The 48,993-nt window shown below is 72.2% G+C and carries 41 protein-coding genes and 2 pseudogenes (1 of these 43 running past the window's edge); 26 read left to right on the forward strand and 17 right to left on the reverse strand.

Features of this window, described 5'->3' with window-relative positions; genetic code table 11:
- The 7 genes from RM425_RS10145 to RM425_RS10175 form a co-directional block, all read left to right on the forward strand.
- Positions 1–665 carry the 3' portion of a tyrosine-protein phosphatase gene (locus RM425_RS10145; RefSeq protein ID WP_311345072.1) on the forward strand. Its footprint begins 109 nt before the window's first position, so the window shows 665 of its 774 coding nt (coding positions 110–774); its start codon lies beyond the left edge, outside the window; the stop codon is at positions 663–665.
- A gap of 3 nt (positions 666–668) precedes the next feature.
- The gene (locus tag RM425_RS10150; protein ID WP_311345073.1) at positions 669–1,307 is read left to right on the forward strand and encodes a TetR/AcrR family transcriptional regulator; all 639 of its coding nucleotides are present in this window, start codon (positions 669–671) and stop codon (positions 1,305–1,307) included.
- 643 nt (positions 1,308–1,950) lie between these two features.
- Positions 1,951–2,301, forward strand: coding sequence for a hypothetical protein (locus RM425_RS10155; protein ID WP_311345074.1), 351 nt, complete (start codon positions 1,951–1,953; stop codon positions 2,299–2,301).
- Between the two features lie 9 nt (positions 2,302–2,310).
- Entirely contained in the window at positions 2,311–2,502 is a 192-nt protein-coding gene (locus tag RM425_RS10160) for a hypothetical protein (protein ID WP_311345075.1), read from the forward strand.
- Between the two features lie 748 nt (positions 2,503–3,250).
- Positions 3,251–3,718, forward strand: a complete 468-nt coding sequence (locus RM425_RS10165) for a LysM peptidoglycan-binding domain-containing protein (RefSeq protein WP_311345076.1) — start codon at positions 3,251–3,253, stop codon at positions 3,716–3,718.
- A gap of 65 nt (positions 3,719–3,783) precedes the next feature.
- Positions 3,784–3,912 (forward strand): hypothetical protein, encoded by a 129-nt coding sequence (locus RM425_RS10170; RefSeq protein WP_311345077.1) that lies wholly within the window; start codon positions 3,784–3,786, stop codon positions 3,910–3,912.
- 30 nt (positions 3,913–3,942) lie between these two features.
- Positions 3,943–4,125, forward strand: coding sequence for a hypothetical protein (locus RM425_RS10175; protein WP_142027405.1), 183 nt, complete (start codon positions 3,943–3,945; stop codon positions 4,123–4,125).
- Between the two features lie 208 nt (positions 4,126–4,333).
- Here the strand turns inward: RM425_RS10175 and RM425_RS10180 are convergent, their stop codons facing one another.
- The gene (locus tag RM425_RS10180; RefSeq protein ID WP_311345078.1) at positions 4,334–5,047 is read right to left on the reverse strand and encodes an adenylate/guanylate cyclase domain-containing protein; all 714 of its coding nucleotides are present in this window, start codon (positions 5,045–5,047) and stop codon (positions 4,334–4,336) included.
- Positions 5,048–5,216: 169 nt separating this feature from the next.
- Positions 5,217–6,088 (reverse strand): annotated as a pseudogene (locus tag RM425_RS10185) (IS3 family transposase); the annotation flags it as partial.
- A gap of 262 nt (positions 6,089–6,350) precedes the next feature.
- Here RM425_RS10185 and RM425_RS10190 point away from each other — a divergent pair.
- Complete coding sequence (locus RM425_RS10190) at positions 6,351–7,400, forward strand: IS110 family RNA-guided transposase (RefSeq protein WP_311345079.1); 1,050 nt, start codon at positions 6,351–6,353, stop codon at positions 7,398–7,400.
- A gap of 17 nt (positions 7,401–7,417) precedes the next feature.
- Here the strand turns inward: RM425_RS10190 and RM425_RS10195 are convergent, their stop codons facing one another.
- Together RM425_RS10195 and RM425_RS10200 are read right to left on the reverse strand one after the other, a co-directional pair.
- On the reverse strand, positions 7,418–7,717 hold the full coding sequence (locus RM425_RS10195; RefSeq protein WP_311345080.1) for a transposase: 300 nt from the start codon (positions 7,715–7,717) through the stop codon (positions 7,418–7,420).
- A gap of 30 nt (positions 7,718–7,747) precedes the next feature.
- Positions 7,748–8,338 (reverse strand): adenylate/guanylate cyclase domain-containing protein, encoded by a 591-nt coding sequence (locus RM425_RS10200; protein ID WP_311345081.1) that lies wholly within the window; start codon positions 8,336–8,338, stop codon positions 7,748–7,750.
- Positions 8,339–8,931: 593 nt separating this feature from the next.
- Between RM425_RS10200 and mobF the strand changes: the two are divergent.
- From mobF to RM425_RS10225, 5 genes and pseudogenes are all read left to right on the forward strand, one after another.
- Positions 8,932–12,555, forward strand: a pseudogene (gene mobF, locus RM425_RS10205) (MobF family relaxase).
- 207 nt (positions 12,556–12,762) lie between these two features.
- Positions 12,763–12,996, forward strand: coding sequence for a helix-turn-helix transcriptional regulator (locus RM425_RS10210; RefSeq protein ID WP_311345115.1), 234 nt, complete (start codon positions 12,763–12,765; stop codon positions 12,994–12,996).
- Positions 12,997–13,007: 11 nt separating this feature from the next.
- Positions 13,008–13,283, forward strand: coding sequence for a hypothetical protein (locus RM425_RS10215; protein WP_311345082.1), 276 nt, complete (start codon positions 13,008–13,010; stop codon positions 13,281–13,283).
- Complete coding sequence (locus RM425_RS10220; RefSeq protein WP_311345083.1) at positions 13,280–13,603, forward strand: hypothetical protein; 324 nt, start codon at positions 13,280–13,282, stop codon at positions 13,601–13,603. Before RM425_RS10215 ends, RM425_RS10220 begins: the two co-directional genes overlap by 4 nt.
- A gap of 46 nt (positions 13,604–13,649) precedes the next feature.
- Entirely contained in the window at positions 13,650–14,795 is a 1,146-nt protein-coding gene (locus RM425_RS10225) for a site-specific integrase (protein WP_311345084.1), read from the forward strand.
- Between the two features lie 26 nt (positions 14,796–14,821).
- Here RM425_RS10225 and glnA read toward each other — a convergent pair whose 3' ends face one another.
- On the reverse strand, positions 14,822–16,255 hold the full coding sequence (glnA, locus tag RM425_RS10230; protein WP_311345085.1) for a type I glutamate--ammonia ligase: 1,434 nt from the start codon (positions 16,253–16,255) through the stop codon (positions 14,822–14,824).
- 173 nt (positions 16,256–16,428) lie between these two features.
- Here glnA and RM425_RS10235 point away from each other — a divergent pair, with 173 nt between their 5' ends.
- The gene (locus tag RM425_RS10235; RefSeq protein WP_311345086.1) at positions 16,429–16,836 is read left to right on the forward strand and encodes an RDD family protein; all 408 of its coding nucleotides are present in this window, start codon (positions 16,429–16,431) and stop codon (positions 16,834–16,836) included.
- Positions 16,837–16,896: 60 nt separating this feature from the next.
- Here the strand turns inward: RM425_RS10235 and RM425_RS10240 are convergent, their stop codons facing one another.
- Entirely contained in the window at positions 16,897–18,348 is a 1,452-nt protein-coding gene (locus tag RM425_RS10240) for a glycosyltransferase family 4 protein (protein ID WP_311345087.1), read from the reverse strand.
- On the reverse strand, positions 18,345–19,220 hold the full coding sequence (locus RM425_RS10245) for a glycosyltransferase (RefSeq protein ID WP_311345088.1): 876 nt from the start codon (positions 19,218–19,220) through the stop codon (positions 18,345–18,347). The genes RM425_RS10240 and RM425_RS10245 overlap by 4 nt, the downstream gene beginning before the upstream one ends.
- A 367-nt stretch (positions 19,221–19,587) precedes the next feature.
- Between RM425_RS10245 and RM425_RS10250 the strand changes: the two genes are divergently transcribed.
- The 4 genes from RM425_RS10250 to RM425_RS10265 all read left to right on the forward strand — a co-directional run bounded on the left by RM425_RS10250 (position 19,588) and on the right by RM425_RS10265 (position 26,095).
- Entirely contained in the window at positions 19,588–20,316 is a 729-nt protein-coding gene (locus tag RM425_RS10250; protein WP_311345089.1) for a class I SAM-dependent methyltransferase, read from the forward strand.
- 225 nt (positions 20,317–20,541) lie between these two features.
- Positions 20,542–20,973: a hypothetical protein gene (locus RM425_RS10255; RefSeq protein ID WP_311345090.1), complete on the forward strand. Its 432-nt coding sequence runs from the start codon at positions 20,542–20,544 to the stop codon at positions 20,971–20,973.
- A 258-nt stretch (positions 20,974–21,231) separates the two neighbouring features.
- The gene (locus tag RM425_RS10260; protein WP_311345091.1) at positions 21,232–25,416 is read left to right on the forward strand and encodes an alpha-(1->3)-arabinofuranosyltransferase domain-containing protein; all 4,185 of its coding nucleotides are present in this window, start codon (positions 21,232–21,234) and stop codon (positions 25,414–25,416) included.
- A 139-nt stretch (positions 25,417–25,555) separates the two neighbouring features.
- Complete coding sequence (locus tag RM425_RS10265; protein WP_311345092.1) at positions 25,556–26,095, forward strand: GNAT family N-acetyltransferase; 540 nt, start codon at positions 25,556–25,558, stop codon at positions 26,093–26,095.
- Here the strand turns inward: RM425_RS10265 and RM425_RS10270 are convergent.
- The 3 genes from RM425_RS10270 to RM425_RS10280 form a co-directional block, all read right to left on the reverse strand.
- Positions 26,092–26,865, reverse strand: a complete 774-nt coding sequence (locus RM425_RS10270) for a DUF4191 domain-containing protein (RefSeq protein ID WP_311345093.1) — start codon at positions 26,863–26,865, stop codon at positions 26,092–26,094. The two genes, RM425_RS10265 and RM425_RS10270, sit on opposite strands and share 4 nt — an antisense overlap.
- A gap of 25 nt (positions 26,866–26,890) precedes the next feature.
- Positions 26,891–27,865, reverse strand: a complete 975-nt coding sequence (gene lipA, locus RM425_RS10275; protein WP_311345094.1) for a lipoyl synthase — start codon at positions 27,863–27,865, stop codon at positions 26,891–26,893.
- An 82-nt stretch (positions 27,866–27,947) separates the two neighbouring features.
- Entirely contained in the window at positions 27,948–29,075 is a 1,128-nt protein-coding gene (locus RM425_RS10280; protein ID WP_311345095.1) for a hypothetical protein, read from the reverse strand.
- Positions 29,076–29,127: 52 nt separating this feature from the next.
- Here RM425_RS10280 and RM425_RS10285 point away from each other — a divergent pair, with 52 nt between their 5' ends.
- The 3 genes from RM425_RS10285 (at position 29,128) to RM425_RS10295 (ending at position 31,216) form a co-directional block, all read left to right on the forward strand.
- Positions 29,128–29,337 (forward strand): hypothetical protein, encoded by a 210-nt coding sequence (locus tag RM425_RS10285; RefSeq protein ID WP_311345096.1) that lies wholly within the window; start codon positions 29,128–29,130, stop codon positions 29,335–29,337.
- Positions 29,338–29,621: 284 nt separating this feature from the next.
- A complete protein-coding gene (locus RM425_RS10290) occupies positions 29,622–29,951 on the forward strand; it encodes a histone-like nucleoid-structuring protein Lsr2 (protein ID WP_311345097.1) in 330 nt (109 codons plus the stop codon).
- A 335-nt stretch (positions 29,952–30,286) separates the two neighbouring features.
- Positions 30,287–31,216, forward strand: a complete 930-nt coding sequence (locus RM425_RS10295) for an LLM class F420-dependent oxidoreductase (RefSeq protein ID WP_311345098.1) — start codon at positions 30,287–30,289, stop codon at positions 31,214–31,216.
- A gap of 31 nt (positions 31,217–31,247) precedes the next feature.
- Here the strand turns inward: RM425_RS10295 and RM425_RS10300 are convergent, their stop codons facing one another.
- On the reverse strand, positions 31,248–33,548 hold the full coding sequence (locus tag RM425_RS10300) for a putative bifunctional diguanylate cyclase/phosphodiesterase (protein ID WP_311345099.1): 2,301 nt from the start codon (positions 33,546–33,548) through the stop codon (positions 31,248–31,250).
- A gap of 265 nt (positions 33,549–33,813) precedes the next feature.
- Between RM425_RS10300 and leuS the strand changes: the two genes are divergently transcribed.
- Positions 33,814–36,747, forward strand: coding sequence for a leucine--tRNA ligase (leuS, locus tag RM425_RS10305; RefSeq protein WP_311345100.1), 2,934 nt, complete (start codon positions 33,814–33,816; stop codon positions 36,745–36,747).
- Between the two features lie 155 nt (positions 36,748–36,902).
- Here leuS and lipB read toward each other — a convergent pair whose 3' ends face one another.
- Entirely contained in the window at positions 36,903–37,562 is a 660-nt protein-coding gene (lipB, locus tag RM425_RS10310) for a lipoyl(octanoyl) transferase LipB (protein WP_311345101.1), read from the reverse strand.
- On the reverse strand, positions 37,559–38,845 hold the full coding sequence (locus tag RM425_RS10315; RefSeq protein ID WP_311345116.1) for an NAD(P)/FAD-dependent oxidoreductase: 1,287 nt from the start codon (positions 38,843–38,845) through the stop codon (positions 37,559–37,561). Before RM425_RS10315 ends, lipB begins: the two co-directional genes overlap by 4 nt.
- Before the next feature lie 89 nt (positions 38,846–38,934).
- On the opposite strand from RM425_RS10315, the gene RM425_RS10320 reads away from it, so the two are divergent.
- Positions 38,935–40,545, forward strand: a complete 1,611-nt coding sequence (locus RM425_RS10320) for a serine/threonine-protein kinase (RefSeq protein WP_311345102.1) — start codon at positions 38,935–38,937, stop codon at positions 40,543–40,545.
- A 10-nt stretch (positions 40,546–40,555) separates the two neighbouring features.
- On the opposite strand, the gene RM425_RS10325 is transcribed toward RM425_RS10320, so the two are convergent.
- From RM425_RS10325 to lpdA, 3 genes are all read right to left on the reverse strand, one after another.
- Positions 40,556–41,464, reverse strand: a complete 909-nt coding sequence (locus RM425_RS10325) for a TIGR01777 family oxidoreductase (RefSeq protein ID WP_311345103.1) — start codon at positions 41,462–41,464, stop codon at positions 40,556–40,558.
- A gap of 124 nt (positions 41,465–41,588) precedes the next feature.
- A complete protein-coding gene (sucB, locus tag RM425_RS10330) occupies positions 41,589–43,484 on the reverse strand; it encodes a 2-oxoglutarate dehydrogenase, E2 component, dihydrolipoamide succinyltransferase (RefSeq protein WP_311345104.1) in 1,896 nt (631 codons plus the stop codon).
- A 44-nt stretch (positions 43,485–43,528) separates the two neighbouring features.
- The gene (lpdA, locus tag RM425_RS10335) at positions 43,529–44,908 is read right to left on the reverse strand and encodes a dihydrolipoyl dehydrogenase (protein ID WP_311345105.1); all 1,380 of its coding nucleotides are present in this window, start codon (positions 44,906–44,908) and stop codon (positions 43,529–43,531) included.
- Positions 44,909–45,025: 117 nt separating this feature from the next.
- On the opposite strand from lpdA, the gene RM425_RS10340 reads away from it, so the two are divergent.
- Positions 45,026–45,439, forward strand: a complete 414-nt coding sequence (locus RM425_RS10340) for an oxidoreductase (protein ID WP_311345117.1) — start codon at positions 45,026–45,028, stop codon at positions 45,437–45,439.
- 41 nt (positions 45,440–45,480) lie between these two features.
- Here RM425_RS10340 and RM425_RS10345 read toward each other — a convergent pair whose 3' ends face one another.
- Positions 45,481–46,992 (reverse strand): leucyl aminopeptidase, encoded by a 1,512-nt coding sequence (locus RM425_RS10345; protein ID WP_311345106.1) that lies wholly within the window; start codon positions 46,990–46,992, stop codon positions 45,481–45,483.
- 119 nt (positions 46,993–47,111) lie between these two features.
- Between RM425_RS10345 and gcvT the strand changes: the two genes are divergently transcribed.
- On the forward strand, positions 47,112–48,230 hold the full coding sequence (gene gcvT, locus RM425_RS10350; protein WP_311345107.1) for a glycine cleavage system aminomethyltransferase GcvT: 1,119 nt from the start codon (positions 47,112–47,114) through the stop codon (positions 48,228–48,230).
- A 94-nt stretch (positions 48,231–48,324) separates the two neighbouring features.
- On the forward strand, positions 48,325–48,903 hold the full coding sequence (locus RM425_RS10355; protein ID WP_311345108.1) for a helix-turn-helix domain-containing protein: 579 nt from the start codon (positions 48,325–48,327) through the stop codon (positions 48,901–48,903).
- The last annotated feature ends 90 nt before the right edge of the window (positions 48,904–48,993 follow it).

A 48,993-nucleotide genomic window follows, 5' to 3' on the forward strand; every position in this document is an offset into this window, starting at 1 on the left:
TCCGCGCCGACGACCTGTCCCTCGCCGACGAGGACTCGGCCACCCGGCTCGTGCAGTCCGGCGTGGCGACCGTCATCGACCTGCGGTCGGCCGCGGAGGTCGGCGCCACCGGCCGCGGACCGCTCGGCCGCATGCCGGTGGCCTACCACCACCTGCCCTTCCTGGGCTCGATCGGCTCGGCCGGCTTGCCGGCGGCGTCGGACGTCTTCGACCAGTCACGGTTCGAGGCGATGTACATCCGCATGTACGAGGAGGCGGCCCCGCGCATCGTCACCGCCCTCGCCGTCATCGCCACGGCGCCGGGCACCACCGCCTTCCACTGCGCGGCGGGCCAGGACCGGACGGGCGTGCTCGCCGCGTCCCTCCTGCTGGCGCTCGGCGCGGAGCACGAGGCGATCGTCGAGGACTACGCCAGGACGGCCGTGAACTCCCAGGCGGTGATGGACCGGATCGCCCCGGTCATGACGTCCTTCCTGGCCGAACTCGGCATCGACCTCGACCAGGCCGCCCGTGCTGCGATGCGCACGGAGTTCTCGCCCGCGCCGATGCAGGGGCTGCTCCGGCACCTCAGCAGCACGTACGCCGACCCGCTGGCACCGCTGCGCGCCGCTGGCCTCACCGACGGGCTCGTCGCGATGCTCCGCGAGCGGGCGCTCGCCGCCTAGGACGTGGACGACGACACCGCGGGAGCCACCGCGGGCCGGGCCGGGCCGGCGGGTGATCCCCGCCGCCCCGGCCGTCCGCGCACCGAGGGGCTCGACGAGCGGATCCTGCAGGCCGCCCTGCACCTGGTGGACCGCGACGAGCCCGTCACCGTCCGGGCGGTGGTGGCGCTCAGCGGGGTGAGCCGGACGGCCCTCTACCGACGCTGGCCGAGCATGACCGATCTCGTCGCCGCCGCGCTCGACCACGGGCGCACGGCTGCGCAGATCCCCGTCGACGGGGACATCAGGCAGAACATCGTCGACGCGCTCTTCGGGGACCCGCGCACCACCCACGGCACCACCTACTCGGAGCGGCGGTTCCGCCGCCGGCTCGTGCTCGGCCTGGAGAACCGCGTGGTGCAGAAGGCGTCGTGGCGATCGCACGTCGAGCGTCGCCGGGCGGGGACGGTGGCGGTCCTGCAGGCCGCCGTCGACCGGGGGGTCCTGCGGGCCGACACCGACATCGAGGCGGCGATCGACCTGATCAACGGCGTCTTCTACTACCAGTACGTCGTGCGCGGCTGCATGTTCGACGACCCCGCGGCGCTGGCACGCTGCCGCGAGGCGTTCGAAATCGCCTGGCGGGGCATGGCGGCGTCCTGACGGCGCGGCCAGGTCCCGGGCGTCGGCGGTGCCGGCTGGCCGGGGCGCAGACGCACCGCGGCCCCCGACCTGACGATCAGGTCGGGGGCCGCGGTGGTGACAGGACTCAACTGTCCACGGCTCAGATGTCGTAGTACATCGCGAACTCCCCCCGCGTGATTGGGCACCTGTGGCTCTTCGTTGATATAGCGCCTAACCTGCACCTTCCTGGTTGGTGACGTTCGGAGACAGATGGGTCTTGTTGAACCTTTTGGGGACTGGATGGGGACTGGCGGCAGGCCCCCCGGTGACGGCGCGGCGCGCGGTTGGCTGCCTTGACCCATGGCTGCGGACCGGAATCCGGCTCGCACGTCGGCACGTCCGCGGTATCGGCGACGCGCGTCCCACCCGATCAGCGTGCCGGCTGCCTCGGTCGCGGGAAGGGCGCTTCGCGTCCCTTCGGGATCGGCCTGCGGCCGACCCTTCCCTCGACCAGCGCCAGCCGGATCGGGCGGGTTGTGGGAAGCGCAGGGGAGTGTGGACGGCGGAGGTCTGTCAGTGAGTGGTCCCGCGTGGGCCGGAAGCTCACTCCAAGGGGGCGTCGTCCCGACGAGGATGGCCTACGGCATCATCGGCCGAGGCGCGACTAAGTTACCCTGCTGGCGTGAGTGGTGATCCGGCGCGGGATTACTACTACGGAATCGTCGCTGAACTTCGACAGACCTACGTTACGACCAAGTTCGCAGTCGCCGGCCTCCAGCATTTCGCCGACCAGACCGCGCAGCATGGTGGGTCGACGGAGAACCCCGACCCCAGAATCTTCATCGGTGCTAGAGCGCCCGATGCGGAGGGGTCGCCGACTCATCACTTGTGGGTTCGGCGTTCCGAACTGGAGACGGCCGCCGACCCGCACGGGCCAACACCGGTGACATTGGCGCAGCAGTGGATTGTCTCGACATTCCATCGCTGGGACGACGTGCACCGTCCGCATCTGGCCGGGTTGTGCGGTGTCTAGCTGAATAACGTGACGAGCGATGTTTTCGGTGATCTGCGGCGTTTCCGTCACGACATTATCCACCACAAGGGCGTCGCTTCGGCCGACTGGTCGCCGAAGGCGGTGGTGCTCCAGTGGTTCCAGGTGGGCGATGTGATCGGCTGCAACGACGGTCAGTTCGCCGAGCTCATGACCAAGCTGAAGGTCGCCGTTTCTGGCTGACCCTCGCACCTTCAGTGCGCCGCCCCGCTCGGCGTCGACATGAGTGAACAGGTGGTGTTGCCGGGGGCATCTTCGCGGCCCCGTGCAGGTCTGTTCTGCGTGCCGGCAAGGGATCCCCAACAGGACGCCAGCGGTTGGCTGACCCCGGAACATCGTCGTAGCGCATTGGATACCGGGACGCTTCGATGCGGACCGGCGCGACTGAGTTCGAAACACCTGGAGTGCGGCAGATGAGTCTGTCGAGGTCGACCGAGCCGCCGTTCCCCGAGGCCAGTCGCGGGCTGGTCGCCACGATGCTTGAGGACCGATGGGCCGCCGGGACCCCCGTACGTCCGAGCGAGCCTGCTGACGTGTCCCAGGAGTCAGCCGGTTGGCCGCCCGGGCCGTCGCTGGCTGGTAGATGACCCCCTGGCCCGCACTGCGGGCTGGCGGGGCACGGGCTGGCGGGGCGATAGCCGGCGCGCAGAGGCGCCTCCCACTCAGAACTGAGTTCGATCGGGCTGACAGCCCTGGCTCCGCCGTCACCGTCACCGCAGAGCGATCGCACACGGGAAACCGCTGCAGCGACGTCCGTACAGCACAGCAGCTGCCTCGCCGGGCGTCCTGCAGGGAGGGATCCATCTCTAGGCCGTCCGCACACCGCTGGAAGACGTAGTTGCAAGTGTGTGGTTTGGAGCTACTGAGCGCGGGCACCCTGAGTGCAGGGTTCGCTACAGCGCGTGCCCGCTCGAGTCACAGGAGGGTTTAGATGGACACGTACGGGATCCAGCTTCGGCAGCCTCTGGCGGGCGATTTGGTCGGCAGGACATTGCCGATCGCCGCAATCGGGACGGCGTTCGAAGCTTCCTACGGCTGGCGGCTGCTCGCGGGAGAGCACGAGATCGCCAAGGACTTCTTCTCGGCCGGCTCGATGGGCCTCATGGAGTCCTTCGTCCACGAAGCATCTGTCAACACGGAGTACGTCGGTCCCGCCACGTTCCAGTTGTTCGGTGACGACCCTTCAGGGGAGCGCGATCCAGGCCTCGACACGCAATCCGTGTCTGTAATCGTCATTGGAGGGATGCACGGATATCAGCTGCATCAGGTGGTGAAGGGCGACACCTTGACGGCCATCGCTCGTGAGACAGGGTCCGACGTCCAGAAGATTACGGCAGCCAACAGCCTTCAAGATCCGAATAAGATCCAGGTGGGGCAGATTCTTAGGATTCCTCTGTAGGCCTACGGGCACACAACGTCCCGGCGCTCGATGGCCCGGCGAGTCGGTCGAGGACCGAGCCGGTCATGAATGAGGCGCTGGACCTGACGCACGGAGATCCCAAGTCCCAGCTCGTCACGGATGAAGCCGGCCAGCAGGCCGCGCTCGGCAAGCTCGATGAGTCCAGCGATGCCATAATGATGTTGCATCCATAGACATCATAACGGAAAGCGAAGGGTTGGGACATGGCTTTCATTCAGTGCGGGGTCCAGAACGGTGAGCTGTGGATCAATACCGATCACGTGTTGGTGATCACCAAGTCCCAGCGTGGGGAATACCAGCTTCTGACTGCGAAGGGTCAGGCCTATACAGTCGACCGGGGAAGCCATGACCGGCTCGAGCGGCTGCTCAACGAGGATGGCCAGTAGTCGCAAAAGCGTCTACCCGCACAAGCTACCTTTACGATGCAATCACTGGCCGACTCAACAGAGGCCAGACAACGTAAAACGTGTCAGACCATAAAAAACAGTCTGATCCGATACATAGAGCGAAACTCGCCTTGGTGTCTGCCCTCCCCGTCCAGTCGACGATCGCCGCGTGGATGCGCCAGGCCCCGCTCGTCCGGGTCGAGCACCGTCAGCACTCCCAGCCGTAGTTCGACCCGTACACCGTGACCTTGCGACCCCCGAAGTCTCGCTCACCGAGCCAGGTCCACCTCGGCTGGTTGTATTCGTCGTCTTCGTAAGAGGTCTCCGTGTCCATGCCGTAGTAGGCGTCATCGGTGGCGTAGAGGCTGTAGCCCTCCCGGAGACCGCTGAGTTTGGCCGCTATGTTCGGTGCCCGGCCGATGGAGATGAGGTCGTCGTTGCCGCGGATGCCCGCGCGTACCAACAGAGCCTCTCCCGTGTCGATGCCGACGCCGTGCTTGAGTTCCCAGCCGATTGCCTTGACCTCCGCCAGCCGCGTGGGGAGTAAGTAGTCGAGGAAACCCCGCCAGTACTCGATCCCGAGTGCTGCCTTCGCCGCCCGGCTCTCCTTGTCCCAGCCGACGAAGATGCCCATGACGCGGTCCCCGTCGAAGCTGCGGATGTCACCCTCGTTGTAGCGGATCACCCGCACGGCCATGTCCAGGTAGACCCGCATGACCCTGGCTGCCACCTCGGCGTCGATGGACTGAGCCAGTTCGGTCGAGCCGGCCATGTCCGCGTAGAGGTAGGTCGCGTCGAGCTTGACCGCCTGTTTGTCGTAGACCGTCTTGCTGTCCGGGACAACCCGACCGTCGCGAACCTCCCACGGATGATTCAGCAGCGTGGACAGGCGGTTCAAGATGTCCCGCTCCAGGTCGCTCAAGCTGTCTCCTTCTGCCGGTGGACGGTAGGTCCAAGGGTAAGGGAGTGCGGTGACAGTCCATGGGGCAACGAGTTCGGGTAGTAGTCGCGTGACATAAGTAATGAATTAGAAGCAAGAATGACGATAAGGGACTGCCCAGACTTCAGTTGACTCGGTTCGGTAGGTGGAGTCAGGCCGCGTGAGCGGCCCTGGTCAGTGTCTCGAACTCGATCGGGGTCATGCGGCCGAGGGTGTCTTGGCGTCGGCGGCGGTGATAGGTCTTCTCGATCCAGACGACGATTGCCAGCCGCAGCTGCTCGCGGGTCTGCCACCGCTGGCGGTTGAGGACGTTCTTCTGCAGCAGGCTAAAGAAGGACTCCATGGCGGCATTGTCCGCGCAGGCCCCGACCCGGCCCATGGAGCCGCGCAGCTGCGCGTTCCCCAGGGCCCGAACGTAGGCGTGGGAGCGGAATTGGCTGCCGCGGTCGGAGTGGACGATCGTGTCGACGCCGCCGCGCAGGGCGAGGGCGTTGGCCAGGGCGTTGACCGCGAGGTCGGCGGTCATCCGGGCGCCGATGGAGTAGCCGACGATCCGCTTGGAGCAGGCGTCCTTGACCGCGCAGAGGTAGAGCTTGCCCTCGGCGGTGGGGTGCTCGGTGATGTCGGTCAGCCAGAGCAGGTTGGGGGCCGGCGCGGTGAAGTCGCGCAGCACCAGGTCGTCGTGCACCGGCGGCCCGGGCTTGCGGTTCAGTCCGCGCTTGCGGGAATGCACCGACCACAGCCGCTGAGTCGTGCAAAGCCGGTTCACCCGGTTGCGGGACGCGGTGATGCCCTGGTCGGCGAGCTCGTCGGCGATGTACCGGTAACCGAACTCCGGATCGTCGTGGTGGATGTCGATCGCGGCGTTGATCAGGTGCGCGTCGTCCCAGTCGCGCTGGCTGACCGGTTCGGCCTGCCACTTATAGAAGGCCTGCTTGGAGAAGCCGAGCACCGGCAGGTCACCACGACAGGGATCTTGTCGGCGGCGAGCTCTTGGACCAGCGGGTACATCTGTAATGGATGGCGGCTGGCCCGTGGCCGGCTGAGAAGCTGGGCCTCAGCCTGCGCGCGTGACTCCGGGTATATGCGACTCACCGCCCGTCGGTGGTGTCTTGAAAATGACCTGTCCACGCGCGGGCCGGGGTTCGGCCTCCCGCCCAGATGTCTTGATTAGAAGCCTGTCCGCCCAACGATCAACGATGGGCGTGACTCATTACAGATGTGTCTCTGAGCGACTCCACGGGTCCGAGCTGATCGATTCACCTGCGCCCGATCAAGGAGACTCATGAGCATCGTCGCCGAGACCGTCGAGCACGTCGTCGGCATCGACACCCACGCCCGCACGCACACCTACTGCCTCCTGCACGCCCGCACGGGAGCGGTCATCGACACCGCGACCTTCCCGACATCGAAGGCAGGCAACGCTCGCGCGATCGACTGGATCGGTCGCCGCAGCCAGGGCAGCGTTCTCGCCGCCATCGAGGGCACCTCGTCCTACGGCGCCGGCATCAGCGCAGCTCTCCTCGAACACGGGTTTGACGTCGCCGAGGTCCGACCGGCCGCCCGGTCCACGCACGCCCACGCCGGCAAGTCCGACACCCTGGATGCCGAAGCAGCTGCTCGTTCGGTGATCGGTCGCGACTACGCCACCCTCGCTCGGCCCCGTCAGACCGGGCCTCGTGCGGCGCTGCGGATCCTGCTGGCCTCCCGCTCCATCATCGACCAGCAGCGCACCGCCAACCGCAATGCGCTCACCGCGCTGCTGCGCAGCGTCGATCTTGGCGTTGACGCGCGCAAGCCGCTGACCGACGCTCAGATCCGCACCATCGCAGCCTGGCGCACCAGCCGGACCACCTCATCAGAGGCATCGGTCATCGCCCGGCGCGAAGGCCACCGTCTCGCTGCCGCGGTGCTGGAGCAGACCGAGGCGCTCAAGACCAACCACCGCGAGCTGCGCCAGCTCACCGAACAGCTCGCCCCCGGCCTGCAAGACGTTCCCGGCCTCGGACCGGTCACCGCGGCGATCATCGTCTGCGCCTACTCCCACCGCGGGCGCATCCGCTCCGAGGCGGCGTTCGCAGCTCTCGGGGGCATCGCACCGCTACCGGCGTCCTCGGGAAACAAGACCCGGCACAGGCTCTCCCGATCAGGAGACCGGCAGCTCAACCGCGCTTTCGACATCGCTGTCCGCACCCGCATGAGCCATGACTCCAACACCCGCGATTACGTCACCCGCCGACGAGCCGAGGGACGCAGCAACCGAGAGATCCGCCGCTGCCTCAAGCGCTACGTCTGCCGTTCCGTCTTCCGCCAACTACAGACATGCATGGCTTGACGACAGGCATAGAAGCGTCATTTTGGGAGCACGTCGCGCGCGAAGTAGGCCGTCGCGCGGCGCAGGATCTCGTTCTCCTGCTCGAGCTGCTTGGCGCGCTTCCGCAGTGCGCGGTTCTCGGCCTCAAGGTCCCCGCCGGCGTCGCCCAGCGAGGAGGGCCCAGAGATGCCGTCCTCCCGGTCGGCGATCTTCAGCCACCGGGCGAGGCAGGACTCAGAGACCCCGAAGTTTCTCGCGACCTGAGCGATCGACTGGTCGCCCTGCCGGGCGACCGCGATCACGTCGCGCCGGAACTCCTTCGGGAACGGCTTGGGCACGGTGCTGATCCTTCCAGCGAGGCCGCAGCCTCACAGGCAAGGAGTCAACCGAACCCTGGGCAGTCCCATCCGCTTGCCGCCGCGGACCTCGCTGAGCTTGGCGGCAATGTTCGGTGCCCGTCCGATGGACACGAGGTCGTTGTGTCCACGCACGCCGCCTCGCACGATCATGGCCTGCCCGGTGTCGATGCCCACGCCGTGAGTCATCACCCACTTGAAGCTGGGCCACTTCTTCTTGAGCGCCGGGTTGATGATCTCGTCGAGCACCCGGTTGAGTTTGAGGCCAGCGGTGGCTGCGTCCGTGTTCTTGGCGTTGCCGATGAAGATGGCCATCACCCGGTCTCCGTCGAACGAGCGGATCTTGCCTCCCTGGGCGTTCAAGATGCGCGTCGCCGCGTTGAGGTAGGCCCGCATCACCTGGGCCACGGCCGGGCTGTCGTAGCCCTGCGCCAGTCCAGTGGAGTCGGCCATGTCGGCGTAGAGGTAGGTCGCATCGAGCAGCTTCGCCCCGTTGGCGAGCGCTACGTCCTCCGTCTCGGGCACGACGGTGGCGTTCTCGGTCTTCCACGAAGCAGCCAGCACGTCGTTGACGCCCTTAGTGACGTCGTCCTTCAGCGTCATGTCTCCCCTTGCCTGAAACCGGCGGTATAGCAACCTCCTGACCGTAGGAGCAGGGTCTGACAGTCCCGTGGCGCATGAAGAAGTCCCCTCGTTTGAGCCCTGGGGACTAGCTTTCGCCTCGCCAGTCAAGACCTGTAGCGGGCAGGGGTCATCGGACCGGGCGCCTTGGCATCCGGCCGTTGGGTGCAGCGCGGTGGTCGGGCCCGGGCGGTGGGGCCAGGTTCGGCAGGCTGATCAGACGCCGTCGAGCGGCTGGCTTTCGTGTGTGCGCCGTAGGCGGACCGCCTGTGCGGACGAACTGAGAGGCCCGTGAGTCTGTGCCACCGGCACAGCGGGACGTCATCGTCACGAGCAACCGGCCCGTCGTCATCCTGCCTATGATCAGCGACTGTTGTTAATGGCCAATGAAATGACGCCTGCGATTGCCCGCAACCGTTAGCTACCAACGCTTATCGCTAGCAAATTGCCCTTTACTGCAGAACGGCACGCACGCTACCCATAGCGGTAGTTCGGGCCCCGCTTCGCGGGGCCCACTGCCGTTCTAGGGGTGACGTGTTGGCCATTGTCGGGTGGCGCTGAATATGCATGGCGGAATGAAGGTCTACGCTGGTGCTGCTTCGGCGGCCCGCCACTACGTGGAAGCCGACCGAGGCCGGGCTGATGACTACTACCTATCCGAGGGAACCGGCATCGCGCGCCGCTACACCGCCGGCGCCGGTCGGACGCAGGAGCTGGCGCCTCTGACCGGCGACGCCTACGAGGCATGGGTCGCGGGCCTGGACCCGGACACCGGGACGGCCCGCGGTTGGTTGCGGACCGACGACCGCGCGGTGCGGTTCGTCGAGGTGGTGGTCAACGGCCCGAAGTCCTGGTCGCTGGCCGCCGCCGTGCACCCGAACGTCGCCGAGGCGTACGACGCCGCCCAGGACCGCGCCGCCGCCCAGATCATCGGCTGGCTGGCCCAGCACGCCACCACTCGGGTCGGGCCGCGCGGCGAGCAGGTGCAGGTGCCGGTACAGGGGCTGGAGGCGGTGACGGTTCGGCACCACACCTCCCGCGCCGGCGATCCGCACCGGCACCTGCACCTGCAGGTCAACGCCCGGGTGTTCGCCGCCCGTCGGTGGCGGGGGCTTCACACCGTGGGCGTGCGCGATTCGCTGGCCGCGATCAACGGCATCGGCCATGCCGCGGTGGTCACCGACCCGCAATTCCGCAGCACGCTGGCCGCGCACGGATACACCCTCGACGGCACTGGAGAAATACGGGAGCTCGCCGAGTACGTGGGTGCGTTCAGCGCCCGGGCGGCGCAGATCGGACGCCACCGCGAACGCTACGAACACGAATGGACGCAGGCGCACCCCGGCCAGACACCGGGGCCGGCGTTGCAGCGGGCCTGGGATGCCCGGGCTTGGGCCGAGGGCCGCCCGGACAAGGTCACCCCGCAGCCGGGTGCGGACCTCACGGCCCGATGGCTGGCCGAGCTGGCCGCCCTCGGGTATCGCGACCGGGACGTCCCCGTCGGCCTGACGCCGACGTCGATCGGCGGGCTGGACCGTGACGCTGCTGTCGGCACCGTGTTGACCCGGCTGGGCGCCGGCCGCTCGGCGTGGAACGCCGCCGATGCCCGCGGCGAAGTGGAGCAACTGATCGCCGCCGCGGGCGTCGTCGCCGACACCGGGGTCCGCCTCGAGTTGGCCGAGGACCTCACCGCCCGCACCATGGCGCGCTGTGTGCCGCTGCTGGACCGCGACGGCGTTCCCGAGCACATCCGGGCCTGGACCTCCCAGCCGGTGCTCGACGTGGAGGCCGACCTGACAGACCGGTTCGCCGCCCGCAGCGCTCCCTCCGTGACCGATCGGCAACAGGAGCCTGAGCTGCCGCTGGCCGCGCTCGCGCGGCTGGACGCCGGCCAAGCGGCCGCGACCGCCTCCCTGGCCGGTGACCGGCCGCTGGTCGTCATTGAGGGTGCGGCCGGTGCAGGCAAGACCACCCTGCTGGCCGCCACCCGCGACCTGCTCGAGGCGCAGGGCCGCCGGCTGACGGTGGTCACCCCGACGCTCAAGGCGGCCAAGGTCGCCGCTGCCGAGGTCGGCACCGCCGCCGGCTCGGCTGCCTGGCTGGCCTTCCAGCACGGCTGGCGCTGGACCGACCAGGGGACCTGGAGCCGGCTGGCCGCCGGTGACGCCGAGCCGCGCACCGGAGGCGTCTACGCCGGGCCGAAGCCAGGGGCGAGCCTCATGCCCGGGGACCTGCTGGTGGTGGACGAGGCTGGGATGCTCGACCAGGACACCGCCCGCGCGGTGCTGACCCTCGCCGACGAGTACGGGGTGCGCCTGGCGCTGCTCGGCGACCGGCACCAGTTGGCCGCGGTCGGCCGCGGCGGCGTGCTGGACCTCGCCGCCGGTCAGGTCGATCCGGCCGCGCACCTGACCCTGCAGACGGTGCACCGCTTCACCCGCACCGACCAAGCCGGCCGGACGACACCGGACGTCGAGTACGCCGACCTGACCCTGGCCATGCGCACCGGCGCCGAACCGGGCGCGGTCTTCGACGCACTGGTAGCCCGCGAGCAGATCCGCTTGCACGTCGATCCTGCGGCGCTACAGGAGGCGCTGGCCGACGTTGTCGCCGACCATCACCGTGATGGCGAGCGGGTGGCCGTGGTGGTCGACACCCGCGAGCAGGCCAGCGACCTCAACGCGGCCATCCGCGAGCGGCTGGTCGCCGACCGCCGCGTCGACGACGTCCGGGTCGCGGTCACCGGCGCCGGGCAGCGGATCGGAGTCGGGGACCGGGTCGCCACCCGCCGCAACGTCCGCGACTTGGGCGTGGCCAACCGCGACGTCTGGACCGTCGTCGCCGTTGGCCCCGGCGGGGAGCTAACCGTCATCCCGGGCGATGTCACCCCGGCCGACGCCGTCCCTGCCGGTGTCACCCGGGTGAGGACGGGGGAGCGGGTGCTGCCCGCCGGCTACGTCACCTCCTATGTGGAGTTGGCCTACGCCAGCACCGCGCACGGCGCGCAGGGTGACACCGTCACCGCGGCACACCTGGCGGTCGGCGAGCACACCGGTGCGGCGTCGGCCTACGTCGGCATGACCCGCGGCCGCACCGCCAACACCGCCCACCTGATCGCCGCCGATCTGGCCGAGGCGCGCGGGCAGTGGATCGCCGTGTTCGGTCGCGACCGAGCCGATCTTGGCCCCGGCCATGCCGCCGCTCAGGCCGCCGCCGAAGCGACCGGCTACGCCGCACCCCGCCCCCTGGAGCAGGTGCTGGCCGATCTGCGCACGGCGTGGACGGTCGAGCAGCGCTGCTCCGATCGGCTGGCGGTCTTGGAGCCGTGGTGTGACGCCCTGCGCCAGGCCGTGGCGCTCGAGGCAGCCCACGGCGGCGAACTCACGCGGCTGGAAGCCGACCACGAACAGGCGACTCGCACCGCCCAGCGAGCGACATAGCGGGTCGAGGTCGCCGCTGCTGTCCTCGCCCAGGCAGCCGACCGGATCCGCGATGGACTGCTCGCCGCCTGGGACGGCGAGCGCGGCGCCGCCCGCGCCGCGGCCCGGGTGGTGCTCGACGGGCCCGGCTGGTGGGGACTCAAGCGCGCACCCGTCGCCCGCGCCAGTGAGCAGCTGGCCGGCTGGGCCGACCGGTGGCGCCCGCACCTGCCCGACCTGCCCACCGACGCCGAGCGGCTCGCCCGGGTGGCCGACCGGTTCGACGACCGGCCGGCGCTGTGGAGGGCGTTCGACACCACCGCCCACCGGGCCGCCGAACGGGACCACCACGAACGCCACTCACTGCACGCCGCGACCGAAGCGGCTGGGCGGATCGGTGAGGAGGCCCGTCTCGCACTGATCGACGCCCACCGCCGGAGCCAGGAACGGCTCGACCCGCTCGGGCCGATCGCTTGGGCACCCGATCCCGCAGGGCGGCTGGCCGACCTCGAGCGCCACGTCGCCAGCGCACGGCACGAGCTGGCTGGCGCACAGGCCCGCATCGGCCGACTCGCCACGGAGCCGGCCCTGCTGGGTCAGCCGCCCGACCGGCTCGCCGCAGCACGGAAGGCCTGGCGCGGACGCCGCGACACCGGGCATCACCGGCGCCCAGCTGTCACGCCGGGGCCGGCCGGCGACCGGGCGGGGGTCCCACGACCCGAGTCCGAGCGTTCCGGGCCGCGGGCCACGCCTGGTGCCGCCCCGGGCCTGGGGCGGTGAACGGGCCGGACGCCATCACCGGGCCCCAAGCGCCAGGCCATGACCGCAGGCGCTCCTACCTCCTGATCGACCGGCGACAGGAGCGGAACGGGAGGAAGGCAGGAGCCTGATCGGAGAAGTTGGCTGTGGGCTGTCACCAATGGTCACGAAATGGCGCCTTCTGCAGGTGGCACCCCGCCCATGTCCGCCGAGCCCCCGGAGACCGCCATGCCCGACCAGACCCCCGGCCGCGATCACACCGCCGAGCCACCGTCCGAGCTGCTCACCATCGCCGAAGCCGCTCAGCTGCTGCGCGCCCCGGTCGCCACCCTCCGGTACTGGCGCCACCTCGGCACCGGCCCGGCCAGCTTCCGCCTCGGCCGCCGCGTCCTTTACCGTTCCGACGACCTGCGCGCCTGGGTCGACGCCCAGCACGGCCAGGACCGCGCCGGTCGATCTTGACGGATCCTGTTGTGTCCGACAATACTGATGCCTTGGAGATCCGGTTCACCCAGTCGGCGCGCAAGCATCGCATCGGCCGGACCTCCGCCCGCCACGTCCTGGCTGGCACCGGGCCGACGCCGGTCACCGCCACCAGCGGGGCCGACGCCTGGCTCTACGTCGGCCTCGACGAACGGGGCCGGGAACTGGAGATCATCGCCGTCGAGGTGCAGCCGGCCGACGGCGGCCAGCACTACCTGCTGGTCATCCACGTGATGCCGACCCACCTCCGAGGAGACAGCCCGTGACCGAGCGCACCCCGCCACCCATCACCTCCAGCACGCCGATCGGACCCGACGTCGACCTCGACCGGGACGACGTCCGACTGACCGACGGAACCCGGCTGACCGAGCAGGAGGCCGCGGACATCGTCGACGAGGTCCGGCGCCGCGGCGGCCGGCCCTCCCTCACCGGCCGGGCCGCCGTCTCACCGCGCATCGCCTTCCGCGTCGACCCCCGCGTCCGGGACAGCGCCGCCCAGATCGCCGACCGAGAAGGCAAGACCATCTCCCAACTGGCCCGCGAGGCGCTCGAGGCGCGGGTCGCCGCAGAGCGATCGACCTCATGAAGCTGGGTCGGTATCGCTCCGCCTGAGTTGCAGATCGGAGAGGCTCGTGGCTTTTCGCAGCATCCAGGACCGGTGGTACGTCATCGACCCGGCCACGGGGAAGCGTGTCCCGAGCGCCCGGCACGGGCAGGGGATGCGCTACCGGGCGCGCTACAAGGACGCCGCGGGTAAGGAGGTCACCCGGGCGTTCCCCGACAAGGAGAAGTCCAAGGCGCAGCGGTGGCTCGACGAGGTCACGACCAGCCAGGTGACCGGCACCTACGTCGACCCCGAGACCGCCCGGACGACGGTCGCCGACTGGTGCGCGACCTGGCTGGCCGGCTACGCCACCCGCCGCCCGCGCACGGTGCGGCAGGCCCGGGTGCACGTCGCCCAGATCACCGCCGCGTTCGGTCCGATGCCGCTCTCGGCGGTGCGGCCGTCCTCGGTCCGCTCGTGGACGGTGGAGCTCAAAGCCGCCGGCCTGGCCGACAGCTACGTCTACGCGCTGCACTCGCGGCTGTCGCAGGTCATGAGCGACGCCGTGCACGACGGGCTGCTGGCGCGCAACCCGTGCTCGCGCCGCACCTCACCAGGGGCTGGCGGTCAGCGCCCCTACGTCGCGACGACCGAGCAGGTGTGGGCGCTGCACGACGCGGTCGCCGACCACCTGCGCCCGGCGATCCTGCTCGGGGCGTTCGTCGGGCTGCGGACCGCCGAGGTCGTCGGGCTGCGGGTCTGGGACGTCGACTTCATGCGCGGCGTCGTGCGGCCGGTGCAGCAGGGCGACGGCGAGCCGCTCAAGAGCGAGACGTCCCGCACGCCGCTGCCCATCCCGCAGGAGCTGTCGGTGCAGCTCTCGGCGGCGGTGGCGCGATGGGGCGGGGACCACGTCGTCACCGACGGCGCCGGCCGGCAGACCTCGACCTGGGCGATCGAGCGCGCGATCCGCTCGGCCCGGCCGACGATCCCCGGGCTGCCCGACGCCTTCCGCTTCCACGATCTGCGGCACTACCTGGCCTCGCTGCTCATCGGCAGCGGGCTCGACGTCAAGGTCGTCCAGCACCGACTTCGGCACGGCAGCGCCAAGACGACGCTGGACACCTACGGCCACCTGTGGCCCGACAGCGACGAGTCCGCACGGGCCGCTGTGGGTGCTGTGCTGGCCGCTCGTGGGGACTGCTTGGGGACTGAGCGGGCTGACCTGCGGTAAAACCGCAGGTCAGCCCGCTGTACAACTCAGATGTCGTAGTACATCGCGAACTCGTGCGGGTGCGGGCGCAGGCGGATCGGGTCGATCTCGTTGGCCCGCTTGTAGTCGATCCACGTCTCGATCAGGTCGGGGGTGAACACCCCGCCGTCGATCAGGTACTCGTGGTCGGTCTCGAGGTTGTCCAGCGCGGCGTCCAGCGAGGCCGGCACCTTCTCGATGCCCAGGGCTTCCTCGGGCGGCAGCTCGTAGAGGTCCTTGTCGACCGGTGCCGGGGGCTCGATCTTGTTCTTCACGCCGTCGAGGCCGGCCATGAGCATCGCCGAGAAGGCGAGGTAGGGGTTGGCCGACGGGTCGGGCACGCGGAACTCGATGCGCTTGGCCTTCGGGCTGTCGCCCGAGATCGGGATGCGCAGGCAGGCCGAGCGGTTGCGGGCCGAGTAGACCAGGTTGATCGGCGCCTCGTAGCCCGGCACCAGGCGGTGGTAGCTGTTCACCGTCGGGTTGGTGAAGGCCAGCAGCGACGGGGCGTGGGCCAGCAGGCCGCCGATGTAGTGGCGGGCCATGTCGGACAGGCCCGCGTAGCCGGTCTCGGCGTGGAAGAGCGGCTGACCGTCCTTCCAGAGGCTCTGGTGGCAGTGCATGCCCGAGCCGTTGTCACCGAACAGGGGCTTGGGCATGAAGGTGGCGGTCTTGCCGGCGGCCCAGGCGGTGTTCTTGATGATGTACTTGAACAGCATCAGGCTGTCCGCCGAGCGCAGCAGGGTGTCGAACTTGTAGTTGATCTCGGCCTGCCCGCCGGTGCCCACCTCGTGGTGCCCGCGCTCGAGCTCGAGGCCCGCCTTCGCGAGGTTGAGCATCATGTCGGAGCGCAGGTCGCTCTGCTGGTCGTAGGGCTCGACGGGGAAGTAGCCGCCCTTGGGTCGGGCCTTGTAGCCGCGGTTGGGGCTGCCGTCGAGCTCGGTGGCGGCCCCGGAACGCCAGGAGCCCTCCTCGGACTCGATGTGGTAGTAGCCCTCGTTGATCGAGGTGTCGTACCGGACCGAGTCGAAGACGTAGAACTCCGCCTCGGGGCCGAAGTACGCGGTGTCGGCGATGCCGCTGGCGGCCAGGTAGGCCTCGGCCTTCTTCGCCACGTTCCGCGGGTCGCGGCTGTAGGCCTCGCGCGTGATCGGGTCGTGGATGAAGAAGTTGACGTTCAGCGTCTTGTGCTTGCGGAACGGGTCCACGAAGGCGCTGTTGGCGTCGGGCAGCAGCAGCATGTCCGACTCGTTGATCGCCTGGAACCCGCGGATCGACGAGCCGTCGAAGCCCAGACCCTCGGAGAACGTGTCCTCGCCGAACGTCGATGCGGGGATGGTGAAGTGCTGCATGACGCCGGGCAGGTCGCAGAAGCGCACGTCGACGAACTCGACGTCGTTGTCGCGGATGTAGCTGGCGACCTCGTCGGGACTGGTGAACATCGATCCTCCGGGATTGTGGACGGCCGAACGAAAGTTACGAGCCCGGAGTTGCCCCGGGGTATCCCGGGTGTTTCGGGGCGGTAACACCGCGGCCGGCGTGTCGTCGGCGCCGGCCTGCGCGCTCGAACGGTGCTCGTCGGCCAGGTCCTACGCTTGCGGTCATGGTCAGGGACGTGTCTCCACCCTCTCAGGAGCGGCCACGCGGCGCCTCCCTGGGGCTCCCCGGCGAGGGCGCGGGCTCACTCGCCGCCTTCAGCACGCGCGTCGGGGCGTTCCTGATCGACTCCCTCGCCGCCGCGCTGGTCGCCGGACTGTTCACCGCCCCGGAGCTGCCCGGGAACTGGAGCCTGGTCTCCTTCGGCCTGATCACCGTCGTCGCCCTGGTGGTCGCCGGTCAGACGCCGGGCATGCGGCTGCTCGGCCTGCGCATCGCCCACCCGCGGCCGGGGGAGCGGCTCGCGCTGTGGCGGGCCGTCGTCCGCACGGGGCTGCTCATGCTGCTCGTCCCGGCACTGATCGTCGACGCCGACGGCCGTGGCCTGCACGACCGGCTCACCGGCACCGCAGTCGTCCGGGACTGACGCCGACGACGGGGCCGCGACCCGCCGCCGGACAGCGCCCGACAGGCGGCATCCCGGTCATCAGGCGCTGTTGAGCCCGAGCTGGCCGGGCGCTTGTTCGGGCGCCAGCGGGGCGGTGGGACCGGCCAGGATGAGCCGGTTGTCCATCAGCTGCATGGAGATCGGCCGCACGCCGAGCCGGGTCATCACCGAGAGACCGGTGGTCTCGTCGCAACCGTTCAGCACGACCGCGGTCCGGTCGCCGCTCTGGACCACCTCGTCGGTCGCCCGCAGCTGAGCGGGCAGCTCCGGCGCCGGGCGGGGGAGGACGGCGAGCACGGAGATGTCGGACCGGGCCTCCCGGTACTCCGCCGGGCGGCCGTCGGTGACGGCGGCCATGCGGGTCATCTCCGCGCGGACGACGCCGGCGAGGAGATCGGCGCTGCGATCCCAGGAGAAGCAGCCGGCCCACGCCCTGCACGCCTCGGCGAACTGGTCCGCCCGCACCGGGTCGGCCAAGCAGTGCAACGCACCGATCACGGCCGCGGCGAGCTGCGCCGGCTCGTCCACCAGCCAGCCGGTCTCGCCGTCGAGGACCGAGTCCCGCACGCCCGGAACGCGCAGCGCGAGGCACGGCACGCCCCATGCAGCCGCCTCGAGGACCGTGCAGCCCCAGCCCTCGGCCTGGGAGGTCGAGGTGGTGAGCCACGCCCGCGACAGCAGCTCGTCACGGACCTCGTCGGACACCCGCCCGTGGAACGTGACGGTCGCCTGCATGCCCAGCTCATCGGCGAGGCTCTGCAGCCGGGCGCGGTCGGGTCCGTCGCCGACGATGTCGACCGTCAGCCCGGGGATCGCCTCCGCGACCGTCCTGAGGTGACCGAGCAGCAGGTCGATGCGCTTGTGCGCCACGAGGCGGCTCACCAGCGCGATCGTGGGCTGGACAGCGCGTCGGGATCGCTCCGGAGGCAGCTCGACGGTCCCGTTCGGCACGACGAAGATCGGCCCGCGGAAGCCGAGGCGGGCCCGTAGCTCGTGGCGCGTGGACGGCGAGACCGCGGCCACCGGCCGGTCCCCGTAGACGCGGCGCGCGGCGGGGCCCTCGAGCCACCGGCCGAGGGCGGCGACGGGAGCCGGGAAGTGGGTGCCGAACTGGTCCTGGTGCACGTGGTGCACGAGTTGCACCACCGGCGTGCGCTGGCCGGCGAACAGTGGCGCGAAGAACGGCGTCCCGTTCTGGCAGTCCACGACGGCGTCGAAGTGTCCCCGGGCCCGCCGCCCGCGGAGAGCGGTGCGCGCATAGACGGACAGCGTGCCCCCGGCCCGGAGGATGTGCATCCCGTCGAGCTGCTCGTGCTCGGGGGCCCCGGGGACGGCGGCCGTCAGCCAGGTGACCTGGGCACCCCCTTCGACCCAGCGGGACCCGATCTCGTGCATGTACTGCTCGGCGCCGCCGGCCAGCGGATGGCGGACGTCGCGCCAGTTCAGGACGAGGATCCGGGAGCCGCGGAGCTGCTGCGAGTGGCCGATCACGACGCGTAACCGGCCGCCCCGCGCTGCAGCTGCAGCACGGCGCGGAAGGCGGACATCCCGTCGCGCCACGGCGAGAACGACGATCCGTCCGCGTGGCTCCACGCGACGGGGACCTCGACGATCTCTGCACCCGCGTCCTGCAGGTGCCGCAGCAGCTCGACGTCGAAGGCGAACCCCGTGGTCCGGCAGGTGGCCAGTGCCGGCACGAGCGCGGCCCGGTCGAAGAACTTGAAGCCGCACTGGGTGTCGTGCACGTCGGAGACGAGGCTGCGGGCCATCACGCGGAACGCGGCCCCGCCGAGCCGTCGGGTGGCGGGCTGGTGCTCCACGAAGCAAGCGCCGGGGGCATGCCGTGACCCGACGACGGCCGTCGCGCCGGACTGGAGCAGTGCCATCACCGTGCCCAGGGTCTCGACCGGGGTGGCGAGGTCGGCGTCGAAGAAGCCGACGAAGCGCGACCGGCTGCGCAGCAGCGCCCGCCGAACGGCCGCACCCTTCCCGGGTCGCGCGCAGCCGACGACCTCGACCGGCACCGTCCCGTCCGTCGCCGCGCTGAAAGCTCGCACGACGTCTGCGGTCCCGTCGGAGCTCCCGTTGTCCACGACGACCAGGCGCGAGGACCAGGACTGCTCGCGGAGGAAGTCGACGGTGCGTCGCAAGGTCTCCGGCAGGCGTGACGCCTCGTTGTAGGCAGGGATCGCGATCTCGAGGTCGACGGTGGGCAAGGACACGGCCGGCGCCTCCGGGCGCTCGGTCGCCGGCGCGGTGTCGCGCTGACCACGCAGTGGCACGAGGACGGGCCGCAGGGCATGGAGCGTGCCCGTCGAGCCGTCCATCGGCTCAGCGCCCGCGGCGGATGCAGGTCGAGTCATCGGACGCCTTTCCTCGGTACGGGGGTCAGCGCCGTGCCGCGGCGGCCGAAGGCCGTGGCAACCGGAGACGGAGGGAGATGGACGTGGCTCCGAGGGATGCCGTTCTCGGATCGGGAAGGTTCCTGCCCGGCGCCGCGGCCTTCGGCGTAGCGCTCCGGGGGGAGAGCGGCGGGGCCCTGCTGCCGGGCGCACGACAGGATTATCACGTCTTTGTGGTCCCTTCGTCACCGAACGCAATCGAAAGTCGGGCAAACCATGCTTTCGAACGGCCGTCAATATGGGGTGTGTCCCACCGGGAGGTCAACCCGTGGCAATCTGCCGCAACTCCGACCGTCGGATGGCACGCATGTAGATGAGGTACACCCGAATGGATCGTTCTGCCACTTTTTCGCGCTCGGTACGGCTGTTCCGGGCCTTCAGGCAGGAGCAGACCGACCCGGGGAGCTTCTACGGCGCCCTGGCAGCCGACTCCGTCGCGCAGCTCTCGCGCTGGTCCGACCTGAAGGGGCAGACGGTCCTCGACGTCGGTGGCGGGCCGGGCTACTTCGCCGATGCCTTCAGGGAGGCGGGCGCCACCTACGTCGGACTGGAGCCCGACGCCGGGGAGCTCGCAGCCAGGGGGGTGACCGAACCGGGCACGGTGCGGGCCAGCGGGGAGCAGCTCCCGATCCGGTCCGCCGCCGTGGACATCTGCTACTCGTCGAACGTCCTCGAGCACGTGCCCCGGCCATGGACGATGACCGCCGAGATGGTGCGGGTGACGAAGCCGGGCGGCACCGTGTACCTCTCGTTCACACCGTGGTGGTCCCCCTGGGGTGGTCACGAGACCGCGCCATGGCACTTCCTCGGCGGCCACCGCGCCGCACGCCGCTACCGCCGGCGGACCGGCCAGGAGCCGAAGAACCGATTCGGGGAGTCGCTCTTCGCGGTCCGGGCGGGGTCGGCCGTGCGCTGGGCCCGCGACTGCCCTGACGTGGACCTCGTCGCGGTGTACGCCCGATACCACCCGTGGTGGGCGGCGTGGGTGGCCCGCGTGCCCGGCCTGCGAGAGGTCGTCTCGTGGAACATCGTCCTGGTGATGCGCCGCCGTTCCTGACCCTTCGGGGGTGCCGGCCCGCCCGGCTCCCGGTCGCCGGGACAGCCCGGACGGCGTCCTTTCGCCGGTGGTGAGGGTGGAACGCGAGAGCCCGGAACGGACGTCACCGGCCGGCGTGTGGCGGAACCCGCAGCGGAAGGGGCGGAACGCGAGGGGCCGAAATCGTCGTCACCCACGACCGGTTCGCCTTGACGATCCATCGGAGTGGCTGTCAAGGTGCGCCGCATGTCGAACGCGCTGCTGCAGGCGGGACGTGTCCGGGGCGGCTACCCGCGCGCGATCTCGCACCCGGGTGCGCACATGGCACAGGGTGCGTTGCGGGGGCGCGATCGACTCGCCGCGGCGATGCGTCCGGTCGTGCACCGCGCCTTCGACGGCGCCTCCACGGGCACGGTCGTCGACGTCGGTGGCGGCACCGCCCAGGCGAGGGCGCTCCGGCCGTCGGGGTGGCGCTACATCGCCGTCGACAACGACGAGCGACTGGCCGGCGACCAGACCGACGGCATGGAGCGGATCACGGGCAGTGCCTCGGGCCGGCACCCTCGCCCGGAGTCCAGGTTGTCGGCGGATCTGTCCTCGGTCTTCGACGTCGTCAGCGTGGACCGGCTCCGGCTGCCGCACCACTGCATCGTCGTCCGAGCTCGGCAGAAGCGCTGACGGCGGTTTCGTGCAGCCGCGGGCGACGGCCGAGGCGTACCCGCTCCCGGTGTCGCTCCGGGGAACCGTGTCGCTCGTAGTCGCGCACGGTTGCCCGCGGTCCATCCTCGCGGTCGGTCCCGGAGGCCATGACCGCGGAACCCACGGTCGGGAGACCCGCCTGCACGCAGGTGGACGGGGAGCCGCTGCGGCCGAGCAGCAGATGGGGTCGGTAGCCGGATGACGAGGACCGTCACCGCGGACCCACCGGACTCGGCGGTGTCCACGTCGGTTGCCACCGTCGCCGCTCCCGAGCCGTCGGCGCGGGGTGGAGCGCGGCTCCACGCCATGTGGCCGGCGTTGGTCTGCCTGTCGTTCGTCGTCCTCTGTCTCCTGCAGTCGCCTGGGGAGATCGTCGGGGACACCAAGCTCGACCTGGTCGTGGACCCGCTCGACTTCCTGGCCCGCGCGCTGTCGCTGTGGGAGGCGCAGGGATACGCCGGGCAGCTGCAGTACCAGGCGTACGGCTACTTCTTCCCGATGGGCCCGTTCTTCTCGCTCGGGGATCTCGTCGGCCTGCCCATGTGGGTGGTCCAGCGGCTGTGGCTGGCGGCCCTCATGTGCACCGCGTTCCTCGGCGTGGTGCTGCTGGCCCGCCGGCTGCGGATCGGGACACCGACGACGGCCCTGGTCGCCGGCATCGCCTACGCCATGTCGCCCCGGATGCTCAGCGTCCTGAGCGGTACCTCGGTCGAAGTGACCCCGATGGCCCTCGCGCCGTGGGTGATCGTGCCGCTGGCAGGACTGTCACGGCACGGGTCGGTGCGACGGGCAGCAGCGCTCTCCGGCCTCGCCGTGTTCTGCGCCGGGGGGGTCAACGCAGTGGCCACGGCCGCCGTCCTTCCCCTCGCGGTGCTCTTCCTGGGCACGCGCCCGGCCGGCCCGCTCCGCCGCAGACTGGTCGGGTGGTGGGTCCTGTGCGTCGGCCTCGCGACCCTCTGGTGGGCGGCGCCGCTCCTGCTGCTCGGTCGGTACAGCCCTACCGTCATGGACTACGTCGAGACCGCGGCGGTGACGACGGCGCCCACCGATGTGCTCAGCGTGCTGCGCGGCACCACGTACTGGATCGCTTCCCTTGCTTCCCCTTCGTCGGGCCCCTACGCGCCGGCCGGTTGGTCACTCCTGAGGGATGCCCTTCCGGTGGCGGCCACGCTGGTGCTCGCCGTCGCCGGGCTCGTGGCGCTCACCCGGCGTCGCCTGCCCGAGCGCACCTGGCTGGTCCTGGGGCTCCTGACCGGGGTGGCGCTGGTGACCATGGGCCACCTGGCCACCGTGGACGGCGCCTGGGCAGGCCCGCTGCACGAGGCGCTCGACCGCGAACTCGCCCCGCTCCGCAACGTGCACAAGTTCGATCCGGTGCTGCGCCTGCCACTGGCGCTCGGCATGGCGCACCTGGTCGCCGTCCTCGCGCGCACCACGCGACGACGACGGCATCCCGGATCCCGGGTGGGGGTGGTCCGGGCGAAGCGGTTCGGCGCGGGCGCCGTCCTCGTGGCGGTCGTGCTCGCACTGGTCGGGACGGCGTCCCCGGCGCTGGCCGGTCGACTGACGCCCCCGACCGGGTTCGCGCAGATCCCCGACCACTGGCAGGAGACGGCGGACTTCCTCGCCGCCCAGCAGCCCGCCGGGCGTGCGCTTCTGGTGCCGGGCTCCTCCTTCGGCAGTTACCAGTGGGGCAGGCCCGCTGACGAACCGCTCCAGTCGCTGGCGGAGTCGCCGTGGGAGGTCCGGTCGGCCATCCCGCTGACGCCCGGGGCGCACATCCGGATGCTGGACGCCATCGAGCAGCACTTCTCCCGCGGGGAGGGCTCCGCCGGGCTGGCCCGTTACCTCGCCCGGGCCGGGATCTCCCACCTCGTCCTGCGCAACGACCTCGACGTCGTGGAGACGCGCTCGACCCGGTCGTCGCTGGTGCGCCAGTCCCTCCGCGGGTCACCGGGAATCACCCGCGTGGCCACGTTCGGCGACGAGTACCCGCAGGTCGACCTGCCGTCGGGCACCGTTCTCGACGCCGGTCTGAGCGAGCCCGCGCCCGCCATCGAGATCTACACGGTCGCCGACCCCGCGCCGCCGGCGTGGACCGCGCCGCTGTCCTCGGCGGTCACCGTCCACGGTGGTCCAGAAGCCGTGCTGGCGCTCGAGGACCGGGGCCTGGTCACCGGCCGGCCGGTACTGCTCGCCGGGGAGTCGTCGGTCGACACCGGCTCGACCATGGTCAGCGACGCGCTGCTGCGCCGTGAACGGGCATTCGGCCGGTTGACCGACGCGACCTCCGGCGGGTTGACCGCAGACGCTCCCCTGAGTCAGGAGCAGCCGGCCGAGGACTACGCCTTTCCCGGGAAGGCGGAGGCCCAGAGCGTCGTCGACTACGTCGGCGCCACCCCGACCGCGTCGAGCTCGGGGTCGGACCTGGTGGTGTTCGCCGGCAACCGCCCCGACGCGCAGCCGTGGGCGGCGGTGGATTCCGACATGTTCAGCGCCTGGCGGCCGGCGGCCGTCCCCGACCGATCCCGGCCGGACTGGTGGCGGCTCACGACCGATCAGCCGTTCGTCGCCTCGGAGGTGACCATCTCGATCGGCAGGGACTTCGGCGGTCAGCGGCCGGCGCAGCTGCGGCTGACGACGGACGCCGGCACGAGGGTCGTGCGGGTCAGGAACACGGGAGCACCCCAGGTGTTCCCGCTGCCCCGCGGGTCGTCCCGCACGCTGACGATCAGTGAGACGACGACGGGTGCGGACGCCCCCACGATGGTGCTGCACGACGTGGTCGTCCCCGGGGTCGAGGTCGACCGCACCGTCGTCACCCCGGCCCCGTCGTCCGCGGCGGACGTCTACGCGTTCGACGCAGTTGCCGGACGGCCTGGATGTCTGACCGTCGCCGGCGGCTCCGTCCGATGCGCCGGCGAGCTGATGACCGGGAGCGAGGAGCCGGCGGCGCTCGACCGGGTGTTCACGACCGACGTGGCCGCGGACTACGAGCTCACGGTCACGGCTGTGCCGCGGCCGGGCCCCGCGCTCGGCTCCCTCCTCGCGACCACCCAGGGCGACATGCGGGCGTCGACCCGCAGCATCGCGGTGTCCGATCCACGCGGGGGTGCGGCAGCGGCGGTGGACGGCGACCCGCGCACGGCCTGGCTGGCCCGCCCCGGCGCCAAGCGGCCGACCCTCGTGCTCACCTGGCCCGAGCCGCGCGAGATGGACACGCTGCGCGTCGTCTCGGACGCCGGAGTCGGCTCACTGCGCCCGGACACCGTCACCGTCGACAGCGGGGACCGGTCGACCACCGTCCGGCTGGCCGAGGACGGGACCGCACGGTTCGAGCCCGTGGTCACCGATCGGCTCGAGCTCACCTTCGCGTCGGAGGAACAGGGGAAGGAGTCCTTCGATCCCTACACCCAGTGGACGCGGCCGCTGGGCATCGGCGTCAACGAGGTGGAGGTCGGCGGGCCCAACGTGACCGTGTCCGCCGCCAGCCCTGTCGTCCTGCCCTGTGGCGAGGGGCCGACGCTGTCGATGGACGACCGCCTGATGGCCACGCGGGTCGTCACCACCCTCGGCGCACTGCAATCCCTGCGGAGCGTTCCAGTCACCATCTGTGATGGCGGGGCCGTGGCAGGTCTGACCGCCGGGCAGCACCGGCTGACCGCGACGGGTACCGCGGCCCTGGCCGTGGAGTCGGCCACCCTGGTGCGCACCGACGGGGCTGCGAGCACGTCCCCGGTTCCCCGGGATCCGGTGTCGGTGAGCAGCTGGGGTGCAGAGCGCCGGACGGTGGAGGTGGAGGCCCGCGACGAGGACACCCTCCTCGTCGTCCCGGAGAACACCAACGCCGGCTGGACCGCCGACCTCGACGGCCGGCGGCTCGAGTCGGTCGCCGTCGACGGCTGGCAGCAGGGCTACGTGCTCCCGGCCGGGCCGGCCGGCACGGTCGACATCGAGTTCGCTCCCGGAGCGACCTACCGGGCGGGGCTGATCGGGGGCGCCGGGGCGGTCGTCCTGCTGGCCGCTCTCGCGGTCCTCCCCGTACCGGCGGGCCGGGGACGACCGGGCCGGCACCGACCGGGCGGCGGGTGCCGCCCGGGCTCGGGCCGTGTCCGCGCCGCGGTGCTCACCTCCGCCGCGCTGGGAGGCATGGCCTTCGTCGGAGGCGCGGTGGGCGCCGGCGCGGTCGTGCTGCTGTGGACGGTCACCGCGCCGCTGCGACGGCGCCGCCACCTCGCCCTGGCGCTGATGGCTGCTGGCACGTCGGTGACCGCCGGTGTCCTGCTCCTCATGGCACCCGACGGAACGGGGACCGTGCGTCAGGTGCTGGCCATCGTGGCGCTCGGGGCGGTCGTGACAGGAATCGTGCCGGTGCCGGCATGGCTACCGCGCCGGCGTGCCGCCGAGCCCGTCACCGTCTGACGGGCACCGGCCATCAGGCGGCCGGCAGCGGGAGACCGGGACGATCCCCGGCGCGGACGTCGTGCGGAGCTGCTGGACGGCTGACCGCTCCGTCCGGATCTCGGTGGACCGGGGCGTGGCAGGTCCGGAGACTTCGGTCGTGATCGTCCGACGCGAGGGACCTGTCGACCACGACGCCGTGCGGGCCCTGCACCGCGCGGCCTTCGCCCGCGACCCGGCGACCGGGTCCCCCCGGGCGCCCGACGACGTCGTCGAGGCGCGGTTGGTCGACGAGCTGCGGGAGGACGTCGGCTTCCTGCCGCACCTCTCGCTGGTGGCCGTGCGGGACGGCGTCGTCACCGGACACGTGATCGCCACCCGCGGGTGGCTCGACCCGGTCGGTGCACCGGTACTGGGGCTCGGCCCGCTGGGGGTGGCCCCGGAGGCGCAGCGGCGGGGCATCGGGACCGTGCTGGTGCACGCCCTGCTGGCGGTGGCGGAGGCGGCCGACGAGTCGCTCGTGGGGCTGCTCGGCGCGCCCGCGTACTACTCCCGGTTCGGTTTCCGGGCCGCCGCGGACCTCGGGGTCGCCGCCCCCGACCCGCGGTGGGGAGCGCACTTCCAGGCCCGCCGGCTGTCCGGGCGGCCCGCCGGCGGGCGGTTCCGCTACGCGGAGCCCTTCCGCCGGCTCGAGAGCTAGCGGCGGCGGACCTGCCGCTGGCTGATCGACATCTGGCGTCCCCCGGGCAGGGGACCGCCGGGGACGGGCATCTTCGGGCCGCCCAGTGCGCTCATCCGGCGGCCCAGGCTGTTGACCTCGGCCGCGGTGAGGTTGCGGGGCAGCTTCATCACGTGGGAGCTCAGCTTGGGCAGCGGCACCTGGCCCTCGTCGTCGCCGACGAGGATGTCGTAGATCGGGGCATCGCCGACGACCCGGGCGACCTTCTTCTTCTCCTGGGCGAGCAGGGCGCGCACGCGGGACGGCACGCCCTCGGCGACCAGGATCACCCCGGGCCGGCCCAGCACCCGGTGGACGGCGTCGAGCTGCGTGGTGCCCGCGACGCCGGAGGTGACCCGCCAGTCACCCCGCATGCCCTCGAGGACCCAGGCGGCCGCACCGGGCTGCCCCTCCACCTGCCGGTAGGCCGACCCCTGCGCGCGGCGGCCGAACACGATGAGCGTGGCCAGGACGGCGAAGAGCAGGGCGAGCGGGATGAAGACCAGCGGCAGGCTGAGCAGGATGCCGATCAGCTCGACCACGGTGAAGGTGGCCACGAACGTGATCAGCAGGATCCAGGGAAGCTTCGGGTCGTTCTTGGCCGTCAGCGAGTACGCCTGCTTGATCATGCGGACGTTGTTGCCGAGCTTCTTGAACCGCCCGACCTTGGGGTTGCCCTTCTTGTCCAGCTTCAGCTTCGGGTTCGCGACCGAAGCGGCGGTCGAGCCGGACGAGGGCTTGCTGCGTGCCATGTCCCCAGGATAGGGCCGTGCCGGGTCAGGCCCGGGAGGTGAGCCCTCGGGCGGCCGCGGCCTGCTGGTAGAGGCGGCCGGCGCGGTAGGAGCTGCGCACCAGCGGACCGGCCAGCACGCCCGGGAAGCCGATCTCCTCGGCATCCGCCTGGAACTGGACGAACTCGTCGGGCTTCACCCAGCGCACGACGGGGTGGTGCCGCGGCGAGGGACGCAGGTACTGGGTGATCGTGAGCAGGTCGCAGCCGGCGTCGTGCAGCGCCTGCATCGTCTCCCGCACCTCCTCCGGCTCCTCGCCCATGCCCAGGATCAGGTTGGACTTCGTGACCAGTCCGGCCTCGCGGGCGGCGGTGATCACGGCGAGGGAGCGCTCGAACCGGAACCCGGGGCGGATCCGCTTGAAGATGCGGGGCACCGTCTCGACGTTGTGCGCGAGCACCTCGGGCCGGGAGGAGAAGACCTCGGCCAGCTGGGCGGGGTCGGCGTTGAAGTCCGGGATGAGCAGCTCCACGCCGCAGCCGGGGAGCTGGGCGTGGATCTGCCGCACGGTCTCGGCGTAGAGCCAGGCGCCGCCGTCGGGCAGGTCGTCACGCGCGACGCCGGTGATGGTGGCGTACTTCAGCCCCATGGTGGCGACGCTCTCGGCCACCCGGCGCGGCTCGTCGGCGTCGAAGTCAGCGGGCTTGCCGGTGTCGATCTGGCAGAAGTCGCAGCGGCGGGTGCACTGGTCGCCACCGATGAGGAAGGTGGCCTCCCGGTCCTCCCAGCACTCGTAGATGTTGGGGCAGCCGGCCTCCTCGCAGACCGTGTGCAGCCCCTCGCGCCGGACGAGCGACTTCAGCTCGGTGTACTCGGGCCCGGTCTTCAGGCGGGTCTTGATCCACTCGGGCTTGCGCTCGATCGGCACCTGGCTGTTGCGCACCTCGAGGCGCAGCAGCTTGCGACCGGCGGGCGCGATGGTGGAGTCCTGGGCGGGGACCGGGGACGCCGTCTCGCTCATGATCTCCACGGTACGCCCGGGAACGCCGCAGCCCCCGTCGCACGGGCGACGGGGGCTGCGGCGTGGAGCACAGGCGCGCGGATCAGACCTGCTTGTCGGCGGGGCCGGCGGTCGGGCCCTCGTCGGCGCCGCCACCCGAGGTGAACGGCTGCGGCGTGTTCGTGATGTCCTCGCCGGCGCTGTCGGCGCCGTCGCCGTCGACGAACTGGGCGTCGCGGACGCCCATGTCCGACTCCGGGGGAGCCGAGTCACTGGTCGTGTCGGCGGTGGAGACGGTCTTTCCGGAGAAGCTGTCGGAACTGGGCACGGGGTCCTCTCGGTAGCTCGGGACCGGGCCGTCGCCGGCGGGCGCGGGGGTCCAGTCGTCCTCCTGCTTGCGCCGCAGGAAGACGAACGCGGCCGTACCCAGCGCGAGGGCCAGGAACACCCACGGCCAGCGGCGGCGCGGCTCGGGCTCCGCGCCGGCCCTCCGCTTCACCGTCGCCGCGGTGGCCAGTGCGGCCTTCTCGAACTCGCGGTGCTTCCGGCCCGCGTTCTTGCGGGCCTTCTTCGCGGCCTTGCGTGCCTTGCGCCCGGACTCGGCGGCGGCGGCGGCGAACTCGGCCCGCCGGGCGTCGAGCTCGCTGCGGGCGCTGTCGACTCCGGCGGCCAGCGTCTCTCGTGCGCTGTCCAGCGCCGGCGACACGACGTCGCGGGCCGCGGTCACCCGCGGGGTGGCGTAGGCCAGGGCCGCGACCTGGGCGGCCTCGAGGCGGGGGGCGATGTCGTCCCGGAGCGTCTTCTGGGCCGCCATCTGCCTCTTCTGGGCCGCCTTCTGCGCAGCCTCCACCCGCGGCGCCAGATCCGCGGCGGCCTTGGCGGCTGCCGCCTGGGCGGAGGCCACGGCGGCTGCGGCGCGGGGACCGGCGGCGTCGAGGTGCGGAGCCAGCGCGTCGCGCGCCGCCTCCACGCGGGGGGCGAGGGTGTCGCGGGCGGTCGCGACGGCCGGGGCCGCGGCGGCGACCGCGGCGGCGACCTTGGGGACGACGGCCACCTTGGCGGCCTCGTATGCGGGTGTGGCCGCCTCGCGGGCAGCCGCGACCCGGGGGCTCACCTGCTCTGCTGCGAGACGGCCGGCCTCGGTGGCCGCCACCCCGAGGTGGGCGAAACCCTCCTGCAGTTCGGCGCCGATGACCTGACCGCGCGTCTTCTTGCGGAACACGAGCTGCACCCTTCGTTCGTCCTTGTCCTGTGTTCTCCCCTGTACCTCAGGAAGAACGATCTTGAACATCTACGACAGACTACGGGCGGGGGCAGCCGAGCGCAGCCTTCGTCCAGGCACTGTTGTCGGCTACCGGCACGCTCCGGCGCGCCTGAACGTCACTGACGATTCCATTTCTCAGGACCTGGTGGAGATCTGGTTCGGGGGAATTGATTCACCCGACAGCCGCGACGTGAACACGCTTCCCGCGGCCCTGTGCGCCTCGCCATGACAACAGGGTCTTGTCATGGCCTGCGCCCGCCGGTCGGAGTGGCTGAGGCGTGTGTTGCGCTCCATCGGTGAAGGTGTGGTGATCCTCCGGTCGTCGACCGGCCTTCATCGGTCAGTGCCGGTATCTGCGGCGCCGGGAAAGGGATGGAGATTCTGCTCGACCTTCACATGCCGCGACATCGGTACGCCAGGAAATCGCTGAATCGGGAGTGTCCGCGCTTGGCGATAAACGCGAAGAAATGTGGTACAAATCCGTCGAGCAGTAATCGATGCGAGGAGCACACCATGGCGCAGACCACCCGCGTTCTGATCGTGGACGACCTGGACGGCAACGAGCTTCCCGAGGGCCAGGGGCAGACGGTCACGTTCGCTCTGGACGGCACCGGCTACGAGATCGATCTGAGCAAGAAGAACGCCGACAAGCTCCGTGCCGATTTCAAGCGGTATGTGGACGCTGCCCGCAAGGTCAGCCGGCGGGGCTCGGTGCCGGGACCGCGCAAGAGCCGCGAGGACAGCAGCGCGATCCGTGAGTGGGCGAAGAAGAACGGTCATGAGGTCAGCGAGCGCGGGCGCATCCCGACCGCGGTGATCCAGGCGTACGAGGCTGCCAACTAGCCTGCACCGCCCTGGGGAGCCCCCGGCCCACCTCGCGGTGGCTCGGGGGTTCTCTCTTTTCCCGGCAGCCCGGCCCACCCGGCTGCATGGTGAGGGGATTGGCCGAGCGGAGTGGTCGAGTGGACCCGCGAGCCGCCCGACCAGATGCTCCACAGAGCGTGAACGGATGCCTGAGAGGGTGTCGTTCCGTGCGCCCGGCGCACCTTCACGCGAGGTATCGGAATGGCGTGGATCCACGTGACCGCTCTCGACCATCCCGCCCGCTCCGGGCGCTCCGTCACGCCCAGTGCTCAGGTGGGACGGCGAAGGCGCGCCCGGGTGGCTAGCGTCGCACCGTGCAGCTCCGCATCTTCACCGAACCGCAGATGGGCGCCACCTACGACGACCTGCTCGCCGTGGCCCGGCGCACCGAGGAGACCGGCTTCGACGCCTTCTTCCGGTCCGACCACTACCTGACCATGGGCGGCGACGGCCTCCCCGGTCCCACCGACGCGTGGCTCACGCTGGCCGGGCTGGCGCGCGAGACGAGCCGCATCCGGCTCGGCACGCTCATGACGGCGGGCACCTTCCGCCTGCCCGGGCCGCTGGCGATCTCCGTCGCCCAGGTCGACCAGATGAGCGGCGGCCGGGTCGAGCTGGGCATCGGCTCCGGCTGGTTCGAGAAGGAGCACACCGCCTACGGCATCCCCTTCCCGTCGCTGGGCGAGCGCTTCGACCGGTACGAGGAGCAGCTGGCGATCATCAGCGGGCTGTGGAGCACCCCTCCCGGGGAGACCTTCGACTTCGCCGGGCAGCACTACCAGGTGTCGGGCTCCCCGGCGCTGCCCAAGCCGGTGCAGGCCGGCGGGATCCCGATCCTCGTCGGCGGTGGGGGGAAGAAGCGCACCCCGCGGCTGGCCGCCCGGTACGCCGCCGAGTTCAACGTGCCGTTCATGTCCGCTGCGGACAACGCACGGCTGTTCGCGGGCGTGCGGGAGGCCTGCGACGAGGCCGGTCGCGACCCGTCGTCCCTGGTGTACAGCTCGGCACTGGTGCTGTGTGTCGGGCGGGACGAGGCGCAGCTCGCCCGGCGGGCGGCCGTGATCGGCCGCGAGGTGGACGAGTTGCGCGCCCACGGGGTCGCCGGCACGCCGGCCGAGGCCGTCGACATCCTCGGCCGGTACGCCGAGGCGGGGGTGCAGCGGGTGTACCTGCAGGTTCTCGACCTGGCCGACCTCGACCACCTGGACCTGGTCGCCGCCGAGGTCGCGCCGCAGCTGAGCTGATCCGGCCCGGCGCCTCCGCCGGGCGGGGCGGTCACCGGTCCCGCTGTGACGCCGCTCCCGCCGGCGCGGGGCGGGGCGCGGCGAGCCAGGCGAGGAAGTCCGGCACCGGCATCGGGCGGGCGATGCCGAACCCCTGCGCGACATCGCAGCCGAGGGCGTCGAGCACCCCGGCGGTGCGGTCGTCCTCAACGCCCTCGGCCACCAGCCGCAACCCGAGCGCATGGGCCAGCGCCACCGTGTGCTCCACGATCGCGGCCGCCCGCGGGTCCTCGGCCACGTCGGCGGTCAGGCTACGGTCGAGCTTGAGCTCGTCGGCCGGCATGTATCGCAGGTAGGCCAGCGAGCTGTACCCGGTGCCGTAGTCGTCGATCGACGTCCGGACGCCCAGGCGGCGCAGCTCGCCCAGCACGGACCGTCCGCGGTCTGGGTCGGCCATCAGGGTGTCCTCGACCAGCTCGAGGGTGAGGGCGTGCGCCGGCAAGCCGTGGCGCCGGAGCGCGGCCGCGACCTTGCCGGGCAGCTCCAGGTCGGTGACGTCGGCGGCCGACAGGTTGACCGACACCGGTACGGGTCGGTGCTCCCACCAACGGGCGGCGGCGTCCAGGGCCAGGTCCAGCACGCGCTCCGCGAGAAGCCGGAGCAGACCGGCCTGCTCGGCCGCCGGCAGGAGCTCGGCGGGGGAGAGCAGGCCACGGACGGGGTGGTGCCACCGCACCAGGGCCTCCGCGCCCACCACCCGACCGTCCGGGAACGCCACCTGCGGCTGGAGGTGGACGGCGAGCTCGTCGCCGTCGAGGGCGGTCCGCAGCTCCTCCATGGTGCGCAGGCGGTCGCCGGAGCCGCCGTCGGGATCCGGCACGTAGACGTGCACGCCCTTGCGGCCGGACTTCGCCGCGTACATCGCGATGTCGGCGCAGCGCAGCAGCTCGGAGACGGTCGCCGCGGGGATCGGTGCGGTGGCCACACCGATGCTCACCCCGACATGCAGGGAGAAGTCCTCGATCGGGAAGGGTCGGAGGACGAGCGCGCGCAGCAGCTCGGCCCGGGCGTAGGCCTCGTCGAGCGTGGCGGAGGGGAGGAGGACGGCGAACTCGTCGCCGCCGAGCCGCGCGAGCAGCTCGTCGGGTGCCAGCGAGGGAAGCAGCCGGGCGCCGATCCCGCGCAGGAGCTCGTCGCCGGCGGTGTGGCCCAGGCTGTCGTTCACGTCCTTGAACCCGTCCAGGTCGAGCAGCAGCAACGCGGCGGGGCGTCGTGCCGACGCGGCCGCCACCACGCGGTCGGCCGCCTCGAGCAGGGCCCGGCGGTTGGGCAGGCCGGTGAGTTCGTCGGTCCTGGCTTCCTGCCGGACCTCGTCGAAGGAGCGCACCTCGTGGAAGGTGATCGCGGTCCGGACGAGGGCGGCGACCACCGTCGCGGTGGCGAGCCAGGCGGCCAGGACAGGGAGGTCAGTCGCCCAGCCGGTCGCGAGGACGAGGAGGCTGCCGACGATCGCGGCGAGGGGCAGGGCGAGCAGCCGCCAGCCGAGTCGGACTCTGCTGGCCCGCCGGTCATCGCGCCCGACCGCGGTCGGGGCCGCCAGCCGGGCGGCCACGGTGACCAGGACCATGCCGGTCAGCCACGTCAGCTCGACCGGGCCGCCGGTGACCTGCTCCCCGCGGACCATGTGCGCGAAGAGCAGCACGTCACCCGCGAGCACGCAGGTGAGCGCCGCGGTCAGCAGGACGGCCGTGCGGTCCAGCCGCAGGCCGAGGATGGAGCCGAGGGCCACCAGCAGCGCCAGGAGCAGCAGATCGGTGGCGGGCAGGGCCAGCTGGACGAGCGGGAGCGGGGGAGCACCCGCCCGCCCTGAGAGGTAGGGGCCGAGGAGGAAGGCCACGCCCAGGGCCGTGGTCCCGAGCGCGGTGATCACACCGTCCAGCCACATGCTCGGGTGGAACCGGGGGACGCGGACGCGCACCAGCGCGATCAGCGTGACCCACAGACTCAGGTAGGCGGCCAGCGCCAGGGTGTCCAGCACGAGCACCGGGGGCGAGGCGGGCGCGTCCGGCCCGATCAGGACCCGGCCCACGTTGACGACCGTGTTCAGGATCAGGACGACGGTGAGCGCGTGCCAGGCCGACCGCTCCCGAGGCACGCGCACGGCGGCCTGCCGGCACGCCAGGATGGCCGGGACCCAGACCGCGTTGCGGAGCACGCCGTCGAGGACGGTGTCCCACGCCTGCCCGTCCGGGCGCACCACGACGGTGCAGGCGTAGGCCACGACGAGCGCGGCGGCCACGTGCGGCAGCCGGAGCTCGCGCGCACCGCCTGCGAACGACCGAACCTGTTCCACAATCTTCCATCGGCGCACGGCGGCGCCGGCACGACGATGGAGACCGCTGCCCGACCCGGAAGGGGGAGAGCGGCTCCCGGGCTCGCCCGGCCCCACTGGTCGGTACGTGCGCGGCTTGCGCCGGAGTATCATCGCCCGCGTGACCAGGCGGCTCCTGCTTGCCAGGCCGTGCTGACCTCCAGACCTACTGTCAGCACGGCGACCCCTCCTGTGTGAGGGGTTTTTTGATGTCCGCCGCCGGTACCAGTCCCCGGGAGCACGAACGATGAGCCAGACGGCCGACCAGCCCAGCGTCGAGCACGCAAAGGGTGGTGGGGTGGGTGGACAGGATCTGCCCCCGCACCGCTACACGCCCGCGCTGGCGCAGCAGATCGAGCTCTCCTGGCAGGATCGCTGGGAGGCCGACGGCACCTTCCACACTCCCAACCCCACTGGGCGGCTGAGCGCCGGCTTCGAGCGGGTCGCCGACCGGCCGAAGTTCTTCGCGATGGACATGTTCCCGTACCCCTCGGGCGCGGGACTGCACGTCGGGCACCCGCTGGGCTACCTGGGCACCGACGTCACCAGCCGCTTCCGCCGGATGGACGGCGACAACGTCCTGCACCCGATGGGCTACGACGCGTTCGGCCTGCCGGCCGAGCAGTTCGCCGTGCAGACGGGGCAGCACCCGCGGATCACGACCGAGGCGAACATCGCCGCGATCAGCGCGCAGCTGCGCCGGCTGGGCGTCGACCACGACCAACGGCGCACCTTCGCCACGATCGACCCGGGCTACTACAAGTGGACCCAGTGGATCTTCCTGCAGATCTTCGGCTCCTGGTTCGACGAGGACGCGGACAAGGCCCGCCCGATCGAGGAGCTGACCGCCGAGCTGGACGCCGGCACCCGCGAGCCGGCCGCCGGCACCAACCCGTCGGGCCGGCCGTGGGCGGAGCTGGACGACCGCGAGAAGAAGGCCGTCGTCGACGGGCACCGGCTGGCCTACCTGAACGAGGCACCGGTCAACTGGTGCCCGGGCCTGGGCACGGTGCTCTCGAACGAGGAGGTCACGCCCGACGGGCGCTCCGAGCGGGGCAACTTCCCGGTGTTCCGGCGCCCGCTCAAGCAGTGGATGATGCGGATCACCGCCTACGCCGACCGCCTGCTGGCCGACCTGGACCGGCTGGACTGGTCGGACTCGCTGAAGCAGATGCAGCGCAACTGGATCGGCCGCTCGACCGGCGCGCGCATCTCCTTCGCCGCCGGCGAGGAGACCATCGAGGTCTTCACCACCCGGCCGGACACCCTGTTCGGCGCCACCTACATGGTGCTGGCCCCCGAGCACCCGCTGGTGGGTGCGCTGACCCCGGACGCGTGGCCCGACGGCAGCGACCCGCGCTGGACCGGTGACGCCGCCACCCCGTCCGAGGCCGTGCGCGAGTACCAGCGGCAGGCCTCCCGCCGCTCGGAGCTGGACCGCCAGGACGCCGGCCGGGAGAAGACCGGCGTCTGGCTGGGCGTCACCGCGATCAACCCGGTGAACGGCCGCGAGCTGCCGGTGTTCATCGCCGACTACGTGCTGACCGGCTACGGCACCGGCGCGATCATGGCGGTCCCCGGCGAGGACCAGCGCGACTGGGAGTTCGCGAAGAAGTTCGGCCTCGAGATCGTGCCCACGGTCGAGCGGCCCGAGGGCTTCGACGCCGACAGCGGTGCGTACACCGGTCCCGGCCGGATGATCAACTCGGCGAACGACGAGATCTCGCTCGACGGCCTGGACAAGGCCGCGGCCATCGCCCGGATCACCGAGTGGCTGGTCGAGCACGGGGCCGGCGAGGCGACCACCACCTACAAGCTGCGCGACTGGCTGTTCAGCCGGCAGCGCTACTGGGGCGAGCCGTTCCCGATCGTCTACGACGAGGACGACCGCCCCGTCGCCGTCCCCACCGCGATGCTGCCGGTGCTGCTGCCCGAGGTCGACGACTACTCGCCGAAGACCTTCGCCGACGACGACGCCGACTCCGCCCCCGAGCCGCCGCTGTCGCGGGCCACCGACTGGACGACGGTCGAGCTGGACCTCGGCGACGGCGTGAAGAAGTACCGCCGCGAGACCAACACCATGCCCAACTGGGCGGGGTCGTGCTGGTACTACCTGCGCTACCTGGACCCGGGCGACGACGAGCGCATGGTCGACCCGGAGCTGGAGCGCTACTGGATGGGCCCTCGGGAGACGGCGGACTCCACCGGGGTGAAGGACACGGGTGGCGTGGACCTGTACGTCGGCGGCGTCGAGCACGCCGTGCTGCACCTGCTGTACGCCCGCTTCTGGCACAAGGTGCTGCACGACCTCGGCCACGTCTCCAGCGAGGAGCCGTTCCGCCGGCTCGTCAACCAGGGCTACATCTCCGCCTACGCCTACACCGACGAGCGCGGCTTCTACGTGCCCGCGGCCGAGGTCGTCGAGAAGGACGGCCAGTTCCTGTACGAGGGCAAGCCGGTCGACCGCGAGTACGGGAAGATCGGCAAGAGCCTCAAGAACATGGTCACGCCGGACGAGATGATCGGCGCCTACGGGGCCGACACCTTCCGCGTGTACGAGATGTCCACCGGCCCGCTGGAGCAGTCGCGCCCGTGGGAGACCAAGGCCGTGGTCGGCTCGCAGCGGCTGCTGCAGCGCATCTGGCGGGTCGTGGTCGACGAGCGGAGCGGCGCCGTGCGTGCCGCCGACGACGTCGAGCCGGCCGAGGAGACCCTGCGGGCGCTGCACAGGACCATCGACGGCGTCCGCGACGGCTACGGCACCCTGCGCTTCAACATCGCCATCGCGCGGATCACCGAGCTGACCAACCACCTGACCCAGGCGTACGGGGCGGAGTCGCCGGTGCCGCGGTCGGTGGTCGAGCCGCTGGTGCTGCTCGTGGCACCGCTGGCACCGCACCTGGCCGAGGAACTGTGGTCACGGCTGGGAGGCGACGGCTCGGTGGCCTGGGCCCCGTTCCCGACCGCCGACCCGCGCTGGCTGGTCGAGGACACCGTGCAGGTCGCCGTCCAGGTGAACGGCAAGGTGCGCTCGCAGGTCACCGTGCCGGCCGACGCGGATGCCGCTGCGCTGGAGGCTGCTGCCCGCGCCGACGAGAAGATCGCCGGCTACCTGGCAGGGGCGACGATCCGTCGCGTCGTCGCCGTCCCCGGCCGGCTGGTCAACTTCGTCCTGGGCTGACCCGCTTTTCCGCGAAAAGGCGGGCTGCCTTTCCGCGGAAAAGCGGTTGTGGGCGGCGGTAGAACGGGCGGGTGACCCCTTCCGATCTCCGCCTGGTCGAGCTCGGTCGGGACGACGCCGCGTTCGCCGCGAGACCCCGCGGATGATCCCGGTGGTCAGCCGGCGGTGGCGGGCACGCCGGCCAGCACGGCCCGCATCGCCGTCTCCACCGGGTCGATCGCCTCGGCCACCGGGACGTCGCGGCCCAACTCGGCCGAGAGCGACGTGACCCCGGCGTCGGGGATGCCGCAGGGCACGATCGAGCCGAAGGCACCCAGGTCGGGATCGCAGTTCAGCGCGAAGCCGTGCATGGTCACCCCGCGGGCGACGCGGATGCCGATCGCGGCGACCTTCCGCTCCGGGCGGGAGCCGCGGGCCGGCTCGTCGGCGGGCAGCCAGACGCCGCTGCGGCCCTCGACCCGTCCGGCGGTCACGCCGAGATCGGCGCAGACGTCGATGAGCGCGCCCTCGAGCCGCCGCACGTACGCGACGACGTCGACCGGGTCGGGCAGCGCGACGATCGGGTACCCCACGAGCTGGCCGGGGCCGTGCCAGGTGATCTTCCCGCCGCGGTCGACGTCGACCACCGGGGTGCCGTCGGCCGGGCGCTCGTGGACCTCCGTGCGCTTGCCGGCGGTGTAGACCGACGGGTGCTCCAGCAGCAGCAGCGTGTCCGGCCCCTCGCCGGTCACCCGCCGCGCGTGCACCTCGCGCTGCATCTCCCAGGCCCGCTCGTAGGGGACGACGCCCGCCCGGATCACCTGCAGCTCGGTCATGGGACCACCCTAGGCCCGCCGTCCGACATCGGGGGCCGGCGCCAGGGCGATGTCGGCCCGCCCGCGGGACGGAGCCGGCGAAGCACCGCCTGGGCGGTGCGGGCGCCACTGGCCATGGCGCCCTGGATGGACGGGGTGTCCCGGTGGTCGCCGCAGACGTACAGCCCGTTGCCGAGGTCCACGGGACGGCGCAGCTCCAGCGGCGGCACGGCGGCCGGCTGCGCGCGGGGGACGGTGACGCTGGTCAGGTGGGCCAGCTCGCTGGGAGCGACCCCGTGCGCGCGGGCGACCTCCTCGCGGACGTCGGCCTCGCGGGTGGGGGCCAGCGTGGAGCTCGCCACCAGCGCGCGACCGTCGGGGCTGTAGCGGGGCTGGGCGTCGGTGAGGACGGCGCTGTTCACCAGCTCCCCTCCCGGGCGGCCGAGGACCAGGAGCGGCTCGTCCCACGGCGAGGACGGCAGCACGTGCAGGTGGGTGGTGACCTGGCGTGGTGCCGACGCGCTCAGCCCGGGCAGCAGATCGGCGGCCGTCGTCGGATCGGTGGCGACCACGACGGCATCGGCCGTGATGCGTCCGAGCTCGGTCTCGACCGCGCCGCCGGCGACGCCGGTGACGCGGCAGCCGAGGTGCACGGAGCCGGCGGGCAGCCGGTCGGCCAGCTGTTCGCCGACCGACTGCATGCCGCGGGCAGGGAGGCCGATGCGTCCCCGGACGAAGCTCCGCCACAGCAGGTCCAGGTAGCGGCTGGAGGTCTCCAGCCGGTCCTCGAGCAGCACCCCGGCGAGGAACGGGCGGAGGAACCGGTCGAGCGGGGTGCCGGCCAGACCGGCCCGGTGCAGCGCCTCGGCGGCCGCGCGCTCGGGCGCCGCGAGGAGCCGCTCCACCGGCAGGTAGCCGGCCCGCGCCGAGAAGGCCGCGAGCGCCGCCTTCTCCCGGAGCGACCCGATCGGCGCCGTCGCGGTCGCCGGCAGGGCCGTCGGTCGGCTGCGCGGGTCGACGACGCGATGGGCCCGGCCGTCCACCCACACCCGGGCGCCGGTGAGGAACCAGCCCATCCCGAGGGCGTCCACGTCGAGGTCGGCCACCCGGGGGTAGCCGGTGTTGAGCACCTGGAACCCGCGGTCGACGAGGAAGCCGTCGACCCGCTCGGTGGCGAGCCGGCCACCGGCGTGCCCGGCGCCCTCGACGACGTGGACGTCGCACCCGGCGGCGGCCAGGCGGGTGGCCGCGGAGAGCCCCGCCAGGCCGGCTCCGACCACCACGACCTCGGCGCGCGCAGGCATCCTCACCGCCTCAACGTAGCCAGCGGGTCGGCGGGTCACCTGTGGACGACGGGAACGGCGACCCGCCCGAACTGCCTACGGTCCCGGTCATGTCCGCAGCCGATCCGGTCGCCGCGCCCCCCGTCGTCCCCGGCTACGTCCTGGAGGAGCCGCTGGGCCGGGGTGGGTCCGGGGAGGTGTGGCGGGCCGTGCCCCGCCGCGGCGGCCCGCCGGTGGCGATCAAGGTGCTGGTCGAGGGCGAACCGTCCCGGCAGGCGCGGGAGGCCGCGCTGCTCGGCGAGCTCGACCACCCGCACCTGGTGCGGCTCGTCGAAGTGGTCCACCAGCCCAGGCGTGGCGGCGCGCCCCGGGTGGCGCTCGTCCTGGACCTGCTCGAGGGCGGCAGCCTCGCCGCGCTGCTGGCCGCGCGTGGGCGGCTGAGCGCCGGCGAGGTGGTGACCGTCTGCGCGCCGGTCGCCGCGGCCCTCGCCCACGTGCACGCGCACGGTGTCGTCCACGGCGACCTCTCGCCCGGCAACATCGTCTTCACCGCCGAGGGCCGCCCCGTGCTCACCGACCTCGGCGTCGGCCGGATCCTCGGGGAGACCGCCGCCGCCGAGGTGACCCCCGCCTACGTGGACCCGGCGGTGGCCCGCGGTGGTGCGCCGGGCCCGGCGTCGGACGTGTTCGGCGTCGCGGCCGCAGCCTTCCACGCGCTCACCGGCATCGCGCCGTGGAACGCGGCGACGCCGGCCGACACGCTTGTCGTCGCCGCGCACGGCCGGCTGCCCGATCTGGCCGAGCTGGCGCCCGAGGCGCCGCCGGCCCTGCTGGAGGTCATCGGCCGCGGTCTCGCGGCGGATCCGCACGAACGGGGGTCGGCCGCCGCCTTCGCCCTGGACCTCCGGCACGCCTGCCGTCCCGAGCCGGTGGCCCTCACGCCCGGCGCCGCCGCGCGCACCGGCGAGGACCCGTGCACCGAGCTCACCCACGTCGTCCCGGGGCGGCGCCCGAGGCCGGCGCCGCTCGTCGTCGAACCGGCCGGCCGACTGGCGCGGTGGCGTGCGGTGCTGGACGACCATCGTCCGGCCGTGCCGGTCCGCGTCCTGGCGGGGACGACGGCGGTGCTCGCGGTCCTCGCGCTCACCGGCTGGCTCGCGGTCCGTTGGGGGAGCGGCGATACCGCGGGACCCACGGTCGCTGCGGCGACCGCCCCGGCGCCGGCCCCGCTCGACCAGCCGGCCCCGGTCGACCAGCCGGCCCCGGTCGACCAGCCGGCGCCGGGCGGCGAGCCCGCGCGGCCGGTGCCCGCCCCCGAACCGGTCACCGCCCAGGAGTGGGCCGCCGTCGTCGCCGACCTCTACCGGCTCCGGGCACAGGCCTTCGCGACCGCGTCGCCGGACCTGCTCGGGGACGTGTGGATCGAGGGCAGCCCGCAACGGTCCGCCGACGAGGCGCACGCGCGTGCCCTCGCCGAGGCGGGGGAGCGGCTGCGCGGCTTCGCGCCCACGGTCGAGGACGTCGCCGTGGTCTCCCTCTCCGCCGAGCGGGCCGAACTGCGGCTCACCGACGGCTGGGCGGCCTACGAGGTGGTGGCCGCGGACCAGCCGGAGGCACCGCTCCTGCGCACCGGACCGGCCCGGGCGGCCACGCCCGCGCGCGTCGTGCTGATGCGCACCGCCGAGGGCTGGCGCATCGGGAGCGCCGAGCGCCCCGGGTGAGGCCGGCCGCTCAGTCCCGGCCCAGCGCGCTCCGGAGGGTGCTCTCGAGGTCGGTGTCGGCGAAGTCGTATCCGGAGTCCAGCAGCTTCGCCGGAACGGCCCGCTGCCCGCCGATGACGCTGGCCCGGCCGAACTCGCCGAGCCCCGTCGACACTGCGAACGACGGCACCGGCAGCGGCGTGGGCCGGTGCAGCACCCGGCCGAGCACGCGGGTGAACTCGGCGTTGGTCACCGGCGCGGGCGCGGCCAGGTTGACCGGTCCGGACACGTCCGCGGTCAGCAGGTGGCGCATGGCGCCGATCTCGTCGGCGAGGCTGATCCACGGCCAGTACTGCTGTCCCGACCCCAGCCGGCCGCCCAGTCCGAGCCGGAACACCAGTCCGAGTACCGTGACCAGCATCGCTCCCGGGCCGAGCACCAGGCCGGTGCGGAGCAGCACCACCCGCACGCCGGCGTCGGCGGCCGCCACGGTGGCGCCTTCCCACCGCACGCACAGCTGGGCCAGGAAGTCGGAGCCGGGAGGAGCATCCTCGCGGATCTCCGCCGGGCCCGTGTCGCCGTAGTAGCCGATGCCGGACGCGTTGAGCAGCACCCGTGGCAGGGAGGGATCAGCGGTCGCGGCGGCGGCGAGCGCCTGGCTGATCGTGGCCGTCGCGTCCAGCCGGCTGGTGACCAGCTCCTGCCGGTAGCTCCGGGTCCAGGGGCGCGGCCGGATGGGTGCGCCGGCGAGATTGATCACCGCGTCGACGTCGCGCAGCACCGAGGGGTCGATCCTGCGGTGCTGGGGGTCCCAGCGGTGCTCGTCGACGGTCCGCGGGGTGCGGCGCACCAACTGCAGCACCTCGTGCCCGTCGGCGCGCAGGGCGGGCACCAGGGCACCTCCGATGAGGCCGGAGGCTCCGGCCACGGCGATCTTCACGAGCTGCCTCCTTCGGTCCCCCCGGACACGATCAGGGCCCCGGCTCGGTAGCCGAGGCCCTGATCCGGCCCCGTCCCGAGGCTCACGCCGAGCGTGCGAGGCGTGAGGAGGACGGGGTCCTATCTCAGGCGAGACCGAGCTCGCCGTGGAACTGGCCGGACTCCAGTCGTTCCTTCACGGTGGTGAGGAACCGGGCGGCGTCCGCGCCGTCGACGATCCGGTGGTCGTAGGTCAGCGCCAGGTAGACCATCGACCGGACGGCGATGACCTCGCCGAGCTCGTCGTCCTCCATGACCACCGGGCGCTTGACGACCGAGCCCACGCCGAGGATCGCGACCTGCGGCTGGTTGATGATCGGCGTGTCGAACAGCGCGCCCCGGCTGCCGGTGTTGGTCAGCGTGAAGGTGCCGCCACCGAGCTCGTCCGGCGTGATCTTGTTGGAGCGGGTGCGCTCCGCGAGGTCGGCGATCTTGCGGGCGAACCCGCCCAGGCTCAGGTCGCCGGCGTCGTGGATGACCGGCACCAGCAGACCGCGCTCGGTGTCCACCGCGACGCCGAGGTTCTCCGCGTCGTGGTAGGTGACGGTGCCCGCCTCCTGGTCGATCGAGGAGTTCACCGACGGGTGCGCCTTGAGCGCCTCGACGGCCGCCTTGGCGAAGAACGGCAGGAAGGACAGCTTGACGCCCTCGCGGGTCTCGAAGTCGCCCTTCGCCTGCTTGCGCAGCTGCGCGATGCGGGTGACGTCGACCTCGACGACCGTCGTCAGCTGGGCGCTGACCTGCAGCGACTCGACCATCCGCTTGGCGATGACCGTACGGAGCCGCGACATCTTCTCCGTGCGGCCCCGCAGCGAGGTGTCCGGCGTGGCGGCCGCCGACGGGGTCCGCTGGCCACCCGAGGAGGACACCGCGGCAGGGGCAGCAGTCGGGGCGGGCGCGGACGCCTTCTCCGCCGCGGCGAGGACGTCCTGCTTGCGGATCCGGCCACCGACGCCGCTGCCGGTCACAGAGCCGAGGTCCACACCGCGCTCGGCCGCCAGCCGGCGCACCAGCGGGGTCACGTAGTTGCTGCCACCGTCGCCGCCGGAGGAGGGCTGACCGGCCGGAGCCTGCGGCGCCACCTGCGGCGGAGGTGCGGACGTCGGGGACGCCGCGGGCTGGGCCCCGCTCGCGCCGTAGTCGCCTCCGGGCTGCGCCGTCGCGGTCGCGGCCGGCTTCGCCTCCGGGGCGGCCTGGGGCTCCTCCTCGGCGGCCTCCTGCTTCGGGGCCTCCTGCTGCGGCGCCTCCTGCTGCGGCGCCTCCTGCGCGGGGGCGGCCGAGCCGCCACCGGACCCGGAACCGATGACGGCCAGCTGCGCACCGACGTCGACCGTCTCGTCCTCGTTCACGGTGATCTCGAGCAGCGTGCCGCTCACCGGCGCCGGGATCTCGGTGTCGACCTTGTCGGTCGAGACCTCCAGCAGCGGCTCGTCGGCGGTGACCTCGTCGCCCACGGCCTTCAGCCAGCGGGTCACCGTGCCCTCGGTGACGCTCTCACCGAGCGCCGGCATGGTGACCGGGGTGCCCTCGCCGCCCCCGCCACCGGAGCCGCCGGAGGGTGCGGCCGGGGGCTCCTCCTGCTGCGCGGCCGGCTCCTCGGCGTCGCCCGAGTCGGTGTCGCCGGAGTCGGTGTCGCCGGAGTCGGTGTCGCCCGAGTCGGTGTCCTCGACCTGCTGGTCGGGCGTCTGCGGGGTCTCGCTGTCCTCGGCGGACGCCGGCGGAGCCGCGTCACCACCGCCGTCGCCGTCGCCACCGATGACGGCGAGCTCGGCGCCGACGTCGACGGTCTCGTCCTCGGCGACGAGGATCTTGGTCAGCACGCCTGCGGCGGGCGAGGGGATCTCGGTGTCGACCTTGTCGGTCGACACCTCGAGGAGGGGCTCGTCGACCTCGACCTGCTCACCCTCCTGCTTGAGCCATCGGGTGACCGTGCCCTCGGTGACGCTCTCGCCCAGGGCGGGCATGGTGACGGACGTCGGCATCGGGGCAGGACTCCTTCGGTGGCGCTGGCAGGTGGGTGTGCGGGTCAGCCGTGGACGTGCAGCGGCTTGCCGGCGAGGGCGAGGTGGGCCTCGCCCAGCGCCTCGCTCTGGGTCGGGTGCGGGTGGATGAGGCCGGCGACGTCGTCGGCCTCCGCCTCCCAGTTGTAGATGAGCTGGGCCTCGGCGATGAGCTCGCCGACCCGGCTGCCGACCATGTGGATGCCGACGACGGGACCGTCGGGCGCCTGGATCAGCTTCACCGCGCCGGTGGTCTTGAGGATCTGGCTGCGGCCGTTGCCGGCGAGGTCGTAGGTGAGGACCTTGACGTCGCCGTACCGCTCCTTGGCCTGCGCCTCGCCGAGGCCGACCGAGGCGACCTCGGGGTCGGAGTAGGTGATCCGCGGGACGCCGGCGTAGTCGATCGGCGTCGGGTTCAGCCCGGCGACGCGCTCGGCGACGAGGATGCCCTCGCCGAAGCCGACGTGGGCCAGCTGGAGCGTGGGGATCAGGTCGCCCACGGCGGAGATCGTCGGGACGCTGGTCTGGCAGTACTCGTCGACGAGGACGTACCCGCGGTCCATCTGCACGCCGGCCTCCTCGTACCCGAGACCCTCGCTCACCGGGCCGCGGCCGACGGCGACGAGCAGCAGCTCGGCCTCGATCTCCTTACCGTTCTCCAGCGAGACCTTCACGCCGTTGTCGGTGTGCTGGACGCCGGAGAAACGGCTGCCCAGCTCGAAGGCGATCTTCCGGCGGCGGAACGCGCGCTCCAGCAGCTTGGAGGAGGACTCGTCCTCGAGCGGGACCAGGTGCGGGAGGGCCTCGACGATCGTGACGTCCACGCCGAAGGACTTCCAGGCGCTGGCGAACTCGCAGCCGATGACGCCGCCGCCCAGGATGATCGCCGAGGCGGGCACGCGGTCCAGGTCGAGCGCGTGGTCGCTGGTGATGACCTTGGTGCCGTCGACGTCGAGGCCGGGCAGGCTGCGGGCGTAGGAGCCGGTGGCGAGCAGGACGTGCTTGCCCTCGTAGCTCTGGCCGTTCACCTCGACGGTGGTCGGGGAGGTGAGGCGGCCCTCGCCCTCGACGTAGGTGATCTTGCGGGCCTTCACCAGGCCCTGCAGGCCCTTGTAGAGCTTGGCGATGACGCCGTTCTTGTAGTTGTTGACGCCGTCCATGTCGATGCCGGCCAGCGACGTCTTCACGCCGAACTGCTCGCCCTCGCGGGCCAGGTCGGCCACCTCACCGGCGTGCAGCAGGGCCTTGGTCGGGATGCAGCCGCGGTGCAGGCAGGTGCCGCCGACCTTGTCCTTCTCGATGAGGACGACGTTCAGGCCGAGCTCGGAGGCCCGGAACGCCGCGGCGTAGCCACCCGAGCCACCGCCGAGGATGACCAGGTCGGCGGGGGACGTGGGTGCGCTCACGTGTGCTGCTCCTCTGCTGCGGTGTCTGGCCCCGCTCGAGCGGGTGGGGCCTCGGGTCCATCCTGCCACTCCGGGAACGACCCGGCCGGGAGCGCCGTTGCCTTCCCGAGCGTGCCGATGATCACGGGAGCGGTGGACGAGGGGAGAGACGCCATGGGGCTGTTCGACCGGTTGCGTGGCCGGGGGGGTCGTCGTCCCGGCCGGGCGGGGGACGACGGGCGGCGGGGGACCCTCGACCGCGGCTCGCACCGGGCCGACCTGGCGCACCTCGAGCAGTTCGTCGCCTCGCGCCGCGGCGTCGAGGGGTACGTCGAGCCGCGGACGACGGTCACCGAGACCACGATCGTGCTCGTGGCCGCCGACGGGGAGTGGACCCGGCGCCGCATCGACGGGCCCGACGTCGCCCGCAAGCTCTCCCGCGACCTGACGATCCCGGTGTACGACGCGCAGGTCACCGGCTACCCCCAACGCATGCGCGACTGGTCGTCGCGGCAGAAGTCGAAGGACCCCGGGCCCCCCACCACTCGCTAGCTCGCGGCGGGCCCCTGCCCGGGGCCGTTCCAGCACGTCACCTAGTCGGCGATGAGGGCCTCGATCGTCGCCAGCAGGGTGCGCACCGGGACGCCGGTGCCGCCCTTGGGCGTGTAGCCCCACGGCCCGCCGGTGTTGAAGCTCGGGCCGGCGATGTCGATGTGCGCCCACGGCAGGTCGCCCGGCACGAACTCCTTGAGGAAGTGGCCGCCGACCAGCATGCCGCCCATCCGGTCGGCGTTGGCGTTGACGAAGTCGGCGACGGGGGAGTCCAGTCCCTTGCGCAGCTCCGGGGGCAGCGGCATCGCCCACATGGACTCACCGGAGCGCTTCGACGCCGCGACGACGGCGTCGCGCAGGTCGTCGCTGCCCATGACGCCGGAGGTGCGGGCGCCGAGCGCCACCATCTGGGCGCCGGTCAGCGTCGAGGTCTCCAGCAGCGCGTCCGGCCCGTCCTCGGCCGCCCGCGCGATCGCGTCGGCCAGCACGACGCGGCCCTCGGCGTCGGTGTTGGTGATCTCCGCCTTCTTGCCGTTGCGGAAGGTGACGACGTCGGCCGGGCGGTAGGCGGTCCCGCTGGGCAGGTTCTCGGCCATGGGCACCGTCGCGGTGACCTCGACGGGCAGCCCGAGCTGGGCGACCAGGCAGATGGTGGCGATCACGGCGGCGGCGCCGGCCATGTCGCTCTTCATGTCCTCCATCTTCGCGGCGGGCTTGATCGAGATGCCGCCGCTGTCGAACGTGATGCCCTTGCCGACCAGCGCGATCTTCTTGCGCGCGCCCTTGCCCGAGTAGGTCAGGCGCAGCAGCCGCGGCTTGCGGGTGGACCCCGAACCGACGGCGAGGATGCCGCCGTAGCCACCGGCGGCCAGCGCGTCCTCGTCCAGGATCTCCGACGTCAGCCCGAGCCTCTCGCCGGCCGCCGCACCGCGGGCGGCGAACTCGGCGGGGTAGAGGTCGTTGGGCGGGGTGTTGACCAGGTCGCGCACGAGGGTGACGGCGTCGGCGACGGCGCGGGCCCGGCGCAGTGCGGTCTCGGCCTCGCCGGTGCCGGGGACGACGACGGTGACCTGCTGGGGCGGCAGCGGCCGGTTCGCGGGCAGGTCGGACTTGTAGGCGGTGAACTCGTAGGCGCCCAGCAGCGAGCCCTCGCCGACGGCGTGCAGCCGCTCGGCGTCGGGCGCACCTCCGACGGCGGCCAGCAGGCTGACCACCGACCGGCGGCCGGTCAGTGCGCGGCTGGCGGCACCCGCGGCACGCCGGACCGCTTCCGGCGCGTAGCCGCCCTCGGCGTCGGGCGACCCGAGACCGGCGACGGCGACGACCGGGAACGGGCCCTGCCCGAAGGACGCCAGCCGGGTGACCTCGTCCTCACCGCCCCGCGCGCCGAGATCGGCCAGCGCGGCGAACAGCCGGCCGCCCAGCAGTCGGTCGACCGCTTCGGCTCCGGGCGTCGGCAGTGGTCCGTCGGGGCCCTTGCCCACCGCGACGACGACGGCGTCGCCGGTGAGCTTCTCGAGGGGCTGGTCGGTGGCGGTGATCGTCGGCGGCACGGCTCGATCGTAGAAGTCGAAGGACCCCGCCGCCCCCCAGCCCTCGCTCCGCTCGCGCCGGGCCCCTGCGGCGGGGCCGTCACGGCTCCGCCTGGTTCGACCCGGCTAGCGTGCACGGGGTGAGCCCGCTGACCTCGCCCCTGCACGACCGGCACGTGACCGCCGGTGCCAAGCTCGCCGACTTCGGTGGCTGGTCGATGCCGATCGAGTACGCCGGGGGCGGAGTGCTCGCCGAGCACACCGCCGTCCGGGAGGGCGTCGGGTTGTTCGACGTCTCGCACCTGGGCACCGGCACGGTCCGCGGGCCGGGTGCGGCGGCGTTCGTCGACTCCTGCCTGACCAACGACCTCGGCCGCATCGGCCCGGGCCAGGCGCAGTACACGCTGTGCTGCCTGCCCGACGGCGACCCGCGCGCCGGGGGAGTGCTCGACGACCTCATCGTCTACCTGCACGGGCCCGACGACGTCCTGCTGGTGCCCAACGCCGCCAACGCCGCCGACGTGCTCGGCCGGCTGGCCGCCGAGGCGCCCGCCGGTGTGGCCGTGGAGAGCCGGCACGCCGACGTCGCCGTGCTCGCCGCGCAGGGACCGCGGTCCCTGCAGGTGCTGGAGCTGCTGGGCCTGCCGGGTGAGCTCTCGTACATGTCCTTCGTGACAGGGTCCGGTGCCGGTGGTGCCGAGGTCACGGTCTGCCGCACCGGGTACACCGGCGAGCACGGCTACGAGCTGCTCGTCCCTGCCGACCGGGCCGGCGCGCTGTGGGACGCGCTCCTGGAGGCGGGCCAGGACCTCGGCATCCGGCCGTGCGGTCTCGGCGCACGGGACACGCTGCGCACCGAGATGGGTTACCCGCTGCACGGCCACGAGCTGTCGCACGACATCACGCCGGTGCAGGCCCGGTCGGGCTGGGCCGTGGGCTGGAAGAAGCCGGCCTTCTGGGGGCGCGAGGCGCTGCTGGCCGAGCGCGAGGCCGGCCCGCGGCGACTGCTGTGGGGGTTGCGGGCGACCGGCCGCGGCATCCCGCGCGCGGGCATGGCGGTGCTCGACCCGGCGGGGGAGCGCGTGGGCGAGACCACCAGCGGCACGTTCTCGCCGACGCTGAAGACAGGCATCGCCCTCGCGCTGCTCGACTCCGGCGCCGGCCTCGAGGTCGGCGCGGAGCTCGCCGTCGACGTCCGCGGCAGGCCGCAGCCCGTCGAGGTCGTCAAGCCGCCGTTCGTGCCCTCGCACGTGCGCTAGGTGTACTGACCAAGACCGTTGTTGACGTAGGAGCGACCTCCGGGTCGGGTGTGGAGCTGTCTGACGGCATCCATCCCGACCGCGGAGGTCGCTCGTGTCTCACGCTAATGCCCGGCTGACTCCAGCTGGCCGGTTGACCATGGTTGAGCGGATAGCATCCGGTCGCCCAGCAGCGCATGTCGCTGCAGAGATGGGCGTTTCCCGGGCCACGGCGTCGAAGTGGTGGCGCCGTTGGCTGGCCGAAGGCCGGGTCGGGCTGGTCGACCGGTCCAGCATCGCCCACAGCCACCCGGCCAGGACCCCGGCCTGCACCGAGACCCGGATACGGATCAGCCGGTTGCTGTCCCGTCGCGGGCCGGTGGCCATCGGCGCGCACCTGAACCTGCCGGCCTCGACCGTGGGGCGGGTGCTCACCCGCCACCAGACCCCACGGCTGGCCGCCTGCGACCCGGTCACCGGTCAGGTCATCCGCGCCACCCGGCGCAGCGCCAACCGCTACGAACACGACCACCCCGGCGCGCTGATCCACCTCGACGTGAAGAAGCTCGGGCGCATCCCTGACGGCGGTGGCTGGCGGGCGCACGGCCGCAGCGAGAAGGTGCGCGGTCGTGGCATCGGCTACGACTACATCCATGCGGGACTGCCCAGGGTTCGGTTGACTCCTCACCTGTGAGGCTGCAGCCTCGCTGGAAGGATCAGCATCGTGCCCAAGCCGTTCCCCAAGGAGTTCCGGCGTGACGTGATCGCGGTGGCCCGGCAGGGT

The organism is Blastococcus goldschmidtiae (assembly GCF_031845325.1).
Classification (GTDB): domain Bacteria; phylum Actinomycetota; class Actinomycetes; order Mycobacteriales; family Geodermatophilaceae; genus Blastococcus; species Blastococcus goldschmidtiae.

What these genes read in the sequence shown, in the direction of transcription:
- RM425_RS10165 (WP_311345076.1), top strand. Translation starts at nt 3,251, where the DNA reads ATGGACACGTACGGGATCCAGCTTCGGCAGCCTCTGGCGGGCGATTTG.
- RM425_RS10170 (WP_311345077.1), top strand. Translation starts at nt 3,784, where the DNA reads ATGAATGAGGCGCTGGACCTGACGCACGGAGATCCCAAGTCCCAGCTC.
- RM425_RS10175 (WP_142027405.1), top strand. Translation starts at nt 3,943, where the DNA reads ATGGCTTTCATTCAGTGCGGGGTCCAGAACGGTGAGCTGTGGATCAAT.
- RM425_RS10190 (WP_311345079.1), top strand. Translation starts at nt 6,351, where the DNA reads ATGAGCATCGTCGCCGAGACCGTCGAGCACGTCGTCGGCATCGACACC.
- RM425_RS10200 (WP_311345081.1), bottom strand. Translation starts at nt 8,338, where the DNA reads ATGACGCTGAAGGACGACGTCACTAAGGGCGTCAACGACGTGCTGGCT.
- RM425_RS10210 (WP_311345115.1), top strand. Translation starts at nt 12,763, where the DNA reads ATGCCCGACCAGACCCCCGGCCGCGATCACACCGCCGAGCCACCGTCC.
- glnA (WP_311345085.1), bottom strand. Translation starts at nt 16,255, where the DNA reads ATGTTCACCAGTCCCGACGAGGTCGCCAGCTACATCCGCGACAACGAC.
- RM425_RS10245 (WP_311345088.1), bottom strand. Translation starts at nt 19,220, where the DNA reads ATGACTCGACCTGCATCCGCCGCGGGCGCTGAGCCGATGGACGGCTCG.
- RM425_RS10250 (WP_311345089.1), top strand. Translation starts at nt 19,588, where the DNA reads ATGGATCGTTCTGCCACTTTTTCGCGCTCGGTACGGCTGTTCCGGGCC.
- RM425_RS10255 (WP_311345090.1), top strand. Translation starts at nt 20,542, where the DNA reads ATGTCGAACGCGCTGCTGCAGGCGGGACGTGTCCGGGGCGGCTACCCG.
- RM425_RS10270 (WP_311345093.1), bottom strand. Translation starts at nt 26,865, where the DNA reads ATGGCACGCAGCAAGCCCTCGTCCGGCTCGACCGCCGCTTCGGTCGCG.
- lipA (WP_311345094.1), bottom strand. Translation starts at nt 27,865, where the DNA reads ATGAGCGAGACGGCGTCCCCGGTCCCCGCCCAGGACTCCACCATCGCG.
- RM425_RS10290 (WP_311345097.1), top strand. Translation starts at nt 29,622, where the DNA reads ATGGCGCAGACCACCCGCGTTCTGATCGTGGACGACCTGGACGGCAAC.
- leuS (WP_311345100.1), top strand. Translation starts at nt 33,814, where the DNA reads ATGAGCCAGACGGCCGACCAGCCCAGCGTCGAGCACGCAAAGGGTGGT.
- lipB (WP_311345101.1), bottom strand. Translation starts at nt 37,562, where the DNA reads ATGACCGAGCTGCAGGTGATCCGGGCGGGCGTCGTCCCCTACGAGCGG.
- RM425_RS10315 (WP_311345116.1), bottom strand. Translation starts at nt 38,845, where the DNA reads ATGCCTGCGCGCGCCGAGGTCGTGGTGGTCGGAGCCGGCCTGGCGGGG.
- RM425_RS10320 (WP_311345102.1), top strand. Translation starts at nt 38,935, where the DNA reads ATGTCCGCAGCCGATCCGGTCGCCGCGCCCCCCGTCGTCCCCGGCTAC.
- sucB (WP_311345104.1), bottom strand. Translation starts at nt 43,484, where the DNA reads ATGCCGACGTCCGTCACCATGCCCGCCCTGGGCGAGAGCGTCACCGAG.
- RM425_RS10340 (WP_311345117.1), top strand. Translation starts at nt 45,026, where the DNA reads ATGATCACGGGAGCGGTGGACGAGGGGAGAGACGCCATGGGGCTGTTC.